Annotated in this window: 51 protein-coding genes and 6 tRNA genes (1 of these 57 running past the window's edge); 15 read left to right on the top strand and 42 right to left on the bottom strand. The window is 73.0% G+C overall.

Annotated features, from left to right (window positions below; all coding sequences use genetic code 11):
* Positions 1-103: 103 nt before the first annotated feature.
* The gene (locus tag ASE20_RS07610; RefSeq protein WP_200952742.1) at positions 104-1003 is read right to left on the bottom strand and encodes an LLM class flavin-dependent oxidoreductase; all 900 of its coding nucleotides are present in this window, start codon (positions 1001-1003) and stop codon (positions 104-106) included.
* A gap of 7 nt (positions 1004-1010) precedes the next feature.
* Entirely contained in the window at positions 1011-1745 is a 735-nt protein-coding gene (locus ASE20_RS07615; protein ID WP_056893981.1) for an SDR family NAD(P)-dependent oxidoreductase, read from the bottom strand.
* Between the two features lie 71 nt (positions 1746-1816).
* Here ASE20_RS07615 and ASE20_RS07620 point away from each other — a divergent pair, with 71 nt between their 5' ends.
* Complete coding sequence (locus ASE20_RS07620; RefSeq protein ID WP_056893982.1) at positions 1817-2644, top strand: arylamine N-acetyltransferase family protein; 828 nt, start codon at positions 1817-1819, stop codon at positions 2642-2644.
* Here the strand turns inward: ASE20_RS07620 and ASE20_RS07625 are convergent.
* The gene (locus ASE20_RS07625; protein WP_056893983.1) at positions 2641-3405 is read right to left on the bottom strand and encodes an IclR family transcriptional regulator; all 765 of its coding nucleotides are present in this window, start codon (positions 3403-3405) and stop codon (positions 2641-2643) included. The genes ASE20_RS07620 and ASE20_RS07625 overlap by 4 nt on opposite strands.
* 128 nt (positions 3406-3533) lie before the next feature.
* Here ASE20_RS07625 and ASE20_RS07630 point away from each other — a divergent pair, with 128 nt between their 5' ends.
* Positions 3534-4298 carry a CoA transferase subunit A gene (locus ASE20_RS07630; protein ID WP_056893984.1) on the top strand — a complete coding sequence of 255 codons (765 nt, stop codon included), beginning with the start codon at positions 3534-3536 and terminating at the stop codon, positions 4296-4298.
* 1 nt (position 4299) lies between these two features.
* The gene (locus ASE20_RS07635; RefSeq protein WP_056893985.1) at positions 4300-4932 is read left to right on the top strand and encodes a 3-oxoacid CoA-transferase subunit B; all 633 of its coding nucleotides are present in this window, start codon (positions 4300-4302) and stop codon (positions 4930-4932) included.
* 10 nt (positions 4933-4942) lie between these two features.
* Here ASE20_RS07635 and ASE20_RS07640 read toward each other — a convergent pair whose 3' ends face one another.
* From ASE20_RS07640 to ASE20_RS07650, 3 genes are all read right to left on the bottom strand, one after another.
* The gene (locus tag ASE20_RS07640) at positions 4943-5575 is read right to left on the bottom strand and encodes a GTP pyrophosphokinase family protein (protein ID WP_056893986.1); all 633 of its coding nucleotides are present in this window, start codon (positions 5573-5575) and stop codon (positions 4943-4945) included.
* 105 nt (positions 5576-5680) lie between these two features.
* Entirely contained in the window at positions 5681-7213 is a 1533-nt protein-coding gene (locus ASE20_RS07645; RefSeq protein WP_056893987.1) for a S8 family peptidase, read from the bottom strand.
* Between the two features lie 96 nt (positions 7214-7309).
* Entirely contained in the window at positions 7310-7999 is a 690-nt protein-coding gene (locus tag ASE20_RS07650; protein ID WP_225868981.1) for a TetR/AcrR family transcriptional regulator, read from the bottom strand.
* A gap of 49 nt (positions 8000-8048) precedes the next feature.
* On the opposite strand from ASE20_RS07650, the gene ASE20_RS07655 reads away from it, so the two are divergent.
* From ASE20_RS07655 to ASE20_RS07680, 6 genes are all read left to right on the top strand, one after another.
* Positions 8049-9635, top strand: coding sequence for an acyl-CoA carboxylase subunit beta (locus ASE20_RS07655; RefSeq protein ID WP_056893988.1), 1587 nt, complete (start codon positions 8049-8051; stop codon positions 9633-9635).
* Entirely contained in the window at positions 9632-9841 is a 210-nt protein-coding gene (locus ASE20_RS07660; protein ID WP_056893989.1) for an acyl-CoA carboxylase subunit epsilon, read from the top strand. Before ASE20_RS07655 ends, ASE20_RS07660 begins: the two co-directional genes overlap by 4 nt.
* Positions 9842-9867: 26 nt before the next feature.
* Positions 9868-11652, top strand: coding sequence for an acetyl/propionyl/methylcrotonyl-CoA carboxylase subunit alpha (locus ASE20_RS07665; protein ID WP_056893990.1), 1785 nt, complete (start codon positions 9868-9870; stop codon positions 11650-11652).
* A 270-nt stretch (positions 11653-11922) separates the two neighbouring features.
* The gene (locus ASE20_RS07670) at positions 11923-12762 is read left to right on the top strand and encodes an alpha/beta hydrolase family protein (protein ID WP_082612246.1); all 840 of its coding nucleotides are present in this window, start codon (positions 11923-11925) and stop codon (positions 12760-12762) included.
* Positions 12759-13421 carry a hypothetical protein gene (locus tag ASE20_RS07675; protein WP_056893991.1) on the top strand — a complete coding sequence of 221 codons (663 nt, stop codon included), beginning with the start codon at positions 12759-12761 and terminating at the stop codon, positions 13419-13421. The genes ASE20_RS07670 and ASE20_RS07675 overlap by 4 nt, the downstream gene beginning before the upstream one ends.
* 121 nt (positions 13422-13542) lie before the next feature.
* Positions 13543-14736: a GAF domain-containing sensor histidine kinase gene (locus ASE20_RS07680; RefSeq protein ID WP_056917926.1), complete on the top strand. Its 1194-nt coding sequence runs from the start codon at positions 13543-13545 to the stop codon at positions 14734-14736.
* 1 nt (position 14737) lies between these two features.
* Here the strand turns inward: ASE20_RS07680 and ASE20_RS07685 are convergent, their stop codons facing one another.
* The 3 genes from ASE20_RS07685 to ASE20_RS07695 form a co-directional block, all read right to left on the bottom strand.
* Positions 14738-15793 carry an NAD(P)-dependent alcohol dehydrogenase gene (locus ASE20_RS07685; RefSeq protein ID WP_056894046.1) on the bottom strand — a complete coding sequence of 352 codons (1056 nt, stop codon included), beginning with the start codon at positions 15791-15793 and terminating at the stop codon, positions 14738-14740.
* Between the two features lie 20 nt (positions 15794-15813).
* Positions 15814-16269: a MerR family transcriptional regulator gene (locus ASE20_RS07690; protein WP_056893993.1), complete on the bottom strand. Its 456-nt coding sequence runs from the start codon at positions 16267-16269 to the stop codon at positions 15814-15816.
* 608 nt (positions 16270-16877) lie between these two features.
* Positions 16878-20306 (bottom strand): bifunctional proline dehydrogenase/L-glutamate gamma-semialdehyde dehydrogenase, encoded by a 3429-nt coding sequence (locus ASE20_RS07695; protein ID WP_056893994.1) that lies wholly within the window; start codon positions 20304-20306, stop codon positions 16878-16880.
* A 72-nt stretch (positions 20307-20378) separates the two neighbouring features.
* Between ASE20_RS07695 and ASE20_RS07700 the strand changes: the two genes are divergently transcribed.
* Entirely contained in the window at positions 20379-21302 is a 924-nt protein-coding gene (locus tag ASE20_RS07700; protein WP_225868982.1) for a LysR family transcriptional regulator, read from the top strand.
* 1 nt (position 21303) lies between these two features.
* Here ASE20_RS07700 and ASE20_RS07705 read toward each other — a convergent pair.
* The 8 genes from ASE20_RS07705 to ASE20_RS07735 all read right to left on the bottom strand — a co-directional run bounded on the left by ASE20_RS07705 (position 21304) and on the right by ASE20_RS07735 (position 23605).
* Positions 21304-21375 (bottom strand) — tRNA-Arg (locus ASE20_RS07705).
* 26 nt (positions 21376-21401) lie between these two features.
* Positions 21402-21485 (bottom strand) — tRNA-Leu (locus ASE20_RS07710).
* A 3-nt stretch (positions 21486-21488) separates the two neighbouring features.
* Positions 21489-21572 (bottom strand) — tRNA-Leu (locus ASE20_RS07715).
* Positions 21573-21672: 100 nt separating this feature from the next.
* A tRNA-Ser gene (locus ASE20_RS24665) sits at positions 21673-21760 on the bottom strand.
* Positions 21761-21846: transfer RNA gene (locus ASE20_RS07720), tRNA-Asp, on the bottom strand. It abuts the tRNA gene before it with no gap.
* Positions 21847-22192: 346 nt separating this feature from the next.
* On the bottom strand, positions 22193-22945 hold the full coding sequence (locus ASE20_RS07725) for an alkaline phosphatase family protein (protein ID WP_225868983.1): 753 nt from the start codon (positions 22943-22945) through the stop codon (positions 22193-22195).
* Between the two features lie 313 nt (positions 22946-23258).
* Positions 23259-23331 (bottom strand) — tRNA-Thr (locus ASE20_RS07730).
* 73 nt (positions 23332-23404) lie between these two features.
* A complete protein-coding gene (locus tag ASE20_RS07735; RefSeq protein ID WP_056893996.1) occupies positions 23405-23605 on the bottom strand; it encodes a hypothetical protein in 201 nt (66 codons plus the stop codon).
* A gap of 62 nt (positions 23606-23667) precedes the next feature.
* On the opposite strand from ASE20_RS07735, the gene ASE20_RS07740 reads away from it, so the two are divergent.
* Positions 23668-24618, top strand: coding sequence for a LysR family transcriptional regulator (locus ASE20_RS07740; protein ID WP_056893997.1), 951 nt, complete (start codon positions 23668-23670; stop codon positions 24616-24618).
* Here the strand turns inward: ASE20_RS07740 and ASE20_RS07745 are convergent.
* The 11 genes from ASE20_RS07745 to ASE20_RS07795 all read right to left on the bottom strand — a co-directional run bounded on the left by ASE20_RS07745 (position 24575) and on the right by ASE20_RS07795 (position 39333).
* Entirely contained in the window at positions 24575-25066 is a 492-nt protein-coding gene (locus tag ASE20_RS07745) for a hypothetical protein (protein WP_200952743.1), read from the bottom strand. The two genes, ASE20_RS07740 and ASE20_RS07745, sit on opposite strands and share 44 nt — an antisense overlap.
* Before the next feature lie 22 nt (positions 25067-25088).
* Positions 25089-26639 carry an alpha/beta hydrolase gene (locus ASE20_RS07750; RefSeq protein ID WP_056893999.1) on the bottom strand — a complete coding sequence of 517 codons (1551 nt, stop codon included), beginning with the start codon at positions 26637-26639 and terminating at the stop codon, positions 25089-25091.
* Positions 26640-26669: 30 nt separating this feature from the next.
* Positions 26670-27824 (bottom strand): DNA polymerase III subunit delta', encoded by a 1155-nt coding sequence (locus ASE20_RS07755; RefSeq protein ID WP_056894000.1) that lies wholly within the window; start codon positions 27822-27824, stop codon positions 26670-26672.
* Positions 27821-28474, bottom strand: coding sequence for a dTMP kinase (gene tmk / locus ASE20_RS07760; protein WP_056894001.1), 654 nt, complete (start codon positions 28472-28474; stop codon positions 27821-27823). Before tmk ends, ASE20_RS07755 begins: the two co-directional genes overlap by 4 nt.
* Complete coding sequence (locus ASE20_RS07765) at positions 28471-29547, bottom strand: TDT family transporter (protein WP_157538359.1); 1077 nt, start codon at positions 29545-29547, stop codon at positions 28471-28473. The genes tmk and ASE20_RS07765 overlap by 4 nt, the downstream gene beginning before the upstream one ends.
* 164 nt (positions 29548-29711) lie before the next feature.
* Entirely contained in the window at positions 29712-32429 is a 2718-nt protein-coding gene (topA, locus tag ASE20_RS07770) for a type I DNA topoisomerase (RefSeq protein WP_056894002.1), read from the bottom strand.
* 338 nt (positions 32430-32767) lie between these two features.
* Positions 32768-33802, bottom strand: coding sequence for a DUF2510 domain-containing protein (locus tag ASE20_RS07775; RefSeq protein WP_082612247.1), 1035 nt, complete (start codon positions 33800-33802; stop codon positions 32768-32770).
* A gap of 30 nt (positions 33803-33832) precedes the next feature.
* Positions 33833-35335 carry a methyltransferase gene (locus ASE20_RS07780; protein WP_056894004.1) on the bottom strand — a complete coding sequence of 501 codons (1503 nt, stop codon included), beginning with the start codon at positions 35333-35335 and terminating at the stop codon, positions 33833-33835.
* Positions 35336-35481: 146 nt separating this feature from the next.
* The gene (locus tag ASE20_RS07785; RefSeq protein ID WP_056894005.1) at positions 35482-36276 is read right to left on the bottom strand and encodes a M14 family zinc carboxypeptidase; all 795 of its coding nucleotides are present in this window, start codon (positions 36274-36276) and stop codon (positions 35482-35484) included.
* A gap of 18 nt (positions 36277-36294) precedes the next feature.
* On the bottom strand, positions 36295-38631 hold the full coding sequence (locus ASE20_RS07790) for a sodium-translocating pyrophosphatase (protein WP_056894006.1): 2337 nt from the start codon (positions 38629-38631) through the stop codon (positions 36295-36297).
* Positions 38632-38997: 366 nt separating this feature from the next.
* Positions 38998-39333 (bottom strand): STAS domain-containing protein, encoded by a 336-nt coding sequence (locus tag ASE20_RS07795; protein WP_056894007.1) that lies wholly within the window; start codon positions 39331-39333, stop codon positions 38998-39000.
* Between the two features lie 152 nt (positions 39334-39485).
* On the opposite strand from ASE20_RS07795, the gene ASE20_RS07800 reads away from it, so the two are divergent.
* Positions 39486-41852, top strand: coding sequence for a DEAD/DEAH box helicase (locus ASE20_RS07800; protein WP_056894008.1), 2367 nt, complete (start codon positions 39486-39488; stop codon positions 41850-41852).
* 9 nt (positions 41853-41861) lie between these two features.
* The gene (locus ASE20_RS07805) at positions 41862-42173 is read left to right on the top strand and encodes a hypothetical protein (RefSeq protein ID WP_056894009.1); all 312 of its coding nucleotides are present in this window, start codon (positions 41862-41864) and stop codon (positions 42171-42173) included.
* Positions 42174-42189: 16 nt separating this feature from the next.
* Here ASE20_RS07805 and ASE20_RS07810 read toward each other — a convergent pair whose 3' ends face one another.
* The 12 genes from ASE20_RS07810 to ssd all read right to left on the bottom strand — a co-directional run bounded on the left by ASE20_RS07810 (position 42190) and on the right by ssd (position 52204).
* Entirely contained in the window at positions 42190-44763 is a 2574-nt protein-coding gene (locus ASE20_RS07810) for a helix-turn-helix transcriptional regulator (RefSeq protein ID WP_082612248.1), read from the bottom strand.
* Between the two features lie 82 nt (positions 44764-44845).
* The gene (locus tag ASE20_RS07815) at positions 44846-46435 is read right to left on the bottom strand and encodes a hypothetical protein (protein ID WP_082612249.1); all 1590 of its coding nucleotides are present in this window, start codon (positions 46433-46435) and stop codon (positions 44846-44848) included.
* Positions 46432-46719: a DUF4242 domain-containing protein gene (locus ASE20_RS07820; protein ID WP_056894011.1), complete on the bottom strand. Its 288-nt coding sequence runs from the start codon at positions 46717-46719 to the stop codon at positions 46432-46434. The genes ASE20_RS07815 and ASE20_RS07820 overlap by 4 nt, the downstream gene beginning before the upstream one ends.
* Before the next feature lie 112 nt (positions 46720-46831).
* Positions 46832-46981, bottom strand: coding sequence for a hypothetical protein (locus ASE20_RS25250; RefSeq protein WP_200952744.1), 150 nt, complete (start codon positions 46979-46981; stop codon positions 46832-46834).
* 98 nt (positions 46982-47079) lie between these two features.
* A complete protein-coding gene (locus ASE20_RS07830; RefSeq protein ID WP_056894012.1) occupies positions 47080-47316 on the bottom strand; it encodes a hypothetical protein in 237 nt (78 codons plus the stop codon).
* Between the two features lie 39 nt (positions 47317-47355).
* A complete protein-coding gene (locus ASE20_RS07835; protein ID WP_056894013.1) occupies positions 47356-47706 on the bottom strand; it encodes an Rv3654c family TadE-like protein in 351 nt (116 codons plus the stop codon).
* Positions 47703-48086 (bottom strand): TadE family type IV pilus minor pilin, encoded by a 384-nt coding sequence (locus ASE20_RS07840; RefSeq protein ID WP_056894014.1) that lies wholly within the window; start codon positions 48084-48086, stop codon positions 47703-47705. The genes ASE20_RS07835 and ASE20_RS07840 overlap by 4 nt, the downstream gene beginning before the upstream one ends.
* On the bottom strand, positions 48083-48274 hold the full coding sequence (locus ASE20_RS07845; protein ID WP_056894015.1) for a DUF4244 domain-containing protein: 192 nt from the start codon (positions 48272-48274) through the stop codon (positions 48083-48085). Before ASE20_RS07845 ends, ASE20_RS07840 begins: the two co-directional genes overlap by 4 nt.
* 156 nt (positions 48275-48430) lie before the next feature.
* Positions 48431-49153 (bottom strand): type II secretion system F family protein, encoded by a 723-nt coding sequence (locus tag ASE20_RS07850; protein WP_056894016.1) that lies wholly within the window; start codon positions 49151-49153, stop codon positions 48431-48433.
* Positions 49153-49932, bottom strand: a complete 780-nt coding sequence (locus ASE20_RS07855) for a type II secretion system F family protein (RefSeq protein ID WP_056894017.1) — start codon at positions 49930-49932, stop codon at positions 49153-49155. The genes ASE20_RS07850 and ASE20_RS07855 overlap by 1 nt, the downstream gene beginning before the upstream one ends.
* Entirely contained in the window at positions 49929-51098 is a 1170-nt protein-coding gene (locus ASE20_RS07860) for a TadA family conjugal transfer-associated ATPase (protein ID WP_056894018.1), read from the bottom strand. Before ASE20_RS07860 ends, ASE20_RS07855 begins: the two co-directional genes overlap by 4 nt.
* Entirely contained in the window at positions 51095-52204 is a 1110-nt protein-coding gene (gene ssd, locus ASE20_RS07865) for a septum site-determining protein Ssd (RefSeq protein WP_056894019.1), read from the bottom strand. Before ssd ends, ASE20_RS07860 begins: the two co-directional genes overlap by 4 nt.
* Before the next feature lie 130 nt (positions 52205-52334).
* Between ssd and ASE20_RS07870 the strand changes: the two genes are divergently transcribed.
* Complete coding sequence (locus ASE20_RS07870; protein WP_056894020.1) at positions 52335-53144, top strand: HAD family hydrolase; 810 nt, start codon at positions 52335-52337, stop codon at positions 53142-53144.
* Between the two features lie 73 nt (positions 53145-53217).
* Complete coding sequence (locus tag ASE20_RS07875) at positions 53218-55590, top strand: CARDB domain-containing protein (protein WP_056894021.1); 2373 nt, start codon at positions 53218-53220, stop codon at positions 55588-55590.
* Positions 55591-55925: 335 nt separating this feature from the next.
* On the opposite strand, the gene ASE20_RS07880 is transcribed toward ASE20_RS07875, so the two are convergent.
* Entirely contained in the window at positions 55926-56654 is a 729-nt protein-coding gene (locus ASE20_RS07880; RefSeq protein ID WP_056894022.1) for a hypothetical protein, read from the bottom strand.
* A gap of 43 nt (positions 56655-56697) precedes the next feature.
* Positions 56698-56855: the final stretch of an acyl-CoA dehydrogenase family protein gene (locus ASE20_RS07885; protein ID WP_056894023.1), read on the bottom strand. It continues 1474 nt past the right edge of the window; only the last 158 of its 1632 coding nucleotides appear in the window; its start codon lies off the right edge, out of view; the stop codon is at positions 56698-56700.

The following is a 56855-nucleotide window of genomic DNA, read 5'->3' on the forward strand; positions in this document are numbered from 1 at the left end:
CGTCCAAGCGTGAGTTTCCTCGTCCAAGCACGTGAGTTTCACCGGCCGGCCGGTGAAACTCACGCCGGGCCGAATTCCGAAGCGGGGCCGATGCAGACCCGCTTCAGCGACCGGCGAGCAGGTCCGCGACCAGGTCGACCTGGCGCGGGTCTCCGCCGGTCGGGATCAGCTGCACCTCGTCCGTACCGATCTCCGCGAACCGGTCGAGCAGCCTGCCCAGCTCGTCGAGCGTCCCGGCGAAGCCGGCCGTCGGCGCGAGGGCGTCGACCAGCTCGACGGGCAGCCAGTTCATGTAGTGCCGCAGGTGCGCGTGCACCTGGCGCCGGGGGTCGTCGGTGGCCTCGGCCAGCGCGAACCAGAAGGACGTCGTCAGCCTCGGCGCCGGTCGGCCGGCGTCCGCCCACGCGGAGCGGGCGAGGTCGAACAGGCCCGCCGTCTCGGCCACGTCGGCGCCGAGGGACATGCCCGCGAGGCCGTCGGCCCAGGCCGCCGCGTGGACCGTCGTACGACGTCCGAGCGTGCCGACCAGCAGCTCCGGCCCACCGGCGGTGTGCGGCCGCGGTCCGACGGGACGGGTCGCGCCGGTGACGTCCTCGCCGGCCCAGACCCGGCGCATCACGCCGGCCCGCTCGGCGAGCTGGGCCATGGTGCGGGTGCCCCAGTCGGCGCCGACCGCGCGGTAGTCCTCCTCGCGCCCGCCGACCCCGAGCCCGACCGAGAGCCGGCCCCCGCACAGCCGGTCGGCGGTGGCGAGCGCCTTGGCGAGGTGCACCGGGTCGTGCAGCTGCGGGACGACGACCGTCGCGCTCAGGCGCACCCGTGTCGTCCAGGCGGCGACCGCCCCCAGGAGGGTGAGGATGTCGGGGTTGTCGAAGGCGATCCGCTCGCCGAAGCAGAGCGAGCCGTAGGGACCCGCGTCGATCCGCTCCGCCCAGTCGCGCAGCAGCGCCGGGTCGACCTCCGGCTCCATGACCGGGAGGGTCATCCCGACGTCCATGCTCATCGGCGGGTCACCAGACGACGCCGCGGTCGACGACGAGGTTCGCGCCGGTGATGGACGCGGCCGCGTCGGACGCGAGGAACATCAGCGACTCGGCGACGTCGACAGGCGGCATGAAGCCGGGGATCACCGAGGTGCTCTTGGCGACCAGGTCCCAGTTCGCGTCGGCGGGCAGCCCGGCCGCCGCCGCCTCGATCATCGGCGTCGCGATGCCGCCGGGCGACACGCAGTTGACCCGCACGCCGCGGGTGCCGAGCTCGACGGCGAGCGAGCGCATCCCCAGCAGCAGTGCCGCCTTCGATGCGCAGTACTGCGCGTTGTAGGGCTGCCCCATCACCGCGGAGATCGACGTCACCGACACCACGTTGCCCTTGCTCGCGACCAGCGCCTCCGCGAAGGCCTGGGTCAGCATCAGCGGCGCCAGCGCGTTGATGTCGAAGTGCCGGCGCAGTCCGTCCGGCGTCAGCTTGCCGATCTCGGCGAACTGCTGGATCCCGGCGACATTGCAGAGCACGTCGAGGCCGCCGAGCTCGGCGAGCGCGTCGGCGACGAACCCGTCGCGCGCGGAGTCGTCCCGCAGGTCGCACGGTACGACGCCGTCGGCCGGTGCGACGTCGGTCGCGACCACGCGTGCGCCCTCCTCGCGGAACAGGCCGGCGACGACCTGGCCGACGCCGCCGGCCGCTCCGGTGACGACGACGCGACGGTCGGTGAACCGCTGCGCGCGGGCGGGGGCGGTGGTCATGGTTCCTCCTGGGGTTCGGGTGCCTCACCATAGAACGTGTTCTAGTTTCTGTCTCCACCTACGCTCGGCCCATGACCGACGGCTGGCAGACCGATCGGCTCGACCTCGACGGCTACCTCGCCCGGCTCGGCCTCACCGCGGCCGGCGCGACGCCCGACCGAGCCACCCTCGACGCGCTGCACGAGGCACACGTGCGGACCTTCACGTTCGACAACGTCGACGTGCTGCTCGACCAGCACCCCGGTGTCGGCATGGACGCCCTCAACGCCAAGTTCGTCGACCGCGGGCGCGGTGGCTACTGCTTCGAGCACGCGAGCGTGTTCGCGGCCGCCCTCGAGAGGATCGGGTACGACGTACGGCGCCACCTCGGGCGGGTCGGCGACCCCGCCGCCGGTACGGTCCAGGGCCGCACCCACATGACCGTCGAGGTGATGCTCGACGGGGAGCGGCTGCTGTGCGACCCCGGCTTCGGGATGAGCCTGGTCCACCCGATCCCGCTGGCCGACGGCGCCGAGTCCGACCAGCGCGGCTGGCCGTACCGGATGGTCCGTGCCGACGACGGCACCTGGGGCCTCCACCGGCTGCGCGAGGCCGGCTGGGAGCTCACCCACACGACCGACGAGCTGCCCGTCCGCCCGGTGGACGTCGTCATCGGCCACCACTACACGAGCACCTTCCCCACCTCGCACTTCCGCAGCGGCCTGATGGTCACCAAGCACGAGGACGGCCGGCACGTCGCGGTCACCGGCACCACGGTGACCGTACGCCGTCCCGGCGAGCCGACCGAGCACCGCGAGCTGGCCGACGGGGAGCTCGTCGAGTGGTTGCGCGTGCTCGACGTACCGCTCATCGACGACGAGGAGCGGCGCCTGCTCGCGCGCCTCGCCGACCTCGGCTAGCGCGGGCCGGCCATCCGCGCACCCAGCTGGTGCGCCTCCCGGAGCAGCAGCTGCCCGAGCTCCTCCTGCCGCGGCGGCGCCAGCCGGGACTCGATGCCGTTGATGCTCAGCGCCCAGCGGGGCTCGCCGTGCGCGTCGAACACCGCGGCGCCCAGGCCCCAGCTGCCGGTCACGATGAGGCCCGGGTTGACGGCGTACCCACGCTCGCGGGTGGCCTCGACCTGCGCCCGCAGGGCTGCCGGCCCGTGCTGCCTGCCGTGGCGCGCAGCGAGCCGGGCGCGGGAGAGGTAGGCCTCGCGCTCGCGGTCGGGCAGGAAGGACAGGATCACGAGGCCGGCCGAGGCGACGCCGAGCGGGAACCGGATGCCCTCGTGCAGCACGTGGGACCGGATCGGGAAGCTGCCGTCCTCGCGCAGCAGGCAGACCGTCTCGTCACCGCGCCGGACCGAGAAGTAGGCGCTCTCGCCGGTCTCGCGCGCGATCCGCAGCACCGCCTCGCGCGCGACCGGCGCGATGTCGTGGCGGGTGGTCGCGGCGGCGCCCAGCAGGAAGCACTCCGGCCCGAGGTGCCAGGCGGCGCTGGTCTCGTCGCGCTCGACCATGCCCTCCTCGCGCAGGGCGACGAGCAGGCGGTGGGCGGTCGGTCGCGGCAACCCCGTGGCGGCGGCCAGGCCCGTCGTACTGGCGCCGTCGGGCTCGCGCGCCGCGAGCGAGCGCAGCAGGGTGCCAACCCTCTCGACCACGCTCGCGCCCTTGTCCACGCCGCCACTCTAGTCCGCGTCCACCCAGTGAACGCTGATCGTGGCTACTGCCCGGAAGACGAGCAATCACGGCTGGATCTGCGGTCATCTGTTGACCGCTGCCGACCGGTTGGAGCACGGTGCGAACCATGGACAAGGTCATCTCCTCGGCCGCCGAAGCGGTGGCGGACATCCCGGACGGGGCGACCCTGACGGTCGGCGGGTTCGGGCTCTGCGGCATCCCCTCGGTGCTGATCGCGGCCCTCCTCGACGCGGGCACCACCGACCTCGAGGTCGTCTCCAACAACGCCGGCGTCGACGGTTGGGGCCTGGGCCGGCTGCTCGCGGCACGACGGCTGCGGCGCGTCGTGGCGTCGTACGTCGGGGAGAACAAGGAGTTCGCGCGCCAGTACCTCTCCGGCGAGCTCGAGGTCGAGCTCACCCCCCAGGGCACGCTCGCCGAGCGGATGCGCGCCGGCGGCTCCGGCATCGCCGGGTTCTACACGCGCACCGGCGTCGGCACCCAGGTCGCCGACGGCGGACTCCCGTGGAGGTACGACGACGCGGGCAACGTCATCAAGACGTCCCCCCAGAAGCCGGTGATGCGCTTCGAGACCCGGGCGGGCGAGCAGGAGTTCGTGCTCGAGGAGGCGATCGTCTCCGACTTCGGTCTGGTCCGCGCCTGGAAGGGTGACCGCCACGGCAACCTGGTGTTCAACCAGTCCGCCCGCAACTTCAACCCGCTCGCCGCGATGGCCGGCCAGGTCACGATCGCGGAGGTCGAGGAGCTGGTCGAGCCCGGTGAGCTCGACCCCGACCAGGTCCACCTGCCGGGTGTCTACGTCCACCGCGTCGTACCCCTCACGCCGGAGCAGGCCGCGGACAAGCGCATCGAGAAGAGGACGGTCCGCTGACATGGCATGGAATCGTGAGCAGATGGCGGCCCGCGCCGCGGCCGAGCTCGCCGACGGCGACTACGTCAACCTCGGCATCGGCCTCCCCACGCTGGTCCCCAACTACGTCCCCGACGACGTCGAGCTGGTCCTGCAGAGCGAGAACGGCATCCTCGGCTTCGGCGCCTACCCCACCGAGGACGCCGTCGACCCCGACCTGATCAACGCCGGCAAGGAGACCGTCACCGTCCGCAAGGGCGCGAGCTTCTTCGACTCCGCCACCAGCTTCGGGATGATCCGCGCCGGCAAGATCGACGCCGCCATCCTCGGCGCCATGCAGGTCTCCGCCGGCGGCGACATCGCGAACTGGATGATCCCCGGCAAGATGGTCAAGGGCATGGGCGGCGCGATGGACCTGGTCCACGGCGCGAGGAAGGTCGTCGTCCTGATGGAGCACGTCGCCCGCGACGGCTCCTACAAGATCGTCGACGAGTGCTCGTTGCCCTTCACCGGCCGCGGCGTGGTCCAGCGGATCATCACCGACCTGTGCGTCCTCGACGTCACCCCGGCCGGGCTGCGCCTCGTCGAGCTCGCGCCCGACGTCACCCTCGAAGAGGTGCGGGAGAAGACCGAACCAGAGGTCCTCGCCGGCTGAGGCGACCGGGTCAGCCGTGGACGGTGCGGTGCAGCTCCGCCATCCGCTGGTCCAGGTCGGCGGCCACGCGCGCCGCAGCGGCGAGCTCACCGACCAGCTCCGCGGGCACGTCCTTGTCGTACTTGTAGTAGATCTTGTGCTCGACGCTGGCCCAGAAGTCCATGGCGACGGTGCGGATCTGCAGCTCGATCGGGACCCGGCGCATGTCCTCGGACAGGAACACGGGGATCTCGACGATGGCGTGGAGGCTGCGGTAGCCGTTGGGCTTGGGGCGGGCGACGTAGTCCTTGATCACGCGGACGGTCACGTCCGGCTGCGTGGTGAGCATGTCGAGGACCTGGTAGGCGTCGGCGATGAAGGCGCAGACGATGCGCACGCCGGCGATGTCGGTGATCTGCTCGGCGATCGCGTCGAGCTCGAGCGGGCAGCCGATGCGGGCGGCCTTGGCGCGCAGGCTCTCGATGGACTTCAGCCGGGAGCTGACGTGCTCGATCGGGTTGCCGGTGCCACGGAAGGCGAGCTCCTCGCGCAGGATGTTGATCTTGGTCAGCATCTCGTCGAGGCCGAACTTGTAGTTCAGCAGGAACTGGCCGATCTCCTGGGCGCGCGCCTCGTCCGGCAGGGGGACGCTCGCGGTGCTCACCGCACCAGTGTGCCCGGTGCGCGGTGACGCCTCGAGGTGGCCTCCACCGGAGCCGGGAGCACGACGGCTCTCGGGCTCCGGCGGAGGACAGGTGGGCTACACGGGTCAGCGCACCGCGTCGAGGGCGTCGACCATGCCCTCGCCGTAGTAGCTGTTGTCGGCGTCGGTCCCGACGCACGGGGCACCGAGGTCGACGCCGGCCGGCGGGGCCTCCTGGACCGTGCAGGCGTGGTCGTCGGCGTCGGCACGCAGCTTGGCGACCATCTGCGCCGGCGTGAGGTCCGGGTGCGCCGACCTCATCAGGGCGAGGACGCCGGCGACGTGCGGCGAGGCCATCGAGGTCCCGGACTTCAGGCCGTAGCCGTTGCCCGTCACGATGGTCGAGAGGATGCGGCGGCCGGGGGCGGCGACGTCGATGACGCCCAGGCCGCGGTTCGAGAAGTACGCGAGGATGTCGTCGCGGTGGCTCGCGGACACGGTCACGACGCCCGGCAGCTCGGTCGGGATGTCCTGGCAGCCGCTGTTGAGCGTGCGCGTCACCGGGGTGCCGTCGTCCGGGCTGCCCTCGTCGAGGAAGGACGACTTGTCGGACAGGTCGTGGCCGGAGTTGCCCGCGGCCGCGGCGTGCACGACGCCCTGGTCGGTCGACCAGGCGACCGCGCGGCGCACGGCCTCCTTGGCGGCGTACTGGTCGGGCTGGTCCTCGCAGTAGAACTCGAACGGGTCGACGTAGTAGCTGTTGTTGGTCACGTCCATGCCGTGCGTGCCGGCCCAGACGAAGCCGCACACGGCGTACTCCGGGTAGATGAACCCGTCGTCGTTGACGACCTTGACCGCGGCCATCCGCACGTTGGGCGCGACGCCGACGATGCCCACGCCGTTGCGCGCGGCGCCGATCGTGCCGGCGACGTGGGTGCCGTGGTCGCTGGTGGTCGGGTACCAGCCGGTCGCGGAGGTGTCGGGGCGCCCGGCGTCGCTGCAGTTGACCGAGTCGGCCACGTCGATATTGGCGGCCAGGTCCGGGTGGTCGGGGTCGATGCCGGAGTCCAGGACGCCGACGACGACGTCACGGGAGCCGTCGGTGATGGCGTGCGCCTGGTCCGCCTTGATCACCTGCAGGTCCCACTGCTCGCTCTCGCGCGGGTCCGCGGCCGTGACGGTGTTCTCGGTGTCGTCCTGCTGGGGCGACGACTGCGCCTTGCGGACCTGTCCCCTGCCCGGGCCCCACGGCGCCTGGACGCCCTCGGGCGTGCCCTCGGTCACCGGCACGGTGCGGGTGGCGCCGACGGACTCGAGCGCGTTGCCGGCGTACACCTTGACGTTAGCGCGGAAGGCGGCCCTGTCGCTGTGGGCGACGACGACGCCGATCTGCGGCCAGGTCTGGACCACGACGCCGCCCGCGCGGGCGACCGCGCGCTCGAGCAGCCGGGTCTGACCGGGGTTGGCCTGCTTGGCGTTGAGGAGGTACGCCGACACGACGCCGTCAGGGGTGCTGATCGGGACCGGTGTCGAGACCGGCTCGCCGCCGGCCGCGGGGGCCGCGGTGGCGCCGGTGCCGGACACGGAGAGACCGGCCAGGGTGAGGCCCGTCGCGACCGTGAGGACGGCGGCGCGGAACCGCCGGTGGTGCTGTGGCATGGATGAACCTTTCCGAGGAGGTCGGCGCGGGATGTGCGCCGGGCCACATCCTGTCCTCCCGGAGACCCCCTTGGCGAGAGGATCGTCGGCCGAACTTCACAGCGACCGGAGCTGCTCCGCGATCGTGGCGAGGTCCTGGTCGGTGCGGACCACGACGATCGCGCCCGGAGCAGCCGGCGTCGCGGCCTGGGACGGAGCGAAGAGCGCGTTGACCTGGGCCATCGCCTCGTCGATCTCCAGGTGCGGGTCCTCGCACTCCTCGCGCAACCAGCGGCGCAGGACGCGGTTGTGGGCGGCGACCACGGCAGCCGCCATCAGCTCGCCGCGGCTCTCGGACTCCTCGGAGCCGTCGCCCCACGCGCTGATGTACTGCCGGAACAGCTGCTGGTAGCGCGCCCCGCTGATCAGCTCGCGATCGCGCAGCGCGGGGACCGTGGACGTGAGCTGGTAGCGCCGACGCGCCAGCGGCCCCTCAGCGATGTAGTGGAAGAGCACGACGCGCACCGCGTCCGAGACCGCGAGGATGGCACTCTTCTGCGTCGAGGCGGCCAGCCGCTCCTCGACCGCGGCGAGGATCGCGTCGTGGTCCGGGAAGATCACCTTCTCCTTGGACCCGAACAGCCGGAAGAAGGAGCTGCGGCTCACGCCGGCGGCCGCGGCGATGTCGTCGACGCTCGTGGCGTCGTACCCCGCCTCGTTGAACAGCCGGAAGGCAGCGTCGACGATCGCGGCAGCCGTGCCCCTGCCGGTCGGCGACCGACGGTCGTCGTCGGTTGAATGCGTCACACCGCACCCCTCTTGTGAACCCCAGTGTCAATGGATGATACTCAGTTTCATGACCGAGATCGACCTGCACACGACCGCGGGCAAGCTCGCCGACCTCGAGCGACGTACCGACGAGGCCGTCCACGCACCGGCGGCCCAGGCCCAGGAGAAGCAGCACGCGAAGGGGCGCAAGACCGCCCGCGAGCGCATCGAGCTGCTCTTCGACGAGGGATCGTTCGTCGAGCTCGACGAGTTCGCGCGGCACCGCTCGACCGCCTTCGGCCTCGAGAAGACCCGCCCCTACGGCGACGGCGTGATCACCGGCTACGGCACGGTCGACGGCCGCCAGGTCTGCGTGTTCTCGCAGGACTTCACCGTCTTCGGCGGCTCGCTCGGCGAGGTCTACGGCGAGAAGATCACCAAGGTCATGGACCTGGCGATCAAGACCGGCTCCCCGATCATCGGCATCAACGAGGGCGCCGGCGCCCGCATCCAGGAGGGCGTCGTCTCGCTCGGCCTGTACGGCGAGATCTTCAAGCGCAACGTGCACGCCTCCGGCGTGATCCCCCAGATCTCGCTGATCATGGGCAACTGCGCGGGCGGCCACGTCTACTCCCCCGCGGTCACCGACTTCACGATCATGGTCGACCAGACCTCGGCGATGTTCATCACCGGTCCCGACGTCATCAAGACGGTCACCGGCGAGGACGTCACGATGGAGGAGCTCGGCGGCGCCCGGGCCCACAACACCAAGTCCGGCAACGCCCACTACATGGCCTCCGACGAGGACGACGCGATCGAGTACGTCAAGGCACTGCTGGCGTTCCTGCCGCAGAACAACCTCGACGCCGCCCCGTCGTACGACGAGGTCGCCGACCTCGAGCCGTCGGCCGAGGACCTCGCGCTGGACACGCTGATCCCCGACTCGGCCAACCAGCCCTACGACATGCACGACGTGATCACCACGATCGTCGACGACGCCGACTTCCTCGAGGTGCAGGCGCTCTTCGCCCCCAACATCATCACCGGCTACGGCCGCATCGAGGGCAAGCCCGTCGGCATCGTGGCCAACCAGCCGATGCAGTTCGCCGGCACCCTCGACATCGACGCGTCCGAGAAGGCCGCGCGCTTCGTGCGCTTCTGCGACGCGTTCAACATCCCGGTGCTGACCTTCGTCGACGTCCCCGGCTTCCTGCCCGGCGTCGACCAGGAGCACCTCGGCATCATCCGCCGCGGCGCCAAGCTGATCTACGCCTACGCCGAGGCGACCGTCCCGCTGGTCACGATCATCACCCGCAAGGCCTACGGCGGCGCCTACGACGTCATGGGCTCCAAGCACCTCGGTGCCGACATCAACCTGTCCTGGCCGACCGGCCAGATCGCGGTGATGGGCGCCCAGGGCGCGGCGAACATCGTGCACCGCAAGACCCTCGCGGCCGTCGAGGCCGCGGGCGGCGACGTCGAGGCCAAGCGGGCCGAGCTGATCGACGAGTACGAGACCACGCTGGCCAACCCCTACATCGCGGCCGAGCGCGGCTACATCGACGCCGTCATCCAGCCCTCGCAGACCCGCGCGGAGATCGTGAAGGCGCTGCGCCTGCTCGCCACCAAGCGGGAGACCCTCCCGCCCAAGAAGCACGGGAACATCCCGCTGTGAGCGCGCCGACCCTCACCGGTGGCAACCCGACGGCGGAGGAGCTCGCGGCGGTCGTCGCGGTCCTCTCCGCCCTCGGCCAGGGTGCTCCGGCGCCCGAGCCGGTGCGCTCCGAGTGGGCCTCGCCCGCGCGTGGCGTGCGTCGTACCGCTGACTCCCTGACCCTCCGCGGCCGCGGCGCCTGGCGCGCCAGCGGACTGCCCCGCTGACCATCTCGCCCACCAAGGAAGACACCATGTCGCTCAAGAAGGTCCTGATCGCCAACCGTGGCGAGATCGCCGTCCGGGTCATCCGCGCCGCCAAGGACGCCGGCATCGCGTCCGTGGCCGTGTACGCCGAGCCCGACGCCAACGCGCTGTTCGTGCGCCTCGCCGACGAGGCGTACTCCCTCAACGGCTCCACCCCGGCCGACTCCTACCTCGTGATCGAGAAGATCATCGAGGTCGCGAAGCGCTCCGGCGCCGACTCGGTGCACCCGGGCTACGGCTTCCTCGCCGAGAACGCCCAGTTCGCCCAGGCCGTGATCGACGCGGGCCTGATCTGGATCGGCCCGTCGCCGGCGGCGATCGAGGGCCTCGGCGACAAGGCCAAGGCCAAGCAGATCGCCCTGGCAGCCGGCGCCCCGCTCGCCCCGGGCCTCAAGGACCCGGTCGAGTCCGCCGACGAGATCGTCGCGTTCGCGCAGGAGCACGGCCTCCCGGTCGCCATCAAGGCCGTCTTCGGCGGCGGTGGCCGTGGCCTCAAGGTCGCCCGCACGCTCGAGGAGATCCCCGAGCTCTTCGAGTCGGCGACCCGCGAGGCGATCTCCGCCTTCGGCCGCGGCGAGTGCCTGGTCGAGAAGTTCCTCGACAAGCCGCGGCACGTCGAGACCCAGTGCCTGGCCGACTCGCACGGCAACGTCGTGGTCATCTCGACCCGCGACTGCTCGCTGCAGCGTCGCCACCAGAAGCTGGTCGAGGAGGCTCCCGCGCCCTTCCTCACCGACGAGCAGAACGCCCGCCTCTACGAGTCGTCGAAGGCGATCCTGAAGGAGGCCGGCTACGTCGGCGCCGGTACCTGCGAGTTCCTCGTGGCCGCCGACGGCACCATCTCCTTCCTCGAGGTCAACACCCGACTCCAGGTCGAGCACTGCGTGTCCGAGGAGGTCACCGGCATCGACCTGGTCCGCGAGATGTTCCGCGTCGCGGCCGGCGAGGAGCTCGGCTACGGCGACCCGGAGATCCGCGGCCACTCGATCGAGTACCGCATCAACGCCGAGGACGGCGGCAACAACTTCATGCCGGCGCCCGGCACGCTGACCGCCTGGAACCCGCCGCAGGGTCCCGGCGTCCGCGTCGACGGTGGCTACGAGAACGGCGAGACCGTCCCCGGTGCCTTCGACTCGCTCGTCGCGAAGCTGATCATCACCGGCTCCAGCCGGACCCAGGCGATCGAGCGCTCGCGCCGTGCGCTGAGCGAGTTCCAGGTCGACGGCATGCCGACGGCCATCACCTTCCACGAGGTCATCGTCAACGACCCGGCCTGGGTCGGTGCCTCGAACCCGAGCGGCGAGGGCTCCTTCGACGTCTACACGACGTGGATCGAGACCGACTTCGACAACCAGATCACCCCCTACGGCGGCGCCCCGGGCGAGGCCGAGGAGGCCGGCGAGAAGCAGACCGTCGTCGTCGAGGTCGGTGGCAAGCGCATCGAGGTCACCCTCCCCGCGGGCCTGGGCGGCATCGCCGCCGGTCCGGCCGCCGCGGCCAAGAAGCCCAAGCGGTCCGCCGGCAAGAAGGCCGGCGCTGCCGCGTCGGGTGACGCCGTCACCTCGCCGATGCAGGGCACGATCGTCAAGGTCGCCGTCGAGGAGGGCCAGACGGTCGCCAAGGGCGACGTCGTCGTCGTCCTCGAGGCGATGAAGATGGAGCAGCCGCTCAAGGCGCACAAGGACGGCACGATCACGGGCCTGAGCGCCGAGGTCGGCGCCACGGTCGGCAACGGCGAGGTCGTCGCCGAGATCAAGGACGCCGGCGCCTGAGCCTGCGAAGGCGGCGAGTGCGTCCGCAGGTCGAGGAGCGGTAGGGGCTCGCGCAGCGAAGCAAGCGAGGGCCTACCGCGTCTCGAGACCACGCGAGCCGGTGCTGGAACTGTGAAGGCAGTTCCGGCACCGGCTCGAGGCGTATCGAGACCCGGTGGGTCGCTTACGGGGGTCTCGATACGCCCTCGCCCAGGGGCTCGGGCTACTCGACCAGCGGAGGGCTGGGCGAGTGAGAGGGCTCGGGTCGGCCCGCGGTGGCAGGATCGGCCCATGCACCGTCGGACCCTCCTGCGCGCCGTTGCCGGTCTGGGCGCCGCCGGGGCCGGGCTCGCCGCCTGCTCCGAGTCCGGGGAGGATCCGCCCATGCGCCGCACGTCACCCGCCCGCCACGCCTACGGCGAGGACCCCAGCCAGTGGGGCGACCTGTTCCTGCCCGACGGCGAGCCCCGCGGGGTCGTGGTCGTGGTCCACGGCGGGTTCTGGAAGGCCGAGTACGGCGCCGAGCAGTACGGCGGTCCCCTCGCCAGTGACCTGGCCGACCGCGGCTGGGCGGCGTGGAACCTCGAGTACCGCCGCGTCGGCAACGGCGGCGGCGCCCCTGCGACCTTCGACGACGTCGCCGCCGGCATCGACCACCTCGCCGAGCTGGACCTCGACCTCACGACCGTCGTCACGCTCGGCCACAGTGCCGGCGGCCACCTCGCGACGTGGGCGGCTGCCCGCGGCGGGCACGGCTGGACCGAGCGGGTCCCGGTGACCCACGTGATCAGCCAGGCCGGCGTGCTCGACCTGCGCGCGGCCGACGCGGACGGCCTCGGCGGCGGCGCGGCCCGCGCACTGCTCGGCCACGCCCCGACCGCCGCCGACGCGCGATTCGACCCGGCGCAACAGCTCCCCCTCGACGTACCGGTGTGGTGCGTGCACGGCACCGACGACGACATCGTGCCGCCGAGCCAGTCGGCGTCGTACGTGGAGCGGGCGCGGGCCGCGGGAGCCACGGCCGAGCTGGTGGAGGTGCCCGGCGACCACTTCGCGGTGATCGACCCGGCGACACAGGCGTGGGCACGGCAGGTCGCCGTGCTCGACACGATCGGAAGGACGACGCGATGACGGTGACCGTGCTGGTGGGAGGCGGCCGCGACCAGGCCCGGGTGCGCGCGTTGCTGGAGCCCTTCGTCGCAGCGAGCGCCGGCGGCGAGGTCGCCTGCGTCGTGGTCGACGACGGCGAGGGGGTCGACCTCGACCGGTGGCACGGCGTGCTCGGCGACGCCGGCGCGATCCGCGACGTGGTGCTGGAGCAGGGCCGTCCCCTGCGCGCGGAGGACCTCGACGGCGTGGCCGGCGTGTTCGTCGCCGGTGGCCTGACGCCGTTGTACGCCGAGCTCGTCGTCCCGCAGGCCGCCGCCCTCTCCGCGCTGCCGTACGCCGGCTTCTCCGCCGGCGCCGCCATCGCCGCCGAGCGCGCGCTGGTGGGCGGCTGGCTGCTCGACGGCGGGGAGGTCTGCTCGGAGGATGCGAGCGAGGACCTCGGCGAACTGACGGTCGTCGACGGGCTGGGCCGGGTGCCCTTCGCGATCGACGTGCACGCGGCGCAGTGGGGGACGACGACGCGGGCGATCGCCGCCGTGGCCGCAGGCCTGGTCGACGAGGTGCGGGCTGTCGACGAGCACACCGCGGTCGTGGTCGTGAACGGCGAGCTCCACGTGACCGGCGCCGGACAGGCGCTGCTCGTCTCGCCGGGGACCGACGGCGTGCTCGTGCACCCGTGACCGGTGCCCCGGAGCGACGACGTGCTCCATCGCGCTTCGAGCGACGCCAACGCGGCCAGATCGAGTCGGGAACGTCGCGCAGCAGGCGGGGACTTGGGAGACGCGCCCTAGGGTGAAGGACGTGTCGTCCCCCACCGCCGACGAGGCCATCGCCCGCTACCGCGCGCTCGACGAGCCCGGCGGCCGGGACCTGCAGGCCCTGGCCGAGCTGGCCGCGCTCGTGTGCGGCGTACCCAACTCGGCGATCAACCTGATCACCCGCGACCACCAGCACCAGATCGCCGCTGCCGGCATCGACCCGTCGGTCTGCTCGCGCGAGGACTCGATGTGCGCCGTCGTGCTCGACGACACCCGCACGGTCGTCGCGCCGGACGCCAGCGCCGACCCGCGGTTCGCGACCAACCCGTTCGTCTCGGGCGAGATCGACACCGTGCGGTTCTACGCCTCGGCGCCCCTCATCACGCCCGACGGTACGACGATCGGCCGGCTCTGCGTCTTCGACAGTGAGCCGCACGAGCTCGCCGCCGAGCGGGCCGACGTGCTGCAGGTCGTCGCGCAGCGGGTCGTCGACGTGCTGGAGCTGCGGCTGCGCGGCCGCCAGCTGGAGCAGTCGCTGGTCGAGCTGACCCGCACCCAGGACGAGCTGACCCGGTCCAACGAGCTGCTCTCGCTCTTCGCCGGGCAGGTCAGCCACGACCTGCGCTCGCCGCTGACCGCGATCCTCGCCAACACCGAGCTGCTCGCCGACGAGCCCGCCGTGACCGGCGACCCGGCGGTCGCCGAGCTGGTCGGCGCAACCCACCAGGCCGGCCAGCGGATGGCCGGCATGATCAGCACGATCCTCGACTACGCCCGCTCCGGCGCCGTCCTCCGGCCGACCGAGGTCGCCCTCGACGAGGTGCTCAGCCACGTGCTCGACGACCTGGCCCCGGCGATCGGCCGGCGCTCCGCCGTGGTCCGCCGCGAGCCGCTGCCGCAGGTGGTCGGCGACGCGACCCAGCTCTACGCCGTGCTGCTCAACCTGGTCTCGAACGCGGTGAAGTTCACCCCGCCCGACCGCGCGCCCGAGGTCGCGGTCACCGCCGCCCGAGGCGACGGCGAGTGGCGCGTCGCGGTCACCGACAACGGCCGTGGCATCCCTGCCACCGGTCGCGACACGGTCTTCGTGCTGCACGCCCGGGGCGACTCCTCGGTCGAGGGCTCGGGCATCGGGCTGGCGACCGCCCGCCGCGCGGTCGAGGCGCACGGCGGGCGGATCGGGATCGACGACGCCCCCGGTGGCGGCACGACGATCTGGTTCACGCTGCCCGCGTGAGTCAGGCGATGGTCGCGGCGTCGATCACGAAGCGGTAGCGCACGTCGGAGGCGAGCACCCGCTCGTAGGCCTCGTTGATGCCGTCGGCCGCGATCACCTCGATGTCGGCGCCGAGGCCGTGCTCGGCGCAGAAGTCGAGCATCTCCTGGGTCTCGGCGATGCCGCCGATCATGGATCCCGCGAACGCGTGGCGGCCGTAGATCAGCGACATCGCGTCGACGCTGAAGGGCGCCGGCGGCGCGCCGACGTTGACGAACGCGCCGTCGACGGCGAGCAGGCCGAGGTAGGCGTTGACGTCGATGCTCGCGCTGACCGTGTTGAGGACCAGGTCGAAGGTCCCCCGCAGCACGTCGAAGGTCGCCGGGTCACTGGTCGCGTGGTAGTGGTCCGCGCCGAGCCGGACGGCGTCCTCCTGCTTCTTCAGCGACTGCGACAGCACGGTCACCTCGGCGCCCATCGCGTGCGCGATCTTGACCCCCATGTGGCCCAGGCCGCCGAGCCCGACGACCGCGACCTTCCGGCCGGGACCGGCACCCCAGCGCTTGAGCGGCGAGTACGTCGTGATGCCGGCGCAGAGCAGCGGCGCCGCGGCGGCCGGGTCCAGCCCGTCGGGCACGACGAGGGCGAAGTGCTCGTGCACGACGACGTGGGTCGAGTAGCCGCCCTGCGTGGACGTGCCGTCGCGGTCGGTGGCGGCGTAGGTGCCGACGCCGCCCTTGAGGCAGAACTGCTCGTCGCCGCGCAGGCAGTTGGCGCACTCCAGGCAGGAGCGCACGAAGCAGCCGACGCCGACGCGGTCGCCCACCCGGTGGCGGGTCACGGCCGAGCCGACCTCGCGGACGATGCCGACGATCTCGTGGCCGGGGACGACCGGGTAGGGCTGCGGGCCCCAGTCGCCGCGGACGGTGTGGATGTCGGAGTGGCAGATGCCGGCGTACTCGATCTCGATCAGGACGTCGTCGGCGCCGACCTCGCGGCGCTCGATGACGGTGGGCACCAGCGGGTCGGTGCTCGCGTGGGCGGCCCAGGCCCGGACGTGGGTGCGGTCGTAGCTCATGGAGTCGATCTCCTTCGTGTTCACTTGAGTCTCTTCATCTCGTCGGCCAGTGACTGCGCCTCGTGGCTCCAGGCCTGCGCGCGCTCCTCGTCGCCCGCGGCCCGCGCCTTCCAGTAGTCGACCTTCAGCTGCACGTAGCGACGTCGTACGGCGAGCAGCTCGGCCTCGACGGCCAACCGCTCGCCCTGCGCCTCCAGCAGCTCGACCTGCAGCTGCGCCGCGGCCGCACCGGAGGCGGCGTTGGCGACGTACTCCTTCATGTCCTTCACGGACATCCCGGTCGCGTTGAGGCAGGCGACCCAGCTGAGCACGTCGACGTCGTCCTCGGTGTAGAACCGGTGGCCGCTGCTCGCGGACCGGCCCACGGGCGCGACGACGCCGATGGACTCGTAGTAGCGCAAGGTGCTCGCCGGGAGCCCGGAGAGCGCGGCGGCCTCCTTGATGGTGAAGGTCCGGCCGGTGGTCTGCGCAGTCACTTCATCGAGGCTAGGAACTTCAAGTACTTGAAGTCAAAGGTGACCTTGGCGCCAGCAGCGGGTCGCGCTCCGGGGTCGTCGGCGCGCTGCTGCGGTTGGTCGGTGGTGGCGGTCACAGGCAGCAGCGACGGGGCGAGTCGGGTGGTGGGTCGGGTCCGGCGGCCGGGCTGCGGCCGGGCGGTGGTCGGCGGCGCGTGCTGACCCCCTCGAGTGGGCACAAACCGCAGGTTTTCGTGCAAATTCTCTGCGGTTTGTGCCCAAACGACGGGTCACCGACACGCAACAGACCGACACGCGTCGGGCGGCCGCGTCAGCGGCGGCGCGGACGAAGTCCGCGCCGACAACCGCGCCGCCCATCCGANGGCCGGGGCCCGGGGTCAAGGCCGCCGAAGGCGCCGCGCAGCGGGCGAGCGAAGCGANCAGCCACCGAACGACTATCCAGCAGCCCGAGCCAGTCCCAGCACCACGGCCAGAGGTTTCGAGGCTCGCTGGCGCTCGCACCTCAACCAGCGACCGGGCACCAGAGACCTCGCTGGCAGCGGGCGAGCGAAGCGAGCGCCTGGACGCCAGGGGGCGGTCGGCTGGGCGCGGCCGCCGGAGCCGTCCCGTCAGGCGAACAGACCCTCCGCCAGCGGCGTCGGCGAGCCGAAGCGGTGGGCGGTGACCGCCACCGCCTGCTCGCGCAGGAAGGTCATCAGCTCGATCCGGCCGGCCTCGAGGACGGGCTGGGCGTGGAGCGCGATGTCGGCGCGACCCTCGCTCTGCTCGGCGAAGGCGGCGCGGCTGCCACCGAGCAGGCGGACGCGGGCGGGCGGCTGGGTGCGCAGGACCTGCTGCCAGGCGGCGTCGTCATCGACGCGGACCCGGACGCCCAGCCTCTCGAGCAGCTGCGTGACCGCGGCCTCGAGCGGCGCGGGCGTGGAGACCGTGACCTCCGAGCCGACGAGGACGCCGGCGCCGGCGACGCGGAGCAGGTCGGCGGTGTCGCCCCGCTCGTCGCGGACGGTCACCGGGATCGGCAGGTGGCGCAGCACGTTCTTCTCCGCCATCAGGCCGGAGACGTCGCGCGCCACGCCGAGCTCGTCGCGCCAGGCGAGGGCGTCGGAGCCGAACGCCCGCTCCAGGAAGGCGATCCGGTCCTCGGCGAGCGACAGCTTCCGGGCCGCGTCGAGGAGGCCGCGGGCCGTCGTACCGAGGGGGGCGACGGCGGTGGCGGGCGACGGGGCCCAGTCACTGAGGCCGATCAGGTAGCTCGGGCCGCCCGCCTTGGAGCCGGCACCGACGGCGGACTTCTTCCAGCCGCCGAACGGCTGGCGGCGCACGATGGCACCCACGGTGGTGCGGTTGACGTAGGCGTTGCCGGCCTCGACGCGGTCGATCCAGCGCTCGATCTCGCCACGGTCGAGGGAGTGCAGGCCGGCGGTGAGGCCGTAGTCGACCTGGTTCTGGATGGCGATCGCCTCGTCGAGGTCGTCGGCCGCGATCAGGCCGAGCACCGGGCCGAAGTACTCCGTCAGGTGGAACTCGGAGCCGCGTCGTACGCCGGTCTTCACGCCGGGCGACCAGAGCCGGCCGGTGTCGTCGAGCCGGCGCGGCTCGACCAGCCAGCTCTCGCCAGGCGCGAGCTCGGTCAGCGCCCGGAGCACCTTGCCCTGGGCGGGCTCGATGACCGGGCCCATCTGGACGGTCGGGTCGGAGGGGTAGCCGACCTTGAGCGAGGTCACCGCGTCGACGAGCTGGGTGAGGAAGCGGCGCGAGGTGGCGACCGAGCCGACGAGGATGCCGAGGGATGCGGCCGAGCACTTCTGGCCGGCGTGGCCGAACGCGGAGGTGACCAGGTCCTTGACCGCGAGGTCGAGGTCGGCGTGCGGGGTGACGACGATTGCGTTCTTGCCGCTGGTCTCCGCGAGCAGCGGCAGGTCCGGGCGGAAGCCGCGGAACAGCGAGGCGGTCTCGAAGGCGCCGGTCAGGATCAACCGGCCCACGCGCGGGTCGGCGACGAGGCGACGGCCGAGGTCGTTCTCCTCGAGGTGGACCAGCTGCAGCACGTCCCGCGGTACGCCGGCGTCCCACAGCGCCTGCACCATGACCGAGCCCGAGCGCTGGGCCTGGGTGGCCGGCTTGACGACGACCGGGCTGCCCGCGGCCAGCGCCGAGAGCACCGAACCGGCGGGGATCGCGACCGGGAAGTTCCACGGCGGCGTGACGACGGTGAGGCCGACCGCCCGGTGCTGCGCGCCGTCGACGGCGTCGAGCTGCTCGGCCAGCAGGGCGTAGTAGTTGGCGAAGTCGATCGCCTCGGAGACCTCGGGATCGCCCTGGTCGAGGGTCTTGCCGCACTCCGCGGCCATCACCTCGAGCAGCTCGGCGCGCGCGGCCTCGAGGGTCCCCGCGGCACGACGCAGGACGGCGGCCCGCTCGGCACCCGTCAGCGCGGCCCAGGTGGTGCCCGCGGCGACCGCCGTCGCGATCACGCCGTCGAGGACGCCGGCGTCGAGGACCGTGTGCTCAGCGACGAGGTCCGCACCCGCGGTGGTCGTCGCGACCCGCTGCGTGATCGCCCGGCCCCACGCGCGGTTGGCCGGCAGGGCGGGGTCGGTGTCGGGGGTGTTGGCGAAGCCGCCCGGCGTACCGACGGCAGCGAACGGGTCACCGGTCGCCCGGTCCTGCCGGCGGTTCGGCAGCGGGACCGTGTCGTCGAGGGCGGCGAGCGAGGCGGCGAAGCGCTGCTTCTCGCGGTCGTAGAGGCGCTGGTCGTCGTGGAGGTCGAAGACCGCGGACATGAAGTTGTCCTGGCTGGCGCCCTCCTCGAGACGGCGCACGAGGTAGGCGATCGCGACGTCGAAGTCCTTGGGGTGCACGACCGGGACATAGAGCAGGAGCCCGCCGACGGTGCGTCGTACGGCCTCGGCCTGGCCCTCGGCCATGCCCAGCAACATCTCGAACTCGATGCGGTCGCGGACGCCACGACGCCCGGCGAGGGTCCACGCGAAGGCGATGTCGAACAGGTTGTGGCCGGCGACGCCGAGCCGGACGTTGGCGACGTGCTCGGGACGCAGGGCGTAGTCGAGGACCCGCTTGTAGTTGGTGTCCGACTCCTGCTTGGTCGACCAGGTGGCGACCGGCCAGTCGTGCAGGGACGCCTCGACGTGCTCCATCGGGAGGTTGGCGCCCTTGACCAGGCGGACCTTGATGCCCGCCCCGCCCCGGGTACGACGGGCCGCGGCCCACTCCTGCAGCCGGATCATCGCCGAGAGCGCGTCGGGCAGGTAGGCCTGCAGCACGATGCCGGCCTCCAGCTTCTCCAGCTCGGGGCGGTCGAGCAGCCGCGTGAAGACCGCGATGGTGAGCTCGAGGTCGCGGTACTCCTCCATGTCGAGGTTGATGAACTTCGGCGTCGGCGCCTCGGCCGCCAGCGTGAACAGCGGCAGCAGGCTCTGCTCGATGTGCGCGACGGCCTCGTCGAACGCCCACGGGTTGTGCGGCGGGACGGTGGCCGAGACCTTGATCGACACGTAGTCGACATCGGGCCGCGCGAGCAGCCGCTGGGTGCCCTCGAGCCGGCGGCCGGCCTCTCCCTCGCCGAGCACGGCCTCGCCGAGGAGGTTGATGTTGAGGTCGACGCCGCGCTCGCGGATCCGCGCGATGGAGCGGCCCAGACGCGCGTCGGTGGCGTCGACCAGGAGGTGGCCGACCATCCGGCGCAGCGCACGACGGGCGATCGGGATGACGATGCCCGGCGCGACGACCGACAGCACGGCGCCGATCTTGACCAGCAGGCGCAGGTGCCAGGGCAGGAACCGTGGCGCGGTGCGCGCGAGCTGCTGCAGGTTGGCGGCGGCGACGGCCAGGTCCTCGGGCCGGATCACCTTGTCGACGAAGCCGACGGTGAAGTCGAGCCCGGCGGGGTCGCGCAGCACGTCGGCCAGGCGCCGCGCGGCGGGCGCGACCGGCTGCGTGGCGGCCTCGTCGAGCCATTGCCGGACGAGGGCCTCGACGTCGGTGAGCACGGAGGTGTCGACGCTCTGCTGGGTCATGTGCTCATGGTCACCCCCCGCTATCCTTTGGGAAAAGCGATCAATTCTTAATCGATCCCGTAAGGCGTGCTGATGAATCTCCGGGCCGACCTGCTCGACGTACGGCGCCTGCGGCTGCTGCACGAGCTGAGCCGGCGCGGCACCCTCGCCGAGGTCGCCGAAGCGCTGCACCAGAGCCCGTCGTCGGTGTCGCAGGCGCTGACGCAGCTGGAGCGCGAGGTCGGCGTACCGCTGCTGGAGAAGGCGGGCCGCCGCGTTCGGCTGACCCCCGCCGCCGAGATCCTCGTCGACCACACCGCCGTGATCCTGCAGCGCCTCGAGCTCGCCGCCTCCGAGGTCGCGACCCAGGACCACCGGGCGTCCGGCACCGTGCGCGTCGCCGTCTTCCAGTCCGCGGCGTCGGCCTTCATGCCGCAGATGCTGACCGAGCTCGCCGCCCGGCACCCCCGGCTGCGCGTGACCATGTCGCAGCGCGAGCCCGAGCAGGCGCTCTACGAGACCTGGATGCGCGAGTTCGACCTCGTCGTCGCCGAGGAGTACCCCGGCCACGCCGCCCGCCTCTACCCCGACCTCGACCGCGAGCCCCTCACGACCGACCTGCTCCGGCTCGCCGTACCCCCGTCGGGGGATCCGTGGTCGTCGGTCCGCTCGGTCGCCGACGCCGCCGACCTCCCCTGGACCATGGAGCCCGCCGGCACCGCGTCGCGGCACTGGGCCGAGCAGCTGTGCCGCCAGGCCGGCTTCGAGCCCGACGTCCGCTTCGAGACCGACGACCTCGAGGCCCAGATCGCCCTGATCGAGAGCGGCAACGCCGTCGCGATCCTCCCCGACCTGATGCGGGTACGACGCCGGCCCGACGTCCGCGTCGTCGACGTCGACCCCCGGCGGAGGTCGGTGTTCACCGCGACCCGCTCGGCCATCGCCGGCACGCCGGCGATCCGGGCCTGCCGCGAGGCGCTGGCGTCCGTCGTACCGGAGCACCTGAGCGTGGAGTGAGTCCCACCGGGAGGAGTCGAACCTCCGTCTCGACGTTCGTAGCGTCGCGTCGTGTCCGTTGGACCACGGCGGGTTGTGTGGATGGGTCGGGTTGTGGCGTGCCCGCCCCCGGAGTCGAACCGGGATGTCCCGAAGGACACGGCGTCCTGAGCGCCGCGCGTCTACCTGTTCCGCCAGGCGGGCCTGTGCTCACCGAGGGAGTCGAACCCTCACGTCCCGAAGGACCCCGCGCCCTCAACGCGGTCCGTCTACCTGTTCCGGCAGGTGAGCCCTGCTGTGTCGTGGAAGGCGGAGGAGTCGAACCTCATGGCCGTGACCACGAACCGGGTAGCAACCGGTCGCCGGGCCACCCCGACGTCACCTTCCTGGGCGGAGGAGGCGAGGATCGAACTCGCACGCCCCATGGGGCCTTCCGTCCTCGAAACGGCTGCCGCCGCCGGCCGTCGGCTGGCTCCTCCTGGGTGCGCCGGCAGGACCCGAACCTGCGATGCCTGAAGGCCACGGGGCGACAGCCCGCTGCACTGGCCGCCGTGCGACCGACGCATGTGTCCGCTGTTGAGTTGTGTTTCCGCCCCGACATGCAGAAGGGCCGCCCCGGCGAGGCTGTGCCTCGGCTGGAGCGGCCCTTGCTGGCGGGACCCGTGGGCGGGACCTACGTCAGGAGCGGCTCCGTGGAGTCCAGCTGCGAGCTGCGAAGGAGGGCAGCGCGCAGCGCACGGTCCGCGAGGTCGCGGACCGTGGTGCTGGAGCTCCGACAGGTCGTCATGCGGGCAACCGTAGACGCAACGATCAGGCGTCCGCCAACGATTTCCTCTCCCGACGGCGGGAGGTCAGCGTCGCGGCGCGGGAGGCGCGACCTTGCGCGAGGCCGACACACCCGCACGCCGGCGCTACAACCCGAAGGCGCCGCGCATGTCGCGCGCGCCGACCCCGTTGGCCAGCGGGTCGACGCCGACCAGCTCGGCCATGAACCGGTGGAGGGAGTAGTGGTCGAGCCGACGGTCGACCACCTTGTGCCGCAGCCACGGCGTGAGAACGGCCGTGAGCACGGTGTTGCCCGCGTGTCGGTCGTCCTCGTCGGCCGTGACGACGACCACCAGGCGCCCCGTCCGGAAGTCCGTGCTGGCCAGCACCGGCGCGAGCGAGGCGGCGAGCCACTCGTCCGCGGCTGCCAGCGACCCGTCGTGCGCGTCGTGGACCAGGTTGGGGACGAGCAGGCCCACGTCGGGCAACCGGTTGGACCGCGCGTCGTCCGCGAAGTGCTGCGTGCTGACGTCGAACCGCGCGCAGTTGCGGCGGTCTGCGGGGAAGTAGGTCCACGGGTTGTGCCGCACGGCGTAGTCGCCGTGGTTCTCCAGCGCGCACGGCGACGGCATCGACTCGGCGTACGTCCGCGCCGTACGTCCGGCGCGGATCGCGCGCGCGAACACGTTGTCGGCCGGGCCGACCTTCGGCGCGTTGCGTGACGGCGAGCGGTCGTCGGTGACCGAGAACATCGACCCGCCCACGATCGCGAGGTAGTTCGGCTCGCTGGGGTGCACCAGGGCGCTCCACCGGGTCGCCATCCCGTAGCGGTGGGCCAGGCGGGCCAGGTGCGGCATCTGCGCCAGCATCTGGTCCCGGGAGTGGTTCTCCTCGATCACCACGAGGACCTTGCTGGGCCTGGTGAGCGGCGCCGCGGTCGGAGCCGGCGTGGCCGATGTCGCCGACGGCCCCGGCCTGGCGCCGTCACTCGCCCTCCCGCTCGGAGACGTGGTGAGGGTGGGGACTCCTGCACTGGCGGGCGGCGACGTCGCGTGCGACCGGCTGGTGGTCCCGGCGCCTCCGCACCCGGCCAGCAGACACGCGACGACCAGAGCGCCGAGTGGCGCGCTTCTCTTCACGAGCCAGACCCTAGACCCGCCCCAACGCAGAAGGCCCTCCGCGCAGCGTGCTGCTGTCAGAGGGCCTTGCCGGAGCCGCCTGTCGGAATCGAACCGACGACCTAGTCATTACGAGTGACTCGCTCTACCGACTGAGCTAAGGCGGCGTGCCGCCCGAGGGCGACCGCGGAAGCATACCGGCGGGAGCGAGACGACCGCGAATCGGCCCGGTCCGGAGGGTCAGGCGGCGGGGACGATCCGCTCCTCGAGGTGGGTGCCGGTGGCGCCGCACCAGCAGGTGAAGGTGATCAGGAAGCCGTCGAGGTGGTTCTCGAGGGCCGTGACCTGGTCGTTGAAGATGAGCTCGCGGCGGCCGCAGGACGGGCAGTCGTGGGTGAACATGGAGGCCTCCTCGGGCATCGCGTCGTGGTGTACCTCCATTCTCCGAAACGTCGGATCAAAGGGGTAGGCTCTCTTTCCTGACGCTTCTCAAGGGAATCCCTATGGCTTCGTTCTCGCTCCACCAGCTCACGTGCTTCCTGTCGACCTACGAGCACCGCTCGCTCACCGGCGCCGCCGAGGAGCTGGGGTACGCGCAGCCGAGCGTGTCGGAGCAGGTGCGGAACCTGGAGAAGCACCTCGGCGTGCCGCTCTTCCGGCGGGTGGGGCGGGGCGTCGTACCGACGACGGCCGCGGACACCTTCCGACCGCACGCCGAGAAGGTGCTGGCGGCGGCGGACGAGGCGCAGCGGGCGGTGGCGAGCATCCGGTCGCTGGAGACCGGGACGATCCGGTTCGGGATGTTCGGCGTCGCCCGTCTGTACGGCGGCGCAGGGCTCGTCGCCGACGTGCTGGAGCGCTATCCCGGCGTCCGCGTCGAGCTCATCGGGCAGCACTCCATGGACGTGCAGGAGAACCTGCGGCGGGGGCGGCTGGAGGCCGCCATGATCGCCGTCGCCGGCCTGTCGAGCGAGGGGATGACGATCACGCCGATCGCCCGCGACGAGCTGGTCTACGTCTCGGCCGATCCGAGCCGGCTGACCGCGCCGGTGACGGCGAAGCAGCTCGCGGAGGCGTCGATCGTGATGCCCGAGACGACGTGGCGGGAGTCCGACTCCGCGCGCATCGTGCTGCGCCGGATGCTCCACGAGGCGGGCTACAACCCCAGCACGCGGATCGAGGTCGAGGACGTCGAGACGGCCGTCGAGCTGGTCGGGCGCGGTCTCGCGGACTCGGTGGTCAACAAGGGCGCGGCGCTGCAGCTGCTGCCGCGGCTGGCGCCCAACGCCGGCTGGGTGTCGCTGCGGCCGCGGGTCTACGACACGATGGCGATCGTGCACCGCGCGGGTGCCACGCTCTCGCCCGCCGCGCAGCTGCTGATCGAGCTCGCCACCCAGCGGATCCAGGCGATCATCGAGCCGGTGGGTCCGGCCGCCCCTCCGCGAGACGCTTGAGGTTGAGCAGCTGGCGGCGGGCCATCACCAGGTCGCCGACCGCGATCAGCGGCGCCTGCCACCGCGGTACGGCGGCCACGATCTTCAGCACCAGCCGGGTTCGGCCGGCGTCGGCCGGCACCAGCAGGTAGGTCATCGTGGCGCCCATGATCCGCGCCGTCAGGTGCTCCCCCGGCACGACGGCGAGGACCCGGCCGAGCGGGCGTCCGGCGGAGGCGGTGAACGGGTCGCCGGGCACCGGGTCCGGCAGGGCGCGGAGCTCGCGCGGGGAGCGGCGGCCGAGGTTGTCGATCCAGTCGTAGGAGTACGGCGCCAACCGGACCTGGACGATCCACGGCCACACCCGCTCCGGTGCGGCCGCCACGGTCACCGCCCGCCAGGCCGACAGCGTCGGGTCCGGGACGAGCTCGTCGCAGGGGTAGCGGCGGACGACCTCGTCGTCCGTCACGCCCCAGCGATCGCCCCACACGTCAGCAGCTCAACCCGTCCTTGGGCACCACGCCGTCGATGAGGTAGGCGTGCACGGCGTCGTCGATGCAGCTGTTGCCCTTGTTGTAGGCGGTGTGCCCGTCGCCGTCGCGGCTGACGAGCACGCCGGACTCCAGCTGCTTCGCCATCGCCACCGCCTCCTGGTACGGCGTCGCGGGGTCGCGCGTCGTACCGAGCACCACGATCGGCGCGGCCCCCGCACCGTCGATCACCAGGTCCGGCTCGTCGGTCGAGGTGAACGGGTCGCCGTGGCAGGCGGTCAACCCCCAGGCGAAGACCTTCCCGAAGGTGGGCGAGGCCTTCTCGAAGTCGGCGAACTGGCCGGGGACCTCGTCGGCGGAGATCGACCACGGGTCGTCGAGGCAGTTGATCACGCTGATCGCCTCGAGTGAGTTGTCGGTGTACTTGCCGTCCTCGCGCGAGCCGTAGAGGTCGGCGAGCAGCAGCAGCGTGGAGCCATCGCCGTCGAGCGCCTGGGTGAGGCCCTGGTCGAGCGCGGGCCAGTTGTCGCGGGAGTAGAGCGGCGTGATCAGGCCGTAGAACGCGAGCCCGACGGTGAGGTCACGACCCTCGGAGTCGGTGGTCGGGAGCGGCTTCTCGTCGATCGAGTCGATCAGGTCCTTGATCTTCGCGATGCCGTCGTCGACGGTGCTGCCGAGGAAGCAGGAGCCGCCGTCGACGCAGTCCTTGACGTAGGAGCGCAGCGCGGTCTCGAAGCCGGCGGCCTGGCTCAGCGCGCCGTCGCGCGAGGTCAGCGACGGGTCGATGGCGCCGTCGAGGACGAGCCGGCCGACCTTGTCGGGGTAGAGCTCGGCGTACGTCGCGCCGAGGCGCGTGCCGTAGGAGAAGCCGAGGTAGTCGAGCTTGTCCTGGCCGAGCGCGGCGCGCAGGACGTCCATGTCGCGGGCGGCCTCGACGGTGCTCACGTGGGCACCCATGGCCGGGGACTTCGCCTCGCAGCCGGACCAGAACTCCTCGGCGTTCTCGACGCCCTGCTCGACCTCGTCGGGGGTGTCCGGGTCGGGGTCGGCGGCGATGTAGGCGTCGAGCTCGTCGTCGGTCAGGCAGTCGACGGGCGAGGAGTCGCCGGTGCCGCGCGGGTCGAAGCCGACGATGTCGAAGGCGGCGCGCAGGTCGGAGGCGAAGTAGCTGTCGGCCTGCTCGGCGAGGTAGGTGCCGCCGGCGCCGGGACCCCCCGGGTTCACGACGAGGGAGCCGACCCGCTTGCCCGTCGCCCCCGCACGCTCGACGGCGAGCTTGATCGTGCCGAGGGACAGGTCCTGGTAGCTGACGGGTACGTCGAGCGACGCGCACTCGTCGTCGCCGCACGCCGACCACGTGAGCTCCTGCCCGTAGTAGTCGTCGAGCGTGCTCCTGCCGGGCTCGACGTCCTGGCTCGCGTCCGCGCCCTTGTCGGGCGCGTCGTCGGGCTCGTCGTCGCCGTCGGTCAGCAGCACCACTCCGATGCCGAGGCCGCCTGCGATCACCAGTGCCCAGATCACGCTCACGGCGATGATCAGCTTCTTGCTCACTCCGGTCCCTCTCCGTCGTGCGTCACGCGCTCAGCGTTGCGGCGCCTTCAGCGCCACCATCATGGACTCCAGCGCCAAGGCGACCGGCACGTTGAACTCGAGCATCTGCTCGCGCGCCGCGAAGATCCAGCCGATCCGGCGCAGGTTGAGCTCCGGCGTCGTGGACCGCGCGATCTCCTCGACCTGGTCGCGGATCTCCTCGTTGACCAGTGCCCCGGGCGCTCCCGTGGCGATCGCGATCGCGTCGCGGTAGACCGACACGAGGTCGGTCAGGCCGCGGTCGACCATGTCGAGGTGACGGCGCTTGGCGCGGGTCCGCTGGGCCTTCTCGAGCGCGGCCAGGGCCGGCCCGTACTCCCGCGGACGACGGCCGCGCTCGACGACGCCGTAGGCCGTGTCGAGGTCGGTCTTCTCCTTGGCGTCGAGCTGTGCCGTGATCTCGTCGGCCTCCTCCTTCGAGGTCACCGAGAGGCGCGCGGCTGCGTCCATGCAGCGCCCGAGGTTGGTCAGCCTCGCCGGGATCGCGACGACCTCCTGCCTCCGGGTGCGCACCGCCTCGTCGAAGGCGAGCGCGCGGGCCCGGCCGATGTGGCCCTGGCTCGCCCGGGCGGCGTACGACGCCAGGCGCTCCTCGATGCCGCGAGCGACCAGGAAGCCGGCCACCTCCTGCGTGGTCGGCGTCGCGAGGGTGACCAGGCGGCAGCGGGACCTGATGGTCGGCAGCACGTCCTCGACCGTCGGCGCGCAGAGCATCCACACGGTGCGGCCGTTGGGCTCCTCGATCGCCTTGAGCAGCGCGTTGCAGGCCTGGTCGGTCAACCGGTCGGCGTCCTCGACGACGAGGATCTGCCAGCGGTCCCCCATCGGGCTCAGCGAGGCACGGCGGACCAGGTCGCGCACCTCGTCGACGCCGATCGAGAGCTTCTCCGTGCGGATCAGGCTCACGTCGGCGTGCGAGCCAGCGAGCACCGTGTGGCAGGCGTGGCAGCGGTCCGGGCAGTCGGGCCCGACGCCGCCCTGGGGGCACTGCAACGCCGCCGCGAACGCCACCGCGGCGTTGGAGCGGCCCGACCCGGGCGGGCCCGTGAACAGCCAGGCATGGGTCATGCCGTGGCCGGCGACGGCCTTCTGCATCAGGTCGATGGTCGGCCGCTGGCCGACGAGGGTGTCCCAGATCCCGGTCATCGACGGACCGCCCGGTCGAGCAGCGGCTCGACCCGCGCGGCGATGGCCGCGGCGATCTCCTCGATCGACGCACGGGCGTCGACGACGAGGTAGTGGTCGGGGTCCTGCGCGGCGAGGTCGAGGAAGGCCAGCTGCACCCGCTGGTGGAACGCCAGCGACTCCCCCTCGATCCGGTCGCGCCCCTCGAACCGGGCCAGCCCGGCCGACGGCTCGACGTCGAGGACGACGGTCAGGTGCGGTCGCAGGTCGCCGGTCGCCCACCGCGCGACCTGCTCGAGCTCGGCGACCTCCAGCGCGCGGCCCGCGCCCTGGTAGGCGAGGGTCGAGTCGACGTAGCGGTCGGTGACGACGACCTCGCCGCGCGCGAGCGCGGGCCGGACCAGGGTCTCGACGTGCTCGGACTTGTCGGCGAGGTAGAGCAGGAACTCCGTCTTGTGGGCCAACTCGCCCGTCTCGGGGCTCAGGACGATGCGCCGCATCTCCTTGCCGACGGGAGTGTCGCCCGGCTCGAAGGTGAGCACCACGCCGTAGCCCTCGGCCTCCAGGCGGTCGCGCAGCAGGCGCGACTGCGTCGACTTCCCGCCGCCCTCGCCGCCCTCGAAGCAGACGAAGACACCGGTGTCGGCGTACTGGCCCGGGGTCGTGGTCACGGGACCGAACCTACGAGACGGGACCGACGGTTGTCGCGGGCGGGTCGGGTTGCGGGACGAGCAGGCAGGAACGCCCGCGTCGTCGCGGCGGCCACCACGCTCCACGCGACCAGCAGCAGCGCCAGCAGTCCGGCCGTGGCGACGGAGAAGAGGACCAGTCCGCTCGCGTGGGCCAGGGCCGTCGTACCGGTGACGAGGGTGCCGACCGGGAAGGTGAACGACCACCAGGTGGGCGCGAACGGCAGGCCCGCGCGCAGCTGCCGCACGGTCAGCGCACCGGCCAGCGCCAGCCACAGCAGCGCGAAACCCCAGACCGGCAGGGCGAAGGCCAGGAACAGCGTCCGGAGGAGCTCCGGGTCCTGACCGGGCAGGGTGAGCGGGGCGGCGCCGGTGAGGTGGTACGCCGCCGTGACCGACTGCCCGAGCGGGCCGAGCACGATCCACAGCGTCGGCACGGTCGCCGGTACGCCGGGCCCGTGGCGCAGCACCCGCTGCCAGATGGCCGGCAGGATCACCAGCGTGGCGAGGAAGGCGATCCCGAAGCACGCGCACAGCAGCGCGAGCATGGTGGCGCGGAACTCACCGGCGGGCAGGTGCGCGAGCAGGGCGGTGCCGGTCGCCGCGCTCACCATCGGCGGGACGACGGGCATCAGCCAGCCACCGAAGGCGCTCTCGTCGCCGACCTCGTGCACCGTGATCGCGCAGTACGGCACCACCACCGCGGTTGCCAGGCCCAGCACGGTGCCCGCCGCCCACAGGCCGCCCTCGAGCGGCAGGGCCACCGGGCCGAGCCACCGGCCGCCGACCGCACCGGTCGCCGCGCCCACCGTCATCAGGCCCATCGCGGTGGCGCCGTAGAAGTGGGCGAGGACGGGGTCGCCGAGGTGGGCGAACGGCCGCCCGGCCCGCGACCCGACCACCGTGACCGCCACCAGCAGGGCCAGGGCGAGCAGCCAGAACCCGGTGGCGGCGTACGACGCCCCGGGCAGGTCGAACGGGAGGTCGCTCAGGACGACGGCGAGGATGCCGGTGCCCATGACGGCGGCGTACCAGTTGGGTCCGTGGGGAATCACGTCTCCACGGTGCCGGGTCGGCCGCGCGCGCGGAACGAACACCGGACTGGGCCCTCACAAGGTAACCTTGTGAGGGTTTCGAGGCTCGTCGCTGGCGCTCCTCGCACCTCAACCACCGGGCCGCCTCGGCGCTGGCGCTCCTCGCACCTCAACCGCCGGACCGGCTAGGACTTCTTGGCAGCCTTCTTGGCAGCGGTCTTCTTCGCCGGCGCCTTCTTGGCCGTAGTCTTCTTGGCCGCCGCCTTCTTGGCGGGAGCCTTCTTCGCGCCCTTCTTGGCCGTCTTCTTCGCCGGGCCCTTCGCGCGTCGCTCGGCGAGCAGCTCGGCCGCCCGCTCGATCGTGATCGACTCGACCGAGTCGTCCTTGCGCAGGGTGGCGTTGTACTCGCCGTCGGTGACGTACTCGCCGAAGCGTCCTGCCTTCACGACCACGGGCTGCCCGGAGACCGGGTCGTTGCCGAGCTCCTTGAGCGGCGGCGCCGCGGCCGCGCGACCGCGCTGCTTGGGCTGGCTGTAGATCTTCAGTGCCTCGTCGAGGGTGATGCCGAAGATCTGGTCCTCGCTGGTGAGCGAGCGGGAGTCGGTGCCCTTCTTCAGGTACGGCCCGTAGCGGCCGTTCTGGGCGGTGATCTCCTCGCCGTCCTCACCGGCGCCGACGATGCGGGGCAGCGAGATCAGCTTGACCGCGTCGTCCAGGGTGATCGTGTCGAGGGACATCGACTTGAAGAGCGAACCGGTGCGCGGCTTCGCGCTCTTGGGCGCGTCCTCGGGCAGCACCTCGGTGACGTAGGGACCGAAGCGGCCGTTCTTCGCCACGACCTGCAGGCCCGACTCGGGGTGGACGCCGAGGTCGATCTCCTCGCCGGCCGGGTTGGCCAGCAGCTCCTTCGCCTTGTCGACGGTCAGCTCGTCGGGCGGCAGGTCGTCGGGCACGTTGGCGCGCACGCGCGTGCCGGAGCCGTCGTCGGGGCCCTCCAGGTAGGGGCCGTACTTGCCCACACGCAGGTCGATGCCCGATTCGGCACCGTCCGGACCGGTCACCGGGAAGGTGGCCAGCTCCTTGGCGTCGATGTCGCCCAGCTCGGTGACCAGGCGCTGCAGGCCGGCCAGCCGGTCCGAGCCGTAGTAGAACTCGGTCAGCTCGGCGACCCGGCTCTTGTCGCCGCGGGCGATGTCGTCGAGGACGGTCTCCATGCCGGCGGTGAAGTCGTAGTCGATGAGCCGCGTGAAGTGCTCGGTCAGCAGCCGCACCACGGAGAAGGCGATCCAGGCGGGCACCAGCGCAGTGCCCTTCTTGTAGACGTAGCCGCGGTTGAGGATGGTCCCGATGATCGAGGCGTACGTCGACGGACGACCGATCTCGCGGTCCTCGAGCTCCTTGATCAGCGTGGCCTCGGTGTAGCGGGCCGGCGGCTTGGTCTCGTGACCGTTGGCCGTCAGCGACGCGGCCTGGACCGGGTCGCCCTGCTGCAGGTTCGGCAGCCGGGTCTCCTGGTCGTCCTTGGCGGCCGCCGAGTCGTCGGTGCCCTCGACGTAGGCCTTGAGGAACCCGTGGAAGGTGATCACGCGGCCGGACGCGGAGAAGACGACGTCCTCTCCCGTGGCGGCCGAGCCGCCGAGGCGGATCGTGACCGACTGGCCGACGGCGTCCTTCATCTGCGAGGCGACCGTGCGCTGCCAGATCAGCTCGTAGAGGCGGAACTGGTCGCCGGTCAGGCCGGTCTGCGCCGGCGTGCGGAACGAGTCGCCCGCGGGCCGGATCGCCTCGTGCGCCTCCTGGGCGTTCTTGACCTTGCTGGCGTAGGTGCGGGGCGCGTCGGGGAGGTACTCGGCGCCGTACAGCTCCTGGACCTGGGCCCGCGCCGCGCCGATCGCGCTGCCCGACAGCGTGGTGCTGTCGGTACGCATGTAGGTGATGAAGCCGTTCTCGTAGAGACGCTGCGCGACGCTCATCGTCACCGACGCGCTCATGCCGAGCTTGCGGCTCGCCTCCTGCTGCAGCGTGGTGGTGCGGAAGGGGGCGTACGGCGAGCGGCGGTAGGGCTTCGCCTCGACCGACCGGACGTCGTACGACGTGTCGGAGAGCGCCGAGACGAGGGCCTCGGCCCGGCGCTGGTCCAGGTGGACGACGTCGGACTTCGCCTTGAGCTGGCCGTCCTGGCCGAAGTTGCTGCCGCTCGCGACACGGGTGCCGTCGATCGTGTGCAGCTTGGCCGGGAACATCCGCTGGTCGTGCCCGGATCCGGCGTCGAAGGTGCCCTCGAGGTCCCAGTAGGAGGCGGCCCGGAAGGCCATCCGCTCCTTCTCGCGGTCGACCACGAGCCGGGTCGCGACGGACTGCACACGGCCGGCGGACAGGCCCGACATCACCTTGCGCCACAGCACCGGCGAGACCTCGTAGCCGTAGAGGCGGTCGAGGAGACGGCGGGTCTCCTGCGCCTCGACGAGGTCCATGTCGAGCTCGCGCGGGTTGGCGGCGGCCTCCTGGATCGCGGCCTTGGTGATCTCGTGGAAGACCATCCGGTGGACCGGGATGCCCTTCGGCTTCAGCTCGTCGAGCAGGTGCCAGGCGATGGCCTCCCCCTCGCGGTCCTCATCGGTGGCGAGGTAGAGCTCGTCGGCGTCCTTCAGGAGCTGCTTGAGCTTGGAGATGTGGCTCTTCTTGTCGCGCGGGACGACGTAGTAGGGCTCGAAGCCGTTCTCCACGTCGATCGCGAGCCGGCCCCACGGCTTGTCCTTGATCTTCGCCGGGGTGTCCGCGGCGTTGTTCGGGAGGTCGCGGATGTGGCCGATGGACGACTCGACGACATAGCCGCTGCCGAGGTACCCGCCGATGGTGCGGGCCTTGGCCGGCGACTCGACGATCACCAACTTGTGTGCCACAGGGACCTTCTCTACTGGACGTGCTGCTGGGTGAACCGGTCTTACGGCCGATCACGGTAGCGCGTGCTGTCCAGCGTCGTCGCGAGCGGCGTCCAGAGTGGTCGGTCCGCAAGGCGGAGGAGGGAGGCGGGACGGAGTCCCGACGACCGACGACAACGCCGCGGACGGCCGCTCTGGGCGTCGCGCAGCAGGCGCTGGGCGGCACGCGCTGCCGAGAGGTAGCGCGTGCTGTCCAGTACCGCTGTGGGTGGCGTCCACGGCAGCGCGCGACAGTCCCGGGCCAAAAGCACCGCGACACGTCGTCGGACGGTGCTTTTTGGTCCGGGACTGTCGCAGTGTCAGCGGACGTCGAGGGACTCGATCGCCGCCTCGAGCTGGTCGCCGCGGGCGCCGTCCCCGATGGGTACGACGCCCAGGAACAACCCGTAGGTGTCGGCGCTCCCGGTGTCCACGACGATCACCGTGACGTCGTCGCCGCCCATGGTCACGGCGGGGTCGGAGACCCGCAGCTCGGCGGTGATCCGGTAGCCCGGGTGCCCGTCGACCGTGACGTCCTCGCTCGTGAGGTCCTTGCGGCCCGAGAAGCCCTTGTAGAAGTTCGGGTCCGCCGCGATGCACTGCATGAGCACGTCGGCGGCGTGCTCGGGGCTGGTGAACCCGTTGGCGATCGGGACCCCGCCGAGGGCGTACTCGGAGATCCACTTCCTGGCGATCACCTCGGTGTACTGCACCTGGACGCCGTCGGCGAAGACGTGCACCGCGGCGGACTCGGGCGACACGGCGTAGTCGGAGAGGACCGGCATCGTGAGTCCGCCGCCGGTGATCTCCCGGGCGCTCGCGTCGGGCGGGGCCAGCGGCGCCGGGCTGCCGCCGCCGCACTGGATCGCGGTCGGCCGCATCGCGCTGGTGCCGCCGTCGCCCGGCTCCCCGGCCTCGGAGGGATCGGAGGGCTCGTCGCTGGAGTCGGTGGCGTCGCTCGACGCGGAGGAGTCGGTGGCGTCCGAGGCGGAGTCGTCGTCACCGGTGAGGGCGCGGATCCCGAAGAAGCCGCCCGCGCCGATCAGCGCGAGCACCAGGACCGCGGCGACCGCGATGCCGACGACCTTGCCGCGTCCACCACCTCCGGGGGCACCCGCGCCGGCCGGCGGCATCGGGGACCACTGCTGCTGGGGAGCGTAGGGCGGGGGCGGCGGCGGGCCGGTCGGCGGCGCGACCGTCGGTACGGGGGCCGGAGCGGGAGCCGGAGCAGGCGGCGGCGAGGTGGGCTGGGCAGGCGCCGCGCTCGTGGTCATCTGGCTCCACGAGTGGCCGTCCCAGTAGCGGTAGGTGTCCGGCGCCCCCGCGGGGTCGGGGTACCAGCCTGCGTTCGTCACGGGGACAGTGTGCCCGACCCGGGCACTGGTCTAGTCGGCCGTCGGCGCGACCGTCAGGAATCCCTCGGCGACGAGCTCGGCCAGCTCGGGCAGGTAGACCTCGCGCAGGCTCGCGGGGTCCCGCTCGAGCAGCTGACCGACGGCGTCGACGAGCGGTCCGAGCGGCAGGTCGCCGTCGCTCGCACCGACCACGGCGGCGGTCACCGTGTCGACCTGGCGGGCGCGCCGGAAGCCGCGCTGCTGGCGGATCACGATGGTCGACGGGTCCTCGGCGCCGACCGGCCCGGTGGTCTCCTGCAGCACGTCCTCGCGCAGCACGAGGTGGCTGTCCGGGCCGACGGTGCGGGCCGCCTCGCCGGCCTCCGCCCAGGCCGCGATCGCCGGCGCGATGGGCTGCTCGACGTCGTACGGCCACTCGAGGAGGTCGCGCGCGAGGCCGCCCGGGGTGGCGTCCGCGCGGCGACGGAGGTTGATCCAGCCGAAGCCGATGCCCCCGATCCGCTGCTCCTCGAGCCACGACAGCCAGGTGTCGTAGCGGTGCGCGTAGCCCGCGGGATCGCCACCGGTCGACGGGTGGTGGCCGGCGTCCTTGAGCCACAGCTCGACGTACGACGCCGGGTCGAGCACCTCGCGCTGCACGACGAGCGCGTCGCAGTCGTCGGGGAGCCAGCCGGCGAGGCGCTCGTCCCACGGCTGGTCGCGGTCGATGACCCAGTTCGCGAGCACCTGGCACCAGCCGCCGTCGTTGAGGTGGTCGGGCGCGGTGCGGACGATGTGCTCGACCACCTGGTCGCCGGGCAGGCCCGAGTCGCGGTAGACGAGCCGCTCACCGGTCGCCGGCGAGATCACGAACGGCGGGTTGGTCGCGATCAGGTCGAAGCGCTCCCCGGCGACCGGCGCGAAGAAGGAGCCGTCGCGCACGTCGACCAAGCCGCCGACGTCATTGAGCGCGGCGTTGAAGCGGGCCAGCGCGAGCGCGCGCTGGTTGACGTCGGTCGCGACGACCCGGTCGCTGTGGGTCGCCAGGTGCAACGCCTGCACCCCGCAGCCGGTGCCGAGGTCGAGCGCCGTACCGACGTCGTGGCGCAGGGTCAGCTGCGCGAGGCTCGACGATGCCGGGCTGATGCCGAGCACGTAGTCGCCGGTGACGCTCGTCGGCAGGCCGTTGAGCCCCGGCGTCAGGTCGCTGACGACCCACAGGTCGCCGTCCTCGGTGGCGTAGGGCCGTACGTCGAGCCGCGCCGCCACCTCGCCGATGCTCTGGACGAGCGCGCCGGCGTTGACGAGGCGGTCGACCAGGCCGGGCAGGGCCCGCTCGGCCTCGGCGGCCGGGACCGCGGTCTGGAGCAGGAACAGGCGGGCCAGCGTCGCCAGCGGGCTGCCGTCGGTCGTGCGACGAACGCCCGGCGTCGTCTCGTTGCGGGACAGCGCCTGGTGCGCCTCCGGGCCGAGCAGCTCGCTGACGGCGTCGTAGGTGAAGTCGGCGGCGAGGAGGGCTTCGCGGAGCGGGGCGGCGAGGGCGACGGGCAGCACGGGGTCAACGGTAGGCAACGCGGTGGGAGTTTCACCGGCCGGCCGGTGAAACTCATGCTTGGACGACGAAACTTCGTCGTCCCAGCGTGAGTTTCGTCGTCCAAGTGCGACAGATTCACCGGCCGGCCGGTGAAACTCCCGCGACCTCAGAAGACGCCCGCCGCGCGGGCGATGCCACGCCCGGCGCGGACGGTGCGGAAGCGGGTCGTGGGGTGCGGTCCGTACTCGATCGTGGTGGCGGTGCCCGCGTAGCGCTGGTTGAACCAGCCGGTCAGCGTCGGGGAGACCGTTCCGGACGGGTTGCCGACGCCGAACGACTTGAGCGGCAGGCCGAGGTTGCGGGCGAGCCGGGCCTGCCAGTCGCGGCCGGTGCTGCTGCGGCCGATCCCGCGCAGCGGCTGGTGGATCGAGGCGATGTAGTGGGGCCGGACCTCGGCCAGGAAGCGCATCATCGCGCGGGTCTCCGGCTCGCTGGCCGGGCGACGGCCGCCGTAGTAGCGGTCGCCGCGGCTGGTGCGGGTCCAGCCGCTCGTGGGCCAGTTGCGGTTGAGGTCGACGCCGTGCGCGTTCTTGCGGGTGTGCCGGACGCGGCCGTCGGGGTTCATGGTCGGCAGCACCCAGATCCCGGTGCCTGCGGCGGGGCGGAGGTTGCGGATCAGCCACAGCGCGGTCTCGCGGCCCGCGGGCTCGTCGCCGTGCATCTGCCCGAGGACCACCAGCACCCGCGTGGCGGCGGGGTCGCCGCGGTACCACGCGCGGATCTCGCGGCCGCGCACCGAACGGCCGATCGTGCGGACCTGCTGGACGTACGTCGGCTCCGCGGACCGGCTCGTCGTCGCCGTCCGCGCGGGGGCGGGGGCCGGAACGACGAGCGCCGCGCTGGCGGTGACCACGAGGGCCACCGCCAGCGCGGCGAGGGTCTTGCCGAGCCGGTCCCGCACGGCGCTAGTGGCACGTCACTAGGCGGACTCCGCGGGGGACGGCGCCGGGGCGTCGTCGCCGATCGAGGACGAGCGCTGCTTGGAGATGTACACCGCGGCGAAGATGCCCGAGGCCGCCGCGAGGGCGATCAGGATCCGCACCAGGTCGTTCTCGCTGTCGCCGTAGGACAGGCTGACGACCGCCCCCACGATCAGCAGTGAGACCAGGTTCATCACCTTGAGCAGCGGGTTGATCGCCGGTCCGGCGGTGTCCTTGAAGGGGTCGCCGACGGTGTCGCCGATGACCGTGGCGGCGTGGGCGTCCGAGCCCTTGCCGCCGTGGTGGCCGTCCTCGACGAGCTTCTTGGCGTTGTCCCAGGCCCCACCGGCGTTGGCGAGGAAGACCGCCATCAGGGTGCCGGTCGCGATCGCGCCGACCAGGAAGCCGGCCAGCGGGCCGACCCCGAGGCCGAAGCCGACCGCGATCGGGCTGAGGATCGCGAGGATGCCCGGCGTGGACAGCTCGCGGAGCGAGTCGCGGGTGACGATGTCGACGACGCGGCCGTACTCCGGTCGGGCGGTGCCCTCCATGATCCCGGGGATGTCGCGGAACTGGCGGCGTACCTCCATCACCACGGCGCCCGCGGCCCGGCCGACGGCGTTGATCGCCAGACCGGAGAACAGGAACACCACGCTGGCGCCGAGCAGCGCCCCGACGATCAGCTTGGCGTCGAACACCAGGAAGGCGCTCGCGAAGGCGTCCGCGTCGGAGCCCGACAGGCCGGTGATGTCGGCGAGCGACTCACCCGCGGACTGCGTGTACGACGCGAACAGGGCGCTCGCGGCGAGCACCGCCGTGGCGATCGCGATGCCCTTGGTGATCGCCTTGGTCGTGTTGCCGACCGCGTCGAGCTCGGTGAGGATCCGCGCCCCCTCCTCGCTGACGTCGCCCGACATCTCCGCGATGCCCTGGGCGTTGTCGGAGACCGGACCGAAGGTGTCCATCGCGACGATCACCCCGACGGTCGTGAGCAGGCCGCAGCCGGCGAGGGCCACCGCGAACAGGGCGAGACCGGTGGAGCTGCCCGCCAGCAGGGCCGCTCCGAAGACGGCGGCACCGATCACGATCGCGGTGTAGACCGCGGACTCGAAGCCGACCGAGAGGCCGGACAGGATGACGGTCGCAGCACCGGTGAGCGAGGTCTTGCCGACGTCCTTGACCGGACGGTGCTCGGTGCCGGTGAAGTAGCCGGTCAGGGCGAGGATCGCCGCGGCCAGCACGATGCCGATCACGACCGCGCCGGCCGCGAAGGCCGCCGGGCCGAGCTCGGCGGTCTCGCCGGTCGCCCCGGTCAGGTCGCTCCACTCGCTCGGCAGGTAGACGAAGGCGGCGATCGCGCTGGCGACCGCACCCACGGCGGCGGAGATGTAGAACGAGCGGTTGATCGTCGTCAGGCCGCTCTCGCCGGCACGCGGCTTGGTGAGGTAGACCCCGGCGATCGCCGACAGCGCCCCGATCGCCGGCACGATCAGCGGGAACACCAGGCCCTTGTCGCCGAACGCCTGCGAGCCGAGGATCAGCGCGGCGACGAGCGTGACGGCGTACGACTCGAAGAGGTCCGCGGCCATGCCCGCGCAGTCGCCGACGTTGTCGCCCACGTTGTCGGCGATCGTGGCGGCGTTGCGCGGGTCGTCCTCGGGGATGTTCTGCTCGACCTTGCCGACCAGGTCCGCACCGACGTCGGCGGCCTTGGTGAAGATGCCACCGCCGACCCGCATGAACATCGCGAGGAGCGCGGCACCGAAGCCGAACCCCTCGAGCACCTTCGGGGAGGCGTCCTGGAAGACCATCACCACGACGCTGGCGCCGAGCAGGCCCAGGCCGACCGTCCCCATGCCGACCACCGCGCCGGTTCGGAAACCGATGTTCATCGCCGGGTCGCGCCCCTGCTCGTTGGCCGCCGCGGCCACGCGCAGGTTGGCGCGCACCGCGAGCGACATGCCCAGGAAGCCGATGGCTCCGGAGAAGCCGGCTCCCACGAGGAAGAAGATCGACCGGAAGATCCGGACCGACCACTCCGACTGGAGCCCGCTCGCGCCGTCGCCCACGTCCGCCGGGAGGGCGAGGAGGACGACGAACGCGATGGCCGCGAAGACCGTCAGGGTCCGGAACTGGCGGGTGAGGTAGGCGTTGGCGCCCTCCTGGACGGCCAGGGCGATGCGCTGCATGTTGGGGGTGCCCTCGCCGGCGCGAAGGACCTCCGCCCGGAACATCGTGGCCATGGCGAGCGAGACGAGGGCGATGACGGCGACAAGCCCCACGAGGGCGAGGTCGCCCCCGGAGACTTCGACGTCGGCGAGCAACGGACGGGGCATGCGAGGTGCCTCCTGGGGGAGTCAGGTGCGGGTCAAGGGACCCAGGTCTGAGTTCGTGCCCGGAGTCTACGCACGCTGTGATGCAGAACACACGGAACTTGTGACGCGACTCACAGTGTCCATGGGCTCGCTGCACCGCATGGGAACGGGCCCAGCACCACGGCCAGAGGTTTCGAGGCTCGGCGCCGGGGCGCCTCGCACCTCAACCAGCGGAGGACGCAGGCGCGCACCGGATGCCCACGCACCTCGTCGGGCGCCCCCGCGTGGTCTGGACTGAGCGGAGCGAGCGAGGAACGAGCGAGCGCAGCGAGGGAAGACCACGCGCCGAAGGGGCGCCCGACATGCGCGAGCGAAGCGAGCGCCAAATCACACAGCGAGCGCGGCCTCGGGGCTGTCGTGGATGACGAACACCTTGGCGAGACCGGTGATCTTAAAGATCTTGAGGAGCCGGTCGGCGTTGCAGATCAGCTCGAGCGAGCCGTCGTGGGCGCGGACCTTCTTCAGGCCGCCGACGAGGACACCGAGGCCGGTCGAGTCGAGGAACTCCACGGCCTGCATGTCGATGACGAGCTGGTAGGTGCCGGCGGCGACGAGCTCGGTGATCGTGTCCCGCAGCTTCGGGGCGGTGTAGACGTCGATCTCTCCACCCACGGCAACGACGGTGCGCCCACCGACCTCGCGCGTCGACAGTGTCAGATTCACGACTCACCCCGGGATGTCTACCTATGTCTGCAGTGGAGTCAATCAAACCATGCCTGTGCGAGCGGCGCACGAAGACGGCACCAAGGGCTCACCAGCCGTCGTCAGTTCCGGTGCCGGGCGTCCGTGTCGGGCCCCCTTGCGACAATCGGGTCATGACCGCCGAGCCCCGCACCCTGCCCCCCGTGGGGCGGCGCGACCCGGCGGCGGTCCTGGCCCGGTTGACGGCGCTCCCCGGACGCGCCGACCGGCTGACCCACCTCGAGCAGTTGCCGGCCCGGGCCGCGGTCACCGCCGCGTGGCCGGACTGGACGGACCCGGCCCTGCTGGCGTCGTACACGGCTCGGGGGGTGGGGCGCCCCTGGGCGCACCAGGTCGCGGTCGCGGAGGCGGCGCACCGTGGCGAGCACGTCGTCGTCGCCACCGGTACGGCGTCCGGCAAGTCGCTCGCCTACCTCCTGCCCACGCTCTCCGACATCCGCGCGGCCCGCGGCCCGCGCGGGCAGCGCGGGGCGTCGGTGCTCTACCTCGCGCCGACGAAGGCGCTGGCCCACGACCAGTGGGCGGCGATCCGGGCGCTGGGGCTCGACGTCCGCACGTCGACCCACGACGGCGACAGCACGCCGGAGGAGCGGGAGTGGACCCGCGACCACGCGGAGTACGTGCTCACCAACCCCGACATGCTGCACCGCTCACTGCTGCCCGGCCACGAGCGGTGGACCCCGTTCTTCCGGTCGCTGCGCTACGTCGTGGTTGACGAGTGCCACCACTACCGCGGCGTCTTCGGGGCCCACGTCGCGCAGGTGCTGCGCCGGCTCCGCCGCGTGTGCGCGTCCCACGGCGCCTCGCCGACCTTCATCCTGGCGTCCGCCACGGTCGCCGACCCCGACGTGACCGCACGCCGGATGACGGGCCTCGACGTCACCACGGTGACCGCTGACGGCTCGCCGCGCGGCGAGCTCGCGGTCGCGATGTGGGAGCCGCCGCTGACGTCGTACCAGGGGGAGAACGGTGCTCCCGTCCGACGCCCGGCGACAGCCGAGACCGCCGACCTGCTGGCCGACCTCGTCATAGAGGACGTCCGCACACTGGCCTTCGTCCGCTCGCGCAACGGCGTCGAGACGGTCGCCCGCCGCGCCGGCGAGCTGGTCGCGGAGGTCGACCCGTCGCTGGCGGGACGCGTCGACTCCTACCGCGGCGGCTACCTCCCCGAGGAGCGACGCGACCTCGAGGACGCGCTGCGCAGCGGGCGGCTGCTCGGCATGGCCGCGACCAACGCGCTCGAGCTGGGCATCGACGTGAGTGGGCTCGACGCGGTCCTCGTGACCGGCTACCCCGGCACCCGGGCCGCCTTCTGGCAGCAGGTCGGCCGGGCCGGGCGCGACGGCGGCGGCGCGCTCGGGATGTTCGTCGCGCGCGACGACCCGCTCGACACCTACCTCGTCCACCACCCCGAGGCGCTGCTCGGCCGGCCGGTCGAGGGCACCGTCTTCGACACCGACAACCCCTACGTCCTCGGGCCGCACCTGTGTGCGGCCGCGCAGGAGCTGCCGATCACCGTCGTGGACTTCGAGTTGTTCGGCCCCCGCACCCGGGAGGTGCTGGCCTCGCTGGTGGAACGCGGGCTGCTGCGGCGCCGACCGGCCGGATGGTTCTGGACCGAGCGCTCCCGCGCCGCCGACCTCGCCGACATCCGCTCCACCGGCGGCCAGCAGGTCTCCCTCGTCGAGGCCGGCACCGGCCGGGTCGTCGGCACCGTCGACGGCGGCCGGGCCCACGGCACCGCCCACACCGGCGCCGTCTACCTCCACCGTGGCGAGACCTGGCTGGTCGACTCCCTCGACCTGGAGGAGGGCGTCGCCACGATGCACCGCACCGACGTCGACCACACCACCTCGGCCCGCGACGTCACCGAGATCACGATCGTGGCGGAGGCCGAGCACGCGACGTGGGGGCCCTGCCGGGTGTCCTTCGGACAGGTCGAGGTGACGAGCCAGGTCACGTCGTACCTGCGTCGGAGGGCGCGCACCGGCGAGGTCATCGACGAGACACCCCTCGACCTGCCGCCCCGGACCCTCGCCACCACGGCGGTCTGGTGGACGGTTCCCGACGCGGTGCTGGCGCCGATGCTGGAGCGGGCCGGGCTCGAGGCCGCCGACCTGCCCGGCGCCGCGCACGCCGCCGAGCACTGCTCGATCGGCCTGCTGCCGCTGTTCGCGACCTGCGACCGCTGGGACATCGGCGGGGTGTCGACCGCCCGCCATCCCGACACGGGCGTGCTGACCGTGTTCGTCCACGACGGGCACCCCGGTGGTGCGGGCTTCGCCGAGCGCGGCTTCCGTACGGCGGCCGCCTGGCTCCGCGCGACCCGGGCGACCATCGCGGCGTGCGAGTGCGTGAGCGGCTGCCCCTCGTGCATCCAGTCTCCGAAGTGCGGCAACGGCAACGACCCGCTCGACAAGGACGGCGCGATCGCGCTGCTCGACGCGTTGCTCGCCGAGGCGCCGGTCGACGTGCCGTAGCCTCGGGGCATGCTGCTGCTCGGAGTCGTCGTCCTCGTCCTCGGCATCGTCGGGCTCGTGATGAGCTTCTTCGGCGCGAGCGTCGACTACAAGCACCGCTCCACCGAGATCCTCAACTGGGACGTCGCGCCCGGCACGCTCGTCCTGTGGGGCGCGGGCTCGACGCTGCTGATCGTGCTCGGCCTGTGGATGATGAAGTCCGGCGCCAAGCAGGGTTGGAGGCGGCGCAAGGAGCACAAGCGCCTGGCCGAGCTCTCGGAGAAGCTCGAGGCGGCCGATCCGGATCGCCGCGACGACCTGGGCGGACGCGACGAGCGGTAGGGCCCTCAGCCTGGAGTCAGCCGAGCCCGAGCTCCTCGGCCTGCACCACGATCGCCCGGCGCCCGGGCAGGTCGAGCTTGGCCAGGACCGCGGACACGTGGTGGTCGACGGTCTTCGGTGAGATGAACAGCCGGCTGGCGATCTCGCCGTTCGACAGGCCACGGGCAGCGAGCCGGGCGACGTCGAGCTGGCGGTTGGTGAGGCCGGCGGGGTTGGCGCGGGTGCTGGTGCGGGGGCGTTGCGGGACCGCCGCGACGCCGTCGCGGCGCAGGTCGCTGCGGACACGGTCCGCCGTACCCACCGCGCCGAGGCGGTCCAGCTGCTTGACCGCGCGCAGCCGCTCCTCCTCGTCCGGTACGTCGGCCAGCGCCATTGCCTCCGCGAACGGGTCCCCCGCCCGGTGCCACCACGAGGCGGCGTCGCGCGGGCGGCCGTCGAGCGCGAGCCGGTAGGGCTCGGCGACGGCAACGACCTCCGCGGGCGGGCGACCGAGCCGGGTCAGCCAGACGGCGAGGGCGCCCGCGGACCATGACGAGGTGGCGTCGCTGGCGGCGAGGAGCTCGGCGACGACGGGCAGGCCGAGACGGGCGTCGGGCTGCCCGGTGGTCCACTCCTGCTCGGCGAGGGCGGCATAGACCGCGAGCCAGCGGTTCGGCTCGTGCAGCAGGCCGGCGAGGTCGAGCGCGCGCTCGAACCACGCGCGGTCGTAGCGCTCCCCGCGGCGCATCGGCACCAGTCCCGACACGAGCAGCGGCCAGAGCGTGGCCAGCGGCATGCCCTGCGCGTCGAGGACGGTGCCGGCGTCCTCGAGGGCGGCGCTCCAGTGGCCCTGCTGGAAGTTGAGGCGCGAGCGGACGCCGGTCTGCCAGTGGCCGCAGATGGGGATGTCGCGCTCGGCCGCGAACGGGAGCGACGACTCGAGCACCCGCTCCGCCGCGCGGTACCTGGCCTGCTCGACGTCGAGGTAGGCGGTGTTGGAGTACCCGGTCGAGGCCAGCTCGTCGTAGCCGGCGGCCCGAGCGGCCTCGGTGCTCGCCACCAGCTCCGCCCGGGCCTCGTCGCCACGGATCGCCAGCGCCGAGGCGGCGGAGAACAGCCGCGCGCGGTGCTCGAGGGCGGCGTCCTGCTCCTCCGCCGCGACGGTCGAGGCCTCGGCGAGGTAGTCGCTGGCGAGGTCGACGTCGCCGCGGAAGTAGGCGAGGTAGGCACGGGTCGCCCGCGCGCCGCCGAACAGCAGCACGTCGCCCGCCTCGCGCGCGATCTCGGCGGCCTGGTCGACGTGCGACTCGGCCGGGATCCGGCGGGCGCTGTAGTACTCGTAGATCGCCACGGCCTGGTGGGCCGCGGCCAGCCCCGCCCGGTCGCCGGACTCGTGCCAGAGCGGGAAGGTCGCCCGCACCGTGGCGAGTGCCTCGGGCAGCCGGCTGGTCATGTACTGCTGGAAGGACAGCTCCAGCAGCAGCGCCGCCCGCTCGGCCGCCGGTGCGGAGCTGAGGTTGTCGAGCGCGATCTCGAGGAAGGCCGCCGCGTCGGAGTGGGCGCCGGCGCGGATCGCCTCCGTGGCCGCCTCTCGCGCATACCGCGCCGCCCGCACCGCGTCGCGCGCCGCGATCGCGTGGTGGGTGAGGACCGCGGGCTCGCGCGGCTCGAGGCGCTCGAGGGCGTCGAGGAGCCGGGCGTGCAGGGGCGGCCCGCCGCCGGGCGGGATCGTGCTCTCGATCGACTGCCGGGCGAGCTCGTGGCGGAAGACGATGCCCCCCGGTGTACGGACGAGCAGCGCGGTCTGGTCGATCCGCCGCAGCGTCGGCAGGTCGACGCCGAGCGCCGGCAGCACCCGGTCGTCGAGCCGGTCGGGCGCGCTCGCGACCAGCTGGAGGACCTCGAAGTCGTGCATGTCGATCTCGGCGGTGCGCGCCAGGACCGCGTCGCGGACCGAGCCCGGCAGCGGCCGCCCCGGGTCCTTGGCGACCTCGGCGACGAAGAACGGGTTGCCGCCGGTCAGCGCGTGCACCCGGTCGGGGTCGAGGCCGGTGTCGCTGACGAGCGTTGCGACACCCTCCCGGCTCAGCGGCGCCAGGGCGAGGGTGGTCAGGCCCTCGCTGCGGGCGAACTCGCCGAGCAGTGGCCGAGCAGCGTGCCGCGGCCCGACCTCGACGTCGCGGTAGGTCACCAGCAGCGCGAGCGGCAGCGCCTCGACGCGGCGGGCGAGGTAGCGCAGCACCTCGACGGTCGCACCGTCGGCCCAGTGCAGGTCCTCGACCGCGAGCACCGTCGGCTCCTCGGCCAGCGCGCGGAACACCTGCTCGCACAGCTCCGGCAGGATCAGGTCCGCGCCTGCCGGTGGTGCCGCCAGGTCGCCGGCGGTCCACAGGTCACGGAACGGGCCCAACGGGCGCGGGGTCCGCAAGGGGTCGCAGTGGCCGCGGAGCACCCGGAGCGTGGACGGCTCACCGAGGGCGGCCTCGAGCAGCGTCGACTTGCCGGCCCCGCTCTCGCCCGTGAGCGCGACCCCCGCGCCCTGGCCGGTCGCGGCATCCGCCAGCGCCGCCAGCACGGCGGTCAGCTCCTCCTGGCGCTCGAGCAGTCGCACGTCGTGAGCATAGGAGCCGGGGGCGCCGAGCGTGGACCACTCGGCACCCCCTTTACCCGGCCGGATCACCGCTGCCCCCGGGTCACCGCAGGACGTCGCGGCCCGGGCCGCCCGCGAGCGAGTCCGCGCCCAGCCCACCGACCAGCAGGTCGGCGCCGTAGCCACCGCGGAGGGCGTCGGCGCCGTCCTGGCCGTAGAGCCGGTCGTCGCCACCCTGGCCCTCGAGCAGGTCACGTCCGGCACCGCCGCAGACGACGTCGTTGCCGCCGGCTCCGCGGACCACGTCGTTGCCGGGACCGGTGACGATCACGTCGGCGCGAGGGGTGCCGACGAGGCGGTCGGCGGCCGTCGTACCGACGATCGTGGCGTGCTTCCCGGCGCAGGTCGGGTTCGGCAGGCTGATGCCGCGCAGCCGGACGACCAGTGGCCGGAACTCGGCCGCACCGTCGTCGCCGCCGACCAGGATCTTGCCGTCGCGCTGCACGGCGAGGGCCGGGATGAACTCGAGTCCCGCGGAGAACGTGCGCGCCCCGCTGGCCGAGAAGGACCGGTCCGGCCCGCCCTGTGCCGTGAACTGGGCCACCAGGCCGTTCGCATCGGCAGTGGTGTCGCCCGCGCCGACCACGCTGCCGTCGGGGAGCACGGCCAGTCGGCGGATGACCTCGTCACCGCCGGTCTCGGCCACGCGGGCGCCCCGGATGCCGTCGCCCCAGGAGGTGTCGATCGTGCCGCCCGCCTCCATGCGCAGGACGACCGCGTCCCAGCCCGACCCGTCGTTCACCTGGGTCGCGACGTACAGGCCGCCCCGCGGCGCGGGCACCACGTCGGAGACCACGTCGGAGCTCGTGGGCAGCGACGCCTGGCCCCCGATCCCGTAGGTGGGATCCGGGAGACCCTCCTCGGTGAGACGGAACAGCGAGGGACCCGATGCGTCGGCGTCGCGTCCGGTGACCACCACCTTGGCGTCGGCCTGGACCGCCACCGCGAAGGCGTAGTCGTTGCCCGCGCCGCCCAGCCCGAAGGCACCGTCGCCGTTGAAGGAGGAGTCGGGCAGCCCGTGCGCTGTCAGCCGGTAGACCACCATCTCTCCTCCATCGACGGAGGTTCCCCCGACCACGACGACCTTCCCGTCGCGGGCGAGAGCCAGGTCGGTCGCCGCCTCGGCCGCACCGCTGTCGAGCGTGCGCGCACCGTCGACGCCGAAGGTCGAGTCCGGCGCGCCCGACCACAGCAGGCGCCACACCACGGCATCGGCGTCAGGGCCGCTGTTGGTGGAGCCCGCCACCAGGATCCGGCCGTCGGGCTGGATCTCCACGGCCGTGGCCTCCTCCCTGCCGCCGAGGTCGAGCCGGCGGATGCCGAAGGTCGTGTCGATCGAACCGTCGGTCCGGAGGCGGAAGACGAGACCGTCGGACTCGTTGAGCGAGCGTCCGGCGAGGTTGATGCTGCCGTTCGCGACATAGCCGACGCCGACGACCTTGCCGTCCGCCTGGACCGCCAGGTCCGTCACCACCGCGCGAGCGCCGGCCGGGACGACGACGCGACCGGTGGTGCCGAACCCGAGATCGGTGCTGCTCCCCGCCGCCCCGGCGACACCGTCCGGGACCGCGGCGCCGGCCCCCACTGCCAGCGCCGCGACCAGGACCATCCGTGCGGTGGACCGCAACCTCATCCGCGTGCTCCGGCGCTCGCGGTGTGCGGGCCGATCTCGTGGGCGACGACGGTGACCTTGTTGGCCGGGAAGCCGCCCCGCCGCGCGTGCTCGAGGATCGTCTCGGCGTCGTCGGCGTCGTGGACGCAGTAGATCTTGTCGCCCGCGACGTAGCTGGTCACCCAGGTGTACGGGACGCCGAGCGAGTCGACGACGCCGTTGGACGTCTGCGCGATGTCCGCGAGCTGCTCGTCGGTCAGGTCCTTCGCGCCGGCGATCTCGCGCTCGATGATGAAACGAGGCATGGTGCCCTCCTTGGTCGGGCCGGCAGCGGGGTGCTGCCGGTGACCCAACGCTCGCGGGAGAGGCACCTCCCCGACATCGGGAGCGGTTCCCCATGTTCCGTGCGGGGCGCGGTCAGTCCTGCCCGAATCGCTGGTAGGCCGCCTGTCGGGTCGTCTCGAGTGCGGCGCCGATCACGGCCCACGAGTCGCCCGCGGCCCTCGCCGCCCGCACAGCCGCGCGGAGCTCGGCCTCGGCGTCCTCGATACCGCGGCGAGCAGCCACGATCCGACGGAAGTACCGGGCATCCCGGCCAGGACTGGTCGCCGGATCGAGAGCGTCCAGCTCGATGCCCGTTCTCGGGGGTTGGGCTCGCATGGTCATCACCTGAGGTAGTCGTGGAGCTTCGCTCGAAGTCGGTCCGCATGAATGATCCGCAGCGGCTCATCCACGGGCACGCAGACCAGCTCGAGCAGGTTCCCGTGGCGGTCAGGCCCGATCACGAGCAACCGGTCCTCACCGTCGTACTCGAACTCGACCAGCCGCAGGGCGTGGTCCCACGCATGTCGGATGTCGTCGTCCGCGATGTCGTGCCTTCGCGCGGACGCATGGATCTCCATGTAAATGTAACCTTTACGATCTGCATGTCAAGAGCACCTTTACGCCTGCCCGGCACGGGCGGCGGCGTGGAGGTCGTGGTCCTGGCCCAGCCAGCGAGGGCCGGGCACGGTGACCTCGACGAGCACGTCCTGCCCCTCGACCCTGCAGGAGGTCACGGCGCCGCCATTGGCGGCGGCGACCTCGGCCGCGGTGGCGCAGGGGTCCCGCCCGGAGTGCTCGGCGAGGGTCGCGGCGCCGGCCAGGGCGGACAGGTCGGCAGCGGCCTGGGCAGTGCGGTGGGCCACGACGATCGCGCCGACCACCGCGGCCGCGGCGCCCACGAGGAGGAGCAGGCCGGCGAGGGCGACCACGAGGACGGTGGCGGCGCCTCGGGACGGCCTGCCGCTCACGGGACACCTCCGGTCGACTCGACGAGGGCGACGGCCTCGGCGTCGAGCGGCGCGCCCGGGATCGCGGAGAACAGGCCTCCAGGGCCGGACATGCGGCCGCTCGCGCGGACGACGACCCGGCCCTCGGACCGGCTGACCGAGAGCGCGACGCCGTCGGGCGCGACGCGCTCCCCCACGGCGAGGGCGGCGGCCGGGTCGTCGCCGCGGGCGAGGGCGCGGGCGGTCTCGCGCGCGGCGTCGACGGTGCGGACCTGCGCGATCGCGACCGCCACCAGCCAGACCAGGCCGGCGGTGACGGCGAGCAGGAGCGGTAGGGCCACCGCCAGCTCGGCCGTCACCGCGCCGCGCTGGCCCGGACGACGCCGTCGACGCGAGGTCATCGCAGGCCCAGGAGCCCGAGGACGTGGTCGAACAGGGTCTTGATCAGGTGGTCGCCGAAGTCGCCACTGAGCAGCTTGAACAGCAGCCCGGCGAAGCCGGCGCCCGCGGCAGTGGCGACGGCGTACTCGGCCGTCGTGACGCCGCGTTCGGAGCCGGGGCGGAGGCGGGAGGGGAGCGGGCGGGACATGGGATCTCCGTTCGGGTCGGGGCCGCGGGTGCGGCCGTGGGGACGAGGTTGCGCCCAGGAGCCGACGAACCGGCGGGGCGAGGGGACGGGCTGTGGACGGAGAGCGGTCGTCCACAGGGCGGGGCGCGGGGAGTGGCGGGTTCGGGGGCCGGTGGGTCAGCCGGTGATCGTCGACGCCAGCGCGACGGCGAGCGGGACGATGCCGAGCACGAGGAAGGACGGGAGCAGGCAGACGCCGAGCGGGACGGCGGCGCGGACGCCGATCGCGCGAGCACGGTCCTCGACCTCCGCCCGTCCACGGCGCGCCAGCTCCTCGCCGAGGCGTTCGACGGCGCCGACGACCGGGGCACCGGTGCGGTGCGCGCGGGCGAGCGTGCGCCCGAGCGGTGCGAGCTCGGGATCGGAGGCCAGGGCGCCCCAGATCGTGGACGGGTCCCCGCCGAGCCGCAGCCGGGCGGCGATCGGGCCCAGACGGTCCGCGGCGGATCCGGGCAGGGCGCGGCAGACCAGGTCGATCGCCTCGACGGGCGCGACGCCGGAGCGGAGGGCAGCGGCGAGCAGGGTGACGACGTGCGGGAGGTCGCGGCGCACCTCGTCGCGCCGCCGACGCACCGCAGCAGGCTCGAGGCGCCCGGCGACGACACCGACCACGACGCCGACGGCCACCCCCGCCGGCAGGGCGAGCGCACCGCCGAGGAAGGCCGCCGCGCCACCGCCGGCCAGCACCGCCCACAACCAGCGGCCACGACGGAGCACACCGTCGGCGTCCGGGGAGGGCGCCGCGACGGGCGGAGGCGGCGACGGGGCGGCGGCCGGAGGAGGCGGGCCCAGCAGCAGGACGACAGCCCCGGCCGCTGCGAGGGCGACCAGCAGCGCCATCAGTCGACCCGGTCCACGTCGCGGGCGAGCGCCTCGACCCAGGCCAGTCCGGCGTACCCGAGGGCGAGGCCCGCGACGAGGCAGGCGAGGCCGGCCGGCGTACCGAGCAGGAAGGACCAGGGCGACCCGCCGGCCCCCGATCCCATCGCGAGGGCGAGCACCGGCAGGACGGCGAGCAGCCGGGCGGTCGCGCGGGCCGAGGCGAGCTCGCCGGTCACGATGCGCCGGGTCTGCTCGGCCGCGCGCAGGTCGTCGGCGACCCGGCCGAGGGCGTCGGCCAGGCCGTGACCGGTGCGGTGGGCGACCTGCCACGCGGCGGCGACGATGCGCAGCGAGGCCGCACCGGGCTCCGTGGCGAGCTCGCGGAGGGCGACGGGTACGTCGCCGCCCGACGCCGCCGCGCGAGCGGCCGGCGCGACGAACGGCCACTCCTCGGCGGCCCGGTCGAGGGCCTGCTCGGCGGTTTGGCCGGCGGCGAGCTCGGCCCGGAGGGCGTCGCAGAGCTCGACCGCGCGGGCGCGGTGGGCGTCGGCCCGTCGGCCGTCCGCGCGCCGGCGGACCAGCCGGAGCGCGCCGATGCCCGCCCCCACCGCGACGCACCCCAGGAGCGCGACGCGCGGCTGACCGGCCACCACCACCGCCCCGACCACCGCCAGCACCAGAAGCGCCGGACGGGACCCGCCGGCTGTCCGGGCACGCGGCGAGGGAGCGGGGCCGGGCAGCAGGAGCGCCGCGGCGAGCGCCGTACCCGCGACGGCCACGAGCACGGAACCCGTCACGACCGCCGCCCGTCGAGCAGGTCGAGCAACCGCCGTGAGCCGGGACCGGTCACGAGGTCCCCGTCAGAAGTGAAGGCGACCGCGACCTCGGTCGTCACCCAACCGACCGGGTCGCGCACCAGGACGGCGATCTCGCCGAGCCGGCGGCGTCCGGAGTCACGGTCGCGCTCGAGGTGCAGGACCAGGTCGACCGCGGAGGCGAGCTGGCTGTGGGCGGCGGCGCGGCCCAGGCCGGCGGTGAGCGCGAGCGCCTCCACCCGGGCAGGTACGTCGGAGGCGGAGTTCGCGTGCAGGGTGCCGCACCCGCCCTCGTGACCGGTGTTCATGGCCGCCATCAGGTCCACCACGGCCGCGTCGCGGACCTCCCCGACCACCAGCCGGTCCGGACGCATCCGCAGCGCCTGCCGGACCAGGTCGCGGAGCACCACGGCCCCGGCTCCCTCGAGGTTGGGCGGCCGCGCCTCCAGCCCGACGACGAGGGGGTGGTCGGGCCGGAGCTCGGCGGCGTCCTCGACGACCACGATCCGCTCGTGGGGATCGACCTCGCCGAGCAGGGCGGCCAGCAGGGTGGTCTTGCCGCTGCCGGTCCCGCCCGACACGAGGAAGGCGAGCCGGGCGGCGACGACCTGGCCGAGCAGCTCGTGGGCCTCGTCGGTCAGCGCCCCGGCGGCGTGCAGCTCGGCGAGCGAGAAGCCGTCGCGGCGCGGGATGCGCAGCGAGATCGCCGTGCCGGGCTGGGCGATCGGCGCCAGCACGGCGTGGCAGCGGGTGCCGTCGGGCAGCCGCACGTCCGCCCATGGGGCCGCGTCGTCGATGCGGCGTCCTCCGCTGGCGACCAGGCGCTGGGCGAGCCGGCGGCACTCCTCCTCGGACCCGAGCCGGACCGATGTGTCCTCGAGGCCGGCGCCCCGGTCGATGCGGACCGGGCCGGGCCCGTTGACCAGCACGTCGGTGACGCCCGGCAGCGACAGCAGCGGGTCGAGCGGGCCCGCGCCGACGACCTCCCGGCGCAGGCCCTCGTAGACGGCGAGCACCGTCGTGTCCCCCACCGGGCGGCCGGCGGCCCGGAGCGCGTCGGCCACCCGGTGGGGCGTCAGCGCACCCGGCGAGGACGAGAGCCGGCGCCGGACCTCGTCGACCAGCACCGCGAGGTCGTCGGGGCTCATGCCGCCGCCTGCTCGTCGCCGTGCGGCACCACGACGTCGCCCAGGATCCGGGCGGCGGCCCTCGCCAACGGGCCCCGCATCGTCCGCAGCGGTCCCAGTCCGAGGTCGACGGCTTCGGAGAGCCCGCGCTGGTCGCGCATCTGGACGACCACGGGCAGACCGACCGCACGGCGGACCTCCTCCGGGGTGAAGGCCTCGCCGCGCAGCACCACGGCCGCATCGGCGTGCTCCGCGAACCGCGCGCGCATCCGCGCCGCCCCCGCGACCCCGACCACGCTCGCGACCGTCATGACGAGCAGCAGGTCGCACCGGGCGGCGATCTCGTCGACCAGCGGGTCGGGCGAGCGGGGCAGGTCGACGACGACGACCGCGTGGCCGCGGCGGGCGGCCGACAGTGCCTCGCGGGCGGCGAACGCCTGGAGGGACTGGACCCGCCCGTCGACGTACCACGACAGGACGCCGAGCGATCCGCTGCGCGGCAGCGCCTCCCGCAGGGCGCGCGCCGAGAGCCGACCGGTGGTCTGGCACAGCGCGTCCCAGCGGAAGCCGTCGCGGCGCTCGACGCCGAGCATCCGGTCGAGCCCCGGGCCCTGCGGGTCGCAGTCGATCACGACGGCGGGCCCGGACCGCGCCGCCCACTGCCCGAGGGCGCAGGCGAACGTCGTGGCGCCGGCTCCCCCGCTGCCGCCGATCACGCCGATCACGCGGGCACGGCCGGGTTGGCGCTCGGTGAGGTCGGCGAGCTGCTCCACGAGCCATCCGGCCGAGATCGGGAGCTCGACGACCTGCTCGGCACCCAGGCGCAGGGTGGTGCGGAACAGCTCGTCGGGTGCGTGCACGGCGCTCACCACCAGGCAGCGTGGTCGCGGCTCAGGGGCGTGGCGGAGCATCTCGTCGGCCAGGTCGGCGCCGACGAGGACGACCGGCGCCCGGTTCCACGAGCGCAGGGCGGTCAGCGGGTCGCGGGCGACAGTGGGGGCGACGTCGGCCGCGGCGGCGAGCGGCAGCAGCTCGGCCAGCAGGGAGTCATCAGCGGTCACCACCAGGACGGGAGCGTCGACGGGTCGGGGGACGGATCGGCGCGCGGGCGTTGTGTGTCGGGTCATGGGCACCTTGTCTCCCGCCCCCGACACAGCCACGCGGCGGCGCTCGCCCCCGGTGGAGAACCCCGGGACCCGCGGCACCTGTGGAGACCAAGTGGCCACTCTCGTCACACCTGACACCTACGATGAGGACATGGCCCGACCGGGTACGTCGCTGACCGCGGCGTTCTTCGACCTCGACAAGACGATCATCGCCAAGTCGAGCGTGCTCGCGTTCAGCAAGCCCTTCCAGGCCGGCGGCCTGATCTCCCGGCGCGCGGTGCTCCGCTCGGCGTACGCGCAGTTCGTCTTCATGATCGGCGGCGCCGACCACGACCAGGTCGAGAAGATGCGGATGTTCATGTCGCAGCTCGTCCAGGGCTGGGACGTCGCCACGGTCCGCGAGATCGTCGCCGACACCCTCCACAACGTCGTCGACCCCCTGGTCTACGACGAGGCGGTCCGCCTGATCGACGAGCACCACGCCGCCGGCCGCGACGTCGTGATCGTCTCGACGTCGGGCAGCGAGGTCGTCGAGCCGATCGGCCAGCTGCTCGGGGCGGACAGGGTGGTCGCCACCCGGCTCAAGGTCGAGAACGGGCGCTACAACGGCGAGATCGACTACTACGCCTACGCCGAGGAGAAGGCGAACGCGATCCGCGCCCTCGCGGAGACCGAGGGCTACGACCTGGCCAACAGCTACGGCTACTCGGACTCGGTGACCGACGTACCGATGCTCGAGGCGGTGGGCCATCCGCACGCGGTCAACCCCGACAAGGAGCTGCGCAAGATCGCAGCCGCCCGGGGCTGGCCGGTGCTGGTCTTCAACCGGCCCGTCGAGCTGCAGTCGCGGCTGCACCTGCCGCCGCCCAAGCCGACGCTCGCGGCGCTCGCCGTGGGCGGTGTGGTGGCCGTCGGCGCCGCGGTCTGGATCGGTTCGCGCCGCCGCGCTCTCGAGGTCTGAACTCCGCGTTGTCCCGTCAGGGAGGGACAGCTGACCCGGGACGCCGGGACATCGGGCCCCGGAGAGTGCGGGCATGTCTTCCCGCTCCTCCCTGCTGACCGCTCTCGCCGCAGCCAGTGCGATCGCTGCCACCTGCCCCGTGCTCCTGCCGGCCCCGCCTGCCGCGGCTGCCGCGGCTGCCGTCCGCCTTCCCAACGCGGTCACGCGGGGCGTGAGCGCGAGCAGCTCCAGCGTCACCGAGGGTGGTGCCCTCACGATCAGGCACCGCGTGCTCGACAGCGGCACGGCGACGCTGCGTTCGACCACGACCCGCTTCTACCTGAGCCGCAACACCACCAGCAGCCGGACCGCCCGGGCGTCGTCGACCAGCAACCCCCGGTCGGCGCCGGCCGACGTGCTCCTCTTGGGAGCGCGCGCCGTGCCGTCCCTTGCGAGCAGGCGCCAGAGCAGCGTGCTGGCCACGACCGTCGGCATCCCCGTCGGCACCGCGCCCGGCAGCTACCGCGTGCTCGCCTGCGCCGACGACCGGGGCGTCGCACGGGAGGGCAACGAGACCGACAACTGCACCGCCGCCACCACCTCGCTGCGCGTGACGGCGGCGCCCGGCACGGGGATGATGGCCCTCCCGTCCTACGCCGACACGAGCCCGTGGCTCCCGGACGCCCTGTCGGTGACCTGGCTGAAGGCGATGTGCCAGCACACCTTCCCGGCGGTACGGATGACTCCGGCGACGGCGATCAGCCGCCTGAAGGCGATGCTCCGGGCCGCCGGCGGCGCCGACGTGCTCACCCGGCTGGCCGCCTCCGGCCTCGCGGACGACGCGGCCCAGGCGCAGCGCCTCGCGGCCACCGGCGCGCTCCAGGACTCCCCCGGCCTCGCCCTCGCCGGGCTGCTCCGCGCCCACGACCTCGAGCCGCGCATCGGCAACCACCTCGTCAACGCCGCCGCCGTCGCGGTCGGGATGGGGCGGCCCAACGAGGCGCTCGCCCTCCTCGACGGCGCGGCACCGCTCGACCTCCGACGGGGAGCGATGGGCATCAACCCGCAGTACGACGCCCTCGTGGTCCGCGGCGAGGCGCTGGTGCTCACGGGGCGCCTCCCCGCCGCCCGGACCCACCTCCAGGCCGCCCGCGTGGCCGAGCCCCGGCTCAGCGAGGCCGATGCGGGACTGGCCGCCATCGAGGCGTGCAGCGGTCATGACGCGCTCGCCGGGCGCTACGCCCGGCGCTCGCGCCAGCGCACCCAGCAGCCGAAGGCCGCGACCGAGGACCCGACGACACCCGCCCCCGACCGGCCGGCCCCGGACCTCGACCTGTCCCGCGCGCGAGAGACAGCGCTGCGCGGGGTGGTGGTGCCGGAGACCCCGTCGCAGGGGGTGGACCTGGCCCCGACGTACCAGGCCATCGACGCCGGCTTCCAGGGCGAGATCCAGGCCGCCCTCGACCGGGGCGCTGCCCTGCAGGAGCGGCTGGACGGCACGGCCGGACTCCTCGAGCCGGCGGAGCTGGATCGGCGCGACGGGCTGATCGCGCAGAGCTCGATCGCGCTCGACACCCCGGCGCTGCACGACCTGGAGAGCCGGCTCGACACGAAGATCCGGCTGATGGCCGACCTGCGCGACGACTTCTTCGGCGGCCCCGGGCACGAGCAGGACGCCAGCATCGTCGTGTTCTCCGACCAGGCCGCCGCGGCCTGCCAGGGCGCGCCGGACAGCGAGTCCTGCTACTGGCAGGAGCTCAACGACCGGTGCCGTCCCGAGCTGGGTCGCATCCACACCCAGTGGCGCGGGCTGCTCAGCGAGGCGCAGACCGTGGCCGGGCAGTACGTCGCGGACTCGTCCCGGATCGTCTCGTCGTACGCCAGCAACCTCGCCGACGACGCGGCCCACGACCTGGTGCTGCTGCAGGTGACCGAGCTGGAGCGGATCGCCTACTCCCGACTCGTGGAGGCCGCGCTGTCCTTCACCAACGCCGAGACCACCTGGCAGCAGGCCTGCGTCGAGAAAGTGGAGACGATCCCCGCCCCGCCGACGCCCGGCGTCCCCACGCCCGAGTCCGACGGAGCCTGCCCCGAGCTGCTCCGCACCACCACGTTCACCCTGGAGCTGGGCGTCTCGAAGCTCAAGGTCGGGTGCGACAAGATCACCCAGTCGTTCAGCGCCGAGGCGTTCCCGTGGGTGGCGGGCTTCGTCGACCTGACGTGGGACATCCGCGCCGGCCAGTTCACCGTGTTCGCCGGCTCGAAGGGACAGGTCAAGCTCGGCAATGCGCTCGACCTCGGTTTCAAGTCGGGCATCTACCTGACCAGTGACGGGCACGGCGGCATCAAGGACGTCGGTTGGCGGGTCGGACCGAGTGCCCGGTTGACCGAGGGAATCGCGGAGTACACCGTGGCGAAGAGCGAGATCGACATCTCGTTCCTGCCGGTCTTCCGGAGCACTCCCTGAGGGCTGCTCGAACGGCCCGTCCCAACCGGCCACTGTTCCCCGGATGCCTCGAAAAGACAAGCCTTGAAGGTGGTCGCCGGGCGGCGTACAAAGGACATCAGGAACAACTCAAGAGCAACACGTGATCCCCGGTACCCACGCGGCGATCCACCCTTCCTAACAGGGCGCTGGCATCCCGGAACACTTCCGGGGCAGCAATACGGTGCACGCTTGGTAGCCACGGGTCACGTGTCAGCGGTGGCACCCGAGACGTCTCTAGGCTCGGGTGCCACCTGCATGTTCAGGGTCCTTCACGCCACCGGGCAGGTCGAGCGCCAGCACCCGGGGGGCCGGCGCTACTCGGCGTCGCGGACGAGCGGGCTGGCCTCGGCAGCGGCGGCGTAGGCCTCGGTCGCGTACAGCAGCCACGCGTGCCTGCCCGCCGGACCGCCGGAGGCCCAGCCGCGGAGGTTCGACTCGTACTCCGGGCGCAGGGCGAGGTGCGCGGCCTCGGGGACGACGAGAGACTTCTCGTCCACACCCTTGACCGCGAGCAGCAGGCGCTCCGCGGCGCGGGCGACGATGCCGTTGTGGGAGCCGAAGGGTGCGGCGGCCACCAGCTCGGCGTGCACGACGGCCGCGACCGCGAGCGCCGGGGCCTCGGTCGGGGCCGTGGCGAGCTCGGCGATCGCACGCAAGCTCGCGGCGGACTCGCCGTCGCGCGGGCGGCCGAGCAGCTCGTCGGGCAGCACCCCGCGCGCGGCGAGGGTGTGCAGGCGGGCGAAGGCCTGCAGCGGCTGCCGGCGGAGCACCGGGACGAGCGACAGCAGCTCGGTGGAGAGGCGGACCGCGTCGGCCGCGATCTCGTCGCCCTCGCCGGCGCGGACCTGGGCGAGCGTCGAGGTCGAGCCCTCGAGGACCGCGCTGGCGTGGGCACCGCGGAGCAGTGACTCGCCCGTCAGCTCGGGGCTGGTACGACGCAGACCGCGGTCGCGGAGCACGACGTCGATCCCGTCCCGGGCACCGGCGAAGCCGGACGGGACGCCCTCGAGCGGGATCAGCCAAGCGTGCGGGTCGGAGCTCACGGCCGAAGCCTAGGCGGGCCCTGGAGCGGCCACGACGACGAGGTCAGAAGCCCGGCTCGGTCCGGTCGAGGATCGGCGTGAGGTCCAGCCCGGACGGCATGGTGCCGAAGGCACTGCCCCAGTCGCGGGCGAGGCGCGTCGCGCAGAAGGCGTCCGCCACCGCGGGGGTGGCGTGCCGGATCAGCAGCCCTGCCTGGAAGA

This window comes from Nocardioides sp. Root240 (assembly GCF_001428825.1).
In the GTDB taxonomy this organism is placed as follows: Bacteria; Actinomycetota; Actinomycetes; order Propionibacteriales; family Nocardioidaceae; genus Nocardioides.

Bases quoted from the DNA above. Each gene is read 5' to 3' on its own strand.
- ASE20_RS07700 (WP_225868982.1), top strand. From the start codon at position 20,379: ATGAATCTCCGGGCCGACCTGCTCGACGTACGGCGCCTGCGGCTGCTG.
- ASE20_RS07820 (WP_056894011.1), bottom strand. From the start codon at position 46,719: ATGCCTCGTTTCATCATCGAGCGCGAGATCGCCGGCGCGAAGGACCTG.
- ASE20_RS07840 (WP_056894014.1), bottom strand. From the start codon at position 48,086: ATGACCTCGCGTCGACGGCGTCGTCCGGGCCAGCGCGGCGCGGTGACG.
- ASE20_RS07655 (WP_056893988.1), top strand. From the start codon at position 8,049: ATGACCGAGATCGACCTGCACACGACCGCGGGCAAGCTCGCCGACCTC.
- ssd (WP_056894019.1), bottom strand. From the start codon at position 52,204: ATGACCCGACACACAACGCCCGCGCGCCGATCCGTCCCCCGACCCGTC.
- ASE20_RS07670 (WP_082612246.1), top strand. From the start codon at position 11,923: ATGCACCGTCGGACCCTCCTGCGCGCCGTTGCCGGTCTGGGCGCCGCC.
- ASE20_RS07645 (WP_056893987.1), bottom strand. From the start codon at position 7,213: ATGCCACAGCACCACCGGCGGTTCCGCGCCGCCGTCCTCACGGTCGCG.
- ASE20_RS07860 (WP_056894018.1), bottom strand. From the start codon at position 51,098: ATGAGCCCCGACGACCTCGCGGTGCTGGTCGACGAGGTCCGGCGCCGG.
- ASE20_RS07735 (WP_056893996.1), bottom strand. From the start codon at position 23,605: ATGGAGGTACACCACGACGCGATGCCCGAGGAGGCCTCCATGTTCACC.
- ASE20_RS07620 (WP_056893982.1), top strand. From the start codon at position 1,817: ATGACCGACGGCTGGCAGACCGATCGGCTCGACCTCGACGGCTACCTC.
- ASE20_RS07800 (WP_056894008.1), top strand. From the start codon at position 39,486: ATGACCGCCGAGCCCCGCACCCTGCCCCCCGTGGGGCGGCGCGACCCG.
- ASE20_RS07635 (WP_056893985.1), top strand. From the start codon at position 4,300: ATGGCATGGAATCGTGAGCAGATGGCGGCCCGCGCCGCGGCCGAGCTC.
- ASE20_RS07630 (WP_056893984.1), top strand. From the start codon at position 3,534: ATGGACAAGGTCATCTCCTCGGCCGCCGAAGCGGTGGCGGACATCCCG.
- ASE20_RS07850 (WP_056894016.1), bottom strand. From the start codon at position 49,153: ATGGCGCTGCTGGTCGCCCTCGCAGCGGCCGGGGCTGTCGTCCTGCTG.
- ASE20_RS07875 (WP_056894021.1), top strand. From the start codon at position 53,218: ATGTCTTCCCGCTCCTCCCTGCTGACCGCTCTCGCCGCAGCCAGTGCG.
- ASE20_RS07815 (WP_082612249.1), bottom strand. From the start codon at position 46,435: ATGAGGTTGCGGTCCACCGCACGGATGGTCCTGGTCGCGGCGCTGGCA.
- ASE20_RS07665 (WP_056893990.1), top strand. From the start codon at position 9,868: ATGTCGCTCAAGAAGGTCCTGATCGCCAACCGTGGCGAGATCGCCGTC.
- ASE20_RS07615 (WP_056893981.1), bottom strand. From the start codon at position 1,745: ATGACCACCGCCCCCGCCCGCGCGCAGCGGTTCACCGACCGTCGCGTC.
- ASE20_RS07790 (WP_056894006.1), bottom strand. From the start codon at position 38,631: ATGCCCCGTCCGTTGCTCGCCGACGTCGAAGTCTCCGGGGGCGACCTC.
- ASE20_RS07740 (WP_056893997.1), top strand. From the start codon at position 23,668: ATGGCTTCGTTCTCGCTCCACCAGCTCACGTGCTTCCTGTCGACCTAC.
- ASE20_RS07830 (WP_056894012.1), bottom strand. From the start codon at position 47,316: ATGGAGATCCATGCGTCCGCGCGAAGGCACGACATCGCGGACGACGAC.
- ASE20_RS07870 (WP_056894020.1), top strand. From the start codon at position 52,335: ATGGCCCGACCGGGTACGTCGCTGACCGCGGCGTTCTTCGACCTCGAC.
- ASE20_RS07675 (WP_056893991.1), top strand. From the start codon at position 12,759: ATGACGGTGACCGTGCTGGTGGGAGGCGGCCGCGACCAGGCCCGGGTG.
- ASE20_RS07685 (WP_056894046.1), bottom strand. From the start codon at position 15,793: ATGAGCTACGACCGCACCCACGTCCGGGCCTGGGCCGCCCACGCGAGC.
- ASE20_RS07610 (WP_200952742.1), bottom strand. From the start codon at position 1,003: ATGAGCATGGACGTCGGGATGACCCTCCCGGTCATGGAGCCGGAGGTC.
- ASE20_RS07845 (WP_056894015.1), bottom strand. From the start codon at position 48,274: ATGTCCCGCCCGCTCCCCTCCCGCCTCCGCCCCGGCTCCGAACGCGGC.
- ASE20_RS07695 (WP_056893994.1), bottom strand. From the start codon at position 20,306: ATGACCCAGCAGAGCGTCGACACCTCCGTGCTCACCGACGTCGAGGCC.
- ASE20_RS07805 (WP_056894009.1), top strand. From the start codon at position 41,862: ATGCTGCTGCTCGGAGTCGTCGTCCTCGTCCTCGGCATCGTCGGGCTC.
- ASE20_RS07755 (WP_056894000.1), bottom strand. From the start codon at position 27,824: ATGACCGGGATCTGGGACACCCTCGTCGGCCAGCGGCCGACCATCGAC.